The organism is Frankia sp. CcI49 (genome assembly GCF_001983215.1).
GTDB classification, from domain to species: Bacteria; Actinomycetota; Actinomycetes; order Frankiales; family Frankiaceae; genus Parafrankia; species Parafrankia irregularis.
The window spans coordinates 403,699-461,369 of record NZ_MOWP01000015.1; the positions used below are offsets into that span (position 1 = coordinate 403,699).

Below are 57,671 nucleotides of genomic sequence, written 5' to 3' on the forward strand. Positions count from 1 at the left end.
CGGCGGCTCGCCCGTCCACAGCACCCGGGTCAGCTCCCCGGTGCGGACGGCCTGGTTCGGCCGGCTGAGCAGGGCCGCGAGGAGCAGTCGCTGTTTGACCGAGCCGAGCCGCACGGGATGGTCGTCGAGGTGCACCGCCAGCGGCCCGAGGAGATCGAAACGCAGGCTTGGCGCGGATGCGTCACGGCCTGTACCTGGCATGTACGCCGGGTGTATGCGGAGCATTCTAGTGTTGTACCGTCGCCCGCGACCTCGGCAAAGGTGAATCCCGCAATTTCGCCGCCTATTGCGGTTATGGCGGCCGGGTAATCCCTGATTTCAGCGGTGGACCGTCGAGCGTAACCAGGTATTTCCTGGCGGCCACTTGTGGGTGCGGGTGCGACGAGCTAGCGGGATTTCCGGCGGCAGTGGACGAACGGGGTGACAGATGGCGATTGACGCTGTAACATCGCCCGCCTGGCGCGCGGAGACCGAGGTCGCCGAATCGGGGATTGCCGAGTCCGGGATCGCCCGTTCGGAGATCGCCCGTTCCGAGATCGCCGAGCCCATTTCCGTCGCACCCTACGCGGTCGTGCGGGTGTCCGCGCTCGCGCCGCGAGCCGAACCCGATCTCGTCCGGGCCTTCCGGCGGGACGGCACCCGGCTGGTCGAGCTGCATCGCTGGTGTACCGAGCAGGCCGAGCCGCTCACCGAGCTGCTGCACGCCCAGGCCGGCGCCGGTGGGGCGGCGGACGGGCCGCGCCGGGCGCTCGTCTCGCTGCGCCGCGACGTCCACAACGGCCGGTCACCGCGGCCCGCGCTGCGGGCCGCTCTCACCGCGGTGCCCGACCTGCCGGTCCTGGCACACCGCTGGCTTCAGGTCCGCGCCGAGATGGACGAGCTGATCGCGGCGCGTACCGACCAGGCGCCCCTGGTGCTCGCCGCCGAACGGGTGGCGCTCGCCGAGCTGTGCCAGGCCGAGCCGCTGCGGCAGGCGGTGGCCACCATCAGCGACAACCTGCTGCGTGCCGTGAGCCGCACGGCGCAGCGACGCGGCGCCCCCGACGATCGAGTGCGCAGATCGGAGCCGACGGTGCTGCGCTACGTCCTGCGGGCTACGACCAGGACGACCCCGCTCTCCTGGTTCACCGAGGTGGGCTGGGGGCGCTGGGCCGCCGGGGACGGGGCGCCGGCCGGCCTCGGCAACCGGTGGCCGGCGTCGGCCGGCACCGCGCGGGTGCTCGCCGCCGCCACACCGGACCGCCACCTCGTCGACCGGCTGGTCGCGTTGCTCACCGCCCATCCGGCCCTGACCGCTGCGCTCGACCACCGGGTCGCGCCGGGCCTGCGGGTGGACGGCGCCCAGGTGCGGTTCCGCCGCACCGCGCACACGGACAACCCGAAGATCATCGTTCCCGAGCAGGATGTGGCCGTGCCGCTGACCGGGCCGCTGCGCCTGGTCCTCGACCACGTGACGGGACGTCCCGCCGGTGCCGGTGTGCCTGTCGCGCGCCTCACGGCGGCGCTCGCCGCGCGCATGGCGGGCCCGTCGGCGGCGGCGTCCACCGTGGCCGCGCGGTACGTCGACAGCCTGGTGCGGGCGGGTCTGCTGCGTCCATGCTCGCCGGTCGACCCACAGCATCCGGACGTTCTCGCGGCGCTCATGGCCTGGCTGACCGCCGCCTGCGACTCCTCCGTCGACCCGGCGGCGCCCTCCGCCGCCGCTGCTGGGCTGCCGGTCGCCGCCGCTGGGGTGCCGGCCGTCGCGGAGCTGGCCGAGCTCCTCACCGACATCGACCGCCGCACCCGCGGCTACGCCTCGACCCCGGCGTCGCGGCGGCCGGCGGCGCTTGCCGCGCTGCGTGCGCAGTGGGGAGCCGTGCTGGCGGCGGCGGCCTCGTCCGGCTCGTCCGGGCCGTCCGGGCCGTCCGGGCCAGCTCGCCTGGACGGCCGGTTGGCGGCGGTGGGCGGATCGGAGCCGGCCCAGACCGCGCCGCTCACCGAGGACGTCACCATCGACGGCGTGCTGACCCTGGGGGAGCGCCACGGTCTGCACGCCCGCGCCGATCTCGCCCGGCTCGCGCCCCTGTTCGAGATCTTCGACCGCTACTCGCTGCTGCGCCGGGCCGCGCGCGACCTGTTCGTAGACCGCTATGGCGTGGGCGGGACGTGCGAGAACGTGGTCGCGTTCGGCGCGGAGTACGCGCACCTGTGGGAACGGGCGACGAATGCCGAACTGGAGGGTCTGCGCGCCGACCTGGGACAGCTCGCCCGCGCCGGCGCTGACGCGGGCGCGGGCGCCGGGTCGGAGATGGAACTGTCGGAGGTGGAGCTGTCGGACCAACTGCTGGACGAGGCGGCCCGCCGGCTGCCGGTCTGGCTGCGGCGCCGGCCGGCGTCGTACGCGGTGTTCGCCCAGCCGCTCACCACCGGGCGGGGCACCGGCCTGTGTGTGAACTCCGTCCACGGCGGCTGGGGCCGTTTCACCAGCCGATTCCTTGGCGCGTTCGGTGCCCGGGCCCGCGACGCGGTGGCCGAGCAGGTCCGCTGGGCCCTCGGCCCGGACGCGTCCGCCGCCCAGCTGCGTCCGGTGTGCGGGTTCAACGCGAACCTGCATCCGATGCTCGGCGACCGGCCTGCGGACCGTCATCTCGTTGACCCTGTTGACCCTGGCGACCCCGGAGACCGGCCCGGCGCGAGCCGTCCCCTGGTCGTCGCGGAGGTGTCCGACGATCCGGCGTGGGGCGACGTCCACACAGATCAGCTCTGCCTCGTCCACGATCCGCGGCGTGACCAGATCCGGGTGCGTCACCGTGCCACCGGGACGGACCTCGACCTGCTCTACCTGGGTTTCCTGCAGCCACTGGCGCTGGCGGACCGGCTGCTGCCGCTGGTGACCGACCTCGGCTGCGGGCAGGTGGAGCTCGCGGACGTCCTCAGCCCGGCCGTGCGGGTCGAGACGGCGCTGGGCGCGTTCACCCACCAGCGCCGGCTGCGCTACCGCGACGTCGTGCTCAGCCGCGCCAGGTGGAACGTTCCCGCGGCGATGTCGCGGGCCTGGGCCGACGAGCTCGCTGCCGAGCCCGGCCACGGGATCTGGACCGTGCCGCGGTGGCGAAGCGTGCTGAACCTGCCGGAGCAGGTCGTGCTGATCGCCGCGGGGGACACCGATGTCGCAGGTGGTGACCTGCCGAAACCCCAGTTCGTGGACCTTGGGTCCGTCCTGCACGCCCGCACGCTGGGACGGCTGCTGGCCCGGCACCCCGGCGGAGTCGTCATCGAGGAGGCACTGCCGGCACCTGCCGCCGGTGAACGGGCCGTCGAGATCGTCGCCGAGACCTACCGGCGCGCGCTGTGAGCCGGCCGGTGGTGCTGTGCCGGCCGGTGATGCTGCGCCGGCCGGTGGTGCTGTGAGCTGGCCGGTGGCACTGTGCCGGCCGGTGATGCTGTGAGCTGGCACAGCCTGCACTGCCATCTGGGTGCCGGACCGCGGCGGGAGGCCGCCGATCCACTCGCCCTGACCGGACGGACCGACCGCTTCCTCGTCGACGCGCTCGGGCCGCGGATGGCCGAGCTGTCGCGACGGGGAGCGGTCGACGAGTGGTTCTTCGTCCGTCACACCGACGGCGGACCGCACGTGCGGGTGCGGTTCCGCGGAGCCGGCGAGCCCGCGGTACGCGCCGATCTCGCGCGGTGCGAGCCGCTGCGGGACGGTGGCCGGGTCGAGATCCGCGCCGTGCCCTACGAGCCGGAGGTGAGCCGGTACGGAGGCCGGGGCGCTATCACGGTGGCGGAGCGTGTCTTCTGCCGTTCGAGCCAGCTGGCCCTGGACGTCCTCGCCGAGCTGGCGGGCCGCGACCGCGGTAGCGCGGGTGGCAGCGATGGTGCGGGCGGCAGCGATGGTGCGGGCGGCAGCGAAGGCGCAGGCGGCGCGGGCGACGGCAACGGCGACGGCGACGGCGGTGGCGGTGGCGGCGACGGCGGTGGCGGTGGCGGTGAATCGGCCAGGCTGCGGGTCTCGGCCGGGCTCGACCTGCTGCTCGCCACCGCGATCGGGTGCGGCCTGGATTCCTGGGGGACGGTGGCCTGGCTGCGTCGCCGTGCGGTGTCGGTGCGACGTGAGCCGGACGGGGCCGTGCTGGCCCCGCTGGCCGCGCTGCGGGTCGAGGCCCAGGGCCCGGCCATCGCCAGGCGGTGGCGCTCCGCCGAGGTCGCGGCCGCGATCGGGCACGGCCCCGCCGGTCGCTGGGCGGCCGACGTCCGCACCGCCGAGGCCGAGCTGGCCGGGCTGGTCACCGACCCGGATCGCCGGGCCGGGATCTGGGCCGCCCAGCTGCACATGCTGCACAACCGGCTGGGCCTGTGGCCACAGCAGGAATACGCGCTCAACGCCCTGGTCACCCTCGCGCTGCGCGCCCCGGACGGCCTCGACGCTCCCGGCGGCCCGGCGGACTACTTCGCCGCCGGCCCGGACGCCGCCGACCGGCGCTATCTGAACGCCAGCCGCTACCTTCCGTCGAGGGCCGCGCTTCAACTGCCGGCGCACCCGTCCGTCCCGCCGGTGCCAGGCTCGCCGGTTCCGGCTTCGGCGGTGCCAGGCCCGCCGGTGTCGGCGGTGTCACCGGTGTCACCGGTGTCGCAGGTGCCGGCGGTGTCGCAGGTGCCGGCGGCGTCGGCGGTGTCAGCGGCGTCGGCGGCGTCGGCCGTGCCGGTTGCGCGGGCGCCGGCTGGTGAGGTCCGCGCCGAGTTGCTGGTCGAGCTCCTGGCCGCCGCGAATCTGTGGGCCGCATCCCCGCCGGCGGGCCCGAGATCGGTGGGCCCGAGATCGGTGGGCCCGGGGCCGGTGGGCCCGGGGCCGGTGGGCTCGGCGCCGGCGGGCTCGGGGGCGGTGACAGCGGCGGCGCGCGTACGGCTGCTGGTGAACGCCGACGTGGCGGGTCTGGAACCAGGCCTGTACGAGGCCGCGGCCCCCGGAGACGGAACGGCCCGCACGGAAGCCGCGCTGATCGGGCCTCCGGTGCCAAAGGTGGACCTCGGGGCCTGCCTGCCCCGGGAGACGACCGCTGCTGGCGCCGCGGCCGTCCTCGGTGTGCACGTGCGGCTGGGACCGCTGCGGGCACGCCTGGGGCTGCGTGCGCTGCGCCACGGCCTGCTGGAGGCCGGCCGGCTGGCCCAGGCACTGGCCACACGGGCCGAGGAGCTGGGGCTCGACGTGGCGGTGGTGGGGGAGTTCTTCGACGACCTCGCGCAGGAGGTCTTCCTGCTCGACGGCCTCGACGAGGTGCTCGCCTGCCTGCTTGTCGTGCGCGTGCCGCGGCGCAGCACCAGCAGCTCACCCCAAGAGGGGTAAAAGGGGCGGTCGAGCGCTTGATGGCCCGCAAGAGTGAAGGATCTCGGTCGTTGGAACGACAAAAATCCTTCACTCTTGCGACTTGCCAAGTAGGGCCGTGCCGCCCGGCTACCCGGCTACCCGGCCGCCGGGCCGGTGGGCTCTCGGAGGGTCCGCAGCCTCCCGCCCGTGCCCGGCATTCGATTCCGTCCGCCGGTGCGCTGTTTCCACCGCCGGTGCCATGAATCGATGTCACGGTTCACGTCGCCGTGACATCCGTCGAAGCCTTTCAGAAGAATGCATGGCGTGGCCCGGGAGTTTGCGGAGAATGACATCGAGCGATGTAAGGGAGAACGTCATCCCGGCCATTCGGGAGTCATTCCGGAGGAATGTCTTCCGTCGCCCCGCCGGTGCCGGCTAACTTCGAATCACACCGAGCGCGACCGGCGCCGGGGCCACCGAAGAAACGAACAGTCGAAGAAAGGGGCCGTCATGGCCGGCATCGAGGACACCAAGCAGTTCGCTGACACCTACCTGCTCATGTTCAACAAGCTGTGGGCCAACGAGTCCGAGATCTCCCGGCTGCGCTCGAACCCGCGCCAGTACGCCGTCGACGCGGGCCTGCCCGTCGAGGCCGGCCGTGAGGTCCGCATCGACGAGACCCCGATGGACGGGCTCTACACCACCGAGCGTCTCGTCCAGGACTGGGTCGGCACCGAGGGCGTTCACGTCCTGCACGCCCCGGCGGCGCCCACGTTCGACCCGGCCGAGCTGACCGACGTCGAGCTCGACACCGTCGCCGCCGGCGCGGCCGCGGTCGTCGTCATCGCCTGCTACGTCAAGACCGCTTAGTTCCAACCGGAAACCGGGTCCGCGACCTGCTCCCCGGTGAGGGGAGCAGGTCGCAATGGTCGGGAGGCAGCATGACGAGCACGGTGCCGACAGCGGGCGTCCGGACGTACCGCAGTGTGACGGCCGAACAGACCTGGGAACGAATCGCGCACCTGCTGCCGGCCGTCGGGATCACCCGGGTGGCGGACGTGACCGGGCTGGACGAGCTGGGCATTCCCGTGTACCTGGCGGTTCGGCCGACGTCGAGGACGCTGGCGGTCTCCCAGGGCAAGGGCCTGACGCCCATCGATTCCAAGGTCAGCGCGGTCATGGAGTCCATTGAGACGTGGCACGCGGAGAACGTGCATCTGGCACCCGAGCGGGTGGGCCCGGCGCGCGAGGTGTGCGAGGCCTATGACCTGCCCTCCTACGACCTGCGCAGCCTGTCGGTCGCCCCGCGCCCGCTGCTGACCGACTCCCTCGTGCTGGACTGGGTCACCGGCCCCGGGCTGCTCACCGGGACGCCGCATCCCGTGCCGCTGCCGGCCCTCAGCCTGGACGCCCGCCTGGGCATCGCCTGGGACTACATCCAGTTCCTGCCCAGCAGCAACGGTCTGGCCAGCGGCAACACCGCCACCGAGGCGAAGCTGCACGGCCTGCTCGAGATCGTGGAGCGTGACTGCACCGCCCAGCTCGCGTCGACGCCGTTGTCGCAACGGCGCTACACCGACCCGCGAACGGCGTCCGCCGGCCCCGTCCACACGGTGCTCGACGGCTTCGAGGCCGCGCGGTGCTGGCTGGAGGTCTGCGACGCCACCAACGAGCTGGGTGTGCCCTGCTACGTGGTCTACACCTGGGCCGCCGACCTGCCGGTGCTGTTCGCCGGCGCCGGCTGCCATCCCGACCCCACGGTCGCGTTGCTGCGCGCGCTCACCGAGGCCGCGCAGTCACGCCTGACGTTCATCTCCGGCACCCGCGACGACTTCGCGAACGCGATGTACCACGGCAGCCGGAACTTCGACGCCCGGCCGCCGGTGACCCATCCCGCGACCGAGAGCGTGCCGGACGCCCCGGACCTGCTCTCCTCGCTGGAGGGCATCCTCGGCCAGATCGCCCGCCGGGTGGCCGCCCGGACCGGCACGGAGCCGTTCTCCGTCGATCTCACCAGGCCCGAGTTCGCGGTGCCGGTGTGGCGGACGTTCGCGCCCGGCCTGCACTTCTCTGGAAGGCATGAGGTGAGCCGTGGCTGAGCCGCGCATCATCGCCTACGTCGGTCCCTCGCTCGCCCGCGAGCAGGTGCACCGCCTGCTGCCCGAGGCGCGGATCGAGCCGCCGGTGCGCCACGGGGACCTCGCCCGCCTCGCCGCCCGGCCCGGCGACGTCGTCCTGCTGATCGACGGCCTGTTCCTGCACAGCGCGGCCGTGCGGCACAAGGAGATCCTCGGCCTGCTCGCGGACGGGGTGACCGTCGCCGGTTCCAGCAGCATGGGCGCGTTGCGCGCCGCGGAGCTGTGGCCGTACGGGATGCGCGGCGTCGGGGAGGTGTTCGAGCTCTACCGGGACGGCGTCATCGACGGCGACGACGAGGTCGCGATCGTGCACGGCGACGAGGAGGACGGGCTGCGTGCCATGTCCGAGCCGATGGTCAACATCCGGCTCGATCTCGGGCGTGCCACGGCCGCCGGGGTGCTCGACCGCGGCCAGCGTGACACGCTCGTCGCGGCGGTCAAGGCGCAGCCGTTCCGGGGGCGCAGCCTGCGCGGGCTCAACCGGCTCGCGCGGACCCTGCTGCCGGCCCGGACGGCACAGGCACTCGACGACTGGCTCGCCGCCCACCACGTCGACGCCAAGGCGGCCGACGCCCGTGCGCTGCTCACCCTCGTCGCGAACCGGTCACCGTTCATCCACCCGCACGGCGGCGAGGATCTCGCGATATCCGGCCACGACACGATGTACGCCGCGAGCTGGACGCAGGCCTTCGGCGGGCGGGATGTGGCCGGGAGCTGGGTGACGCATGACGCGGTCGCGGGCGCCGTCGCGCTTGCCGACCCCGACTTCCCGCGCCGGTATCGCGCGGCGGTGCTGGCCGCGCTCCTCGGCACGCCGGCCGACGCCGGGTTCGGCGGGTTCGGCGGGTTCAGCGGGGCCACCGGGATCAGCGGTGTCAGCGGTGTCAGCGGGGCCACCGTGGCCGCGCCGCCACCTGGGCAGGTGGAGCGGCTGTGCGTCAGCCTCGCCATCGACCGCGGCCTGCTGGACGCCGCCGGTGCCGTCGCCGACGTCTGCCTGGACTGGCTGACGCCGGCCGAGCGGGAGCTGCCCGGATCCGAGGCCGTCCTGCGGGCGCTCGCCCGCAGCCACGGCATCACCCCGGCGGCCCGGCTGGCCGTTCTCCCGACGGTGCTCCCCGCCAGCCTCGGCGAGTGGTACCAGCGGGTCGCCACCGTACGGACTTTCGCCGACCTCGCGCTGCGGCGCGGCACGCAGGGCACTGCGGGTGCGGGGGGTGCGGCGGGTCCGGCGGGTTCCGGTGGCCAGCGGCTGCGGCCCGAGCTGGTCGACCTGTTCTGCGCCGGCCTGTGGGGCTGCCCGGTCGAGGACCTCGACGCGGCGGGGTGGGACCGCGGCTTCCCCGACCGGGAGCACCTGCGCCGGTACGCCGGTGACCTCGCGGCGCACGCCCGCTGGTTTCCCACCGCCGCAACGGCTGGTGCCGCCACCGCCGCCCGCCCGTCGGAGCCGGCCGGCGCGACAGGTCCGACGCCGTGAGAACCGTGCTGGTGCACATGCCCTGGGCGGCGGTCCATGTTCCGTCCCTCGCGCTGGGGATTCTGCGGACGGCGGCGCAGCGGCGCGGGCACGAGGTGACGGTGCGGTACGCGAACCTCGACTTCGCCGACTGGGTCGTCGGCGAGATCGAGTTCGGCCGCTCCGAGCTGCAGTTCTACACCGAGTCGTCCTATTTTCTGGGTGCCGGTGACTGGGTGTTCGCCGGTGCCCTGCACGGCATGCCCGCCGACGGCGAGAGCTTCGCCCGCCTGCTGGCCGACGCCGGCGCGAGCCCCGCCCGGATCGAGCTGACCCGCGCCCTGCACCGCATCGCCCCCCGGTTCGTGGACCGGGTCGTGGCGGACCTCCTCGACCTGGACCCGGACGTGGTCGGCTTCACCACGACCTTCCAGCAGAACACCGCCAGTCTCGCGGTCGCCCGGCTACTGAAGGAACGCCTGCCCGGGGTGCGGATCGTCTTCGGCGGCGCGAACTGCGAAGGCCCGCAGGGGGTGGCGCTGCACCGCGCCTTCGGGTTCGTCGACTTCGTCGTGCGCGGCGAGGGCGAGCGGACGTTCCCGGCCCTGCTCGACGCGATCGACCAGGGCACCGTCGGATCCGACAGAACCGAGGGGCTGTCGGACCTGCCCGGGCTGTGCTGGCGGGCGGCGGACGGCACTCCTGTCGCCAACCCGGCCACCGAGATCCCGCTGCCGCCCGAGGAGATCCTGCCGCCGACCTATGACGGATTCTTCGAGCGCATGGGCGCCAGCGTGGCGGCCTCCTGGCACGCGCCGACGCTGCTCGTCGAAGGCGCCCGCGGATGCTGGTGGGGCGAGAAGCACCACTGCACGTTCTGCGGGCTCAACGGATCCCTCATGCAGTTCCGCAGCAAGAGCCCGGACGCGTTCCTGGCCGAGCTGCTCGACCTCGCCCGCCGCCACCGGGTGCTGGACTTCGTCGTCGTCGACAACATCATCGACATGCGCTACTTCGACACGGTGCTGCGTGCGCTCGCCGAGTCCGACCACGACCTGCGCCTGCACTTCGAGGTCAAGTCGAACCTGCGCCGCCACCATTTCCAGGCCCTCGGCGACGCCGGGGCGGCGCAGGTCCAGCCCGGTATCGAGAACCTCAGCTCGCACGTGCTGCGGCTGATGGACAAGGGCGTCAGCGGCTGCCAGAACGTCCGGTCCCTGCGCGACGCGCAGAGCAGTGGGGTCAGCGTCTCGTGGAACTACCTGTTCGGCTTCCCCGGGGAGCTCGACGGTGACTACACCTCCGTGCTCGGCCAGCTCCCGGCCCTGCACCATCTGGATCCGCCGGCGGGCAGCATGCGCATCTGCATCGAGCGGTTCAGCCCCTACTTCGACCGCCCGGAGCTCGGCTTCCCCGACCGGCGGCCGGCGGCGCAGTACCGGGAGATCTACCGCCTGCCAGACGACGACCTGGCGGACCTGGCCTATCTGTTCACTGCGCCGCCGCGGGGGATCGGCGCCGACCTGGCCGCCACGCTGGGGGCCGCGGTCGAACGATGGCGGGCCGAGCACCCGCACAGCCGGCTGACATACCACGACTTCGGCGACCGCATCATGCTGATCAACAGCCGGCCGGCCTACGACTGGACGGTGCTGGACCTCACCACCCCCGCCGAGCTGGGCCTGTTCCGTGCGCTGGACCAGCCGCGCGGGGCCGCCGCGCTCGCCCGCCGGCTGCGGATCGGGCCGGCGGCCGTCGCCGCGCTGCTCGAACGCTGGACGGACGCGGGCCTCGTCTTCCACGACGAGGGCAAGTACGTCCAACTCGCCGTCGAGGCGGAGAACCAGGTGCTGATGCGGGTCCGGCCCGGCGTCGTCGACGAGACGTCGGCGGCGGCCCGGCCCGCCGAACCCCCGGGGGCCGAACGCCGGGACACCGCACGCTGGGAGGAGGACCGTCGTGGCGCTGCGGCCGGCTGACCTCGCTCGCGCCGAGCCGCCGGCCGAGCCGCCGACCCAGGCGTGGCACGGGATCGGCGTCTCCGTGGAGCTGTGGCGCGACTACGCACGCGCGGCGCTGCCCCGGCCGCAGATGGCCCTCGGGACGCATCAGATCACCGGTGACCTGTGCGAACAGGCGGCCGACCTGTACGCACGGGGAGCCCGGTATGCGCGCGTCGCCGAGCCGGTGCCGCTGTGCGGCGACATCGCGGCGCCGGCGGTGCGGGCCCTCACGCTGATCCGTGAGCTGACCGCTCGCGGCTTCGCGGTGCACTGGATCGCGCGGTGTGACGCCGGCTGTGCGGACCACCGCCAGGTCGAGCACCTGTTCCCGCCGTCGTGGATCTTCGGCGCCTCGAAGGCGGCGGTCGCGCGCTGGCGGCACGGGTACTTCCCGGGCCGGTGCGTCTTCCGTAACGGGCCCGGTTTCGTCGAGGTACGTGACCGGCGCTTCGGGCCGTTGGAGCGTCACGTCCTCGACGACCCGAACACTCTCGCGGCCATCGACGCCCTGGCCGGCGGAGCCGCGGTGGATCAGGTGCCGGCCCGGCGACGGCGCGAGCTCGTGGCGGCGCGCCTCGTCCTCGAACAGGGCGGATACGCATGGTGGCTGCCGACGCGAATCCACCGCTGGCCATTTCCGGCGCTGGTGGTCTGAGAACGGACTCGGTGGTCTCCAGAACGACGCTGTACGCCCGCTGTATGCGGCTTGTATGCGCTCCGCCGTACCATCGTCGCGTTCGCCAGACCACCAGCCCGCCGATGACGTCGAATGCGGGCCGGTGTTGCGTCCGGGTGATTGGCGCGTCAAGTCAAGGGGGAAGGTTGACAAAGACCGCGGCACCGGACGGAACCGTCGGCCCGTCGTCCGAAGGCTCGGTGAACGGTGTCACCGTGGAGGAACTGAGCCGGCTGGTCGGAATGTCACCGAGAAACATCCGGGCCCATCAGGCGCGAAAACTTCTCCCCCCGCCGGTGCGCCGGGGTCGTATCGCGTTCTACGACGACAGCCACGTCCGCCGGCTGCGCACGATCGTGGCGCTGCAGCGCCAGGGCTTCAACCTCGTCGCCATCGAGGCCATGCTCGGCGCCCGCGGCAGCGACCCTGGGGTCGCCGCGCTGACCGCGGCCCTGGGCCGGCTCGCGCTCCGAAGCCCATCGCTCGTCTATGCGCTGAGCAGGCACAACGTCGTCGCGCGGACGGAGGACGGCGACGTGCGGATCGCCCGCCCGCAGGTTCTGCGGGCGGCCCTGCGCCTGGGCGGGACCGGCGTCGGAGAGGCTGGCGCGCTGCAGGTTCTCGCGGAACTGCTCGGCCAGCTCGCGCCGGTCGCGGAGCAGCTCGCCGGCGAGTTCGCCGACCGGGTCCAGGCCGACCGGACCGAGCCGGACAGTGCCGATGCGCGGCCCCGCGACGGCGTCGACCACGTCGACCACGTCGATCACATCGGCCAGGACTCCGGTGAGCTGGTCCAGGCGATCATCGAGCTGGCCTCCGCCTCGTTCCGGGTGGCGATGGAGAACTGCAGCGAGTCGCTGGTCTCGGCGCTGGTGAACCGGCGCTTCGGGCTGGACCTGCACACCGACGTCGACCCGTCGGCGGCGTTCGACATCGGCTGACCCCGCCCCGCCGTCCCTGTATGAACGCGGCTGGGCCCCCGCACCCCCGGGCCCCCGCACCCCCGGGCCCCCGCACCCCCGGGCCCCCGCACCCCCGGGCCCTGAGCGCCCAACCGCCCGGCAGCCCGGCAGCCCGGCAGCCCGGCAGCCCGGTTTGGCGAGTCGCAAGAGTGAACGATTCTGGTTGTTCCGACGACCGGAATCCTTCTTTCTTGCGGGTCGCCAAGGCGATCTTGTGCCCCTTTTATGCCTCTTGAGGCGAATTGCCGGTGCTGGGGGTTCGGGATCTTCGGCAGGCGGCCGTGGGAGTGGGGTTCGCATTCCGTCGGCACGGTTCCGCCAAACCCGGGCTGCTGACGCGGATCTGCCGCGTCCCAGGATTCTGCTGCGGGCTTCGGGAACGACCGGAATCCTCGGATCTTCGAGCCGCGGCGCGCGGGGCATGTATTCGGTGAACAGTGCGTTATTTCATGGTGGACAACCGTATTCGCGCGCGCTCCGTGTGCACTGGAACCTATGACGGTCGCGTTTCGTGCATTGCACGGATCGCTGTCACGTTCGTGAGCTTAAGGCAGGTTTCTCGGCCATTGCTGGCGCGGCCGGTGGTTTCGCGGTGAAAGTTGTGAACAACGCAGTAGGGGGAGGTCGAGAATGCAGCATCCGCGTCTGCGTGCCGACTACGAGCCGGTCGTGGCGGCCGAGGGCGGCCAGCGCCGGCTGTTCCTGCTCGGCGAGTCACGCCGGCTCGTCGTGGACGATCCGGTGGCGGTGGACCTCGTCGGGCTGCTCGACGGCACCCGCACGGTCGGTTCGCTCGCCGTGGAGATGGACGGTCGCCATCCGCTCACCTCCGTGCTGCGCGCGCTGCGGCGTTTCGAGGCCCTCGACGTCCTCGCCGACGGCCCGGCCGCGGTGTCGCCGGAGCAACGGGCCGGCTGGGACGCACTGGGGGTCGATCCCGGGCCGGCGAGCGCCTGGCCCGGCTCGCGACCCGTGGTGGTCGTGCACACCTCCCCGGTCGTCGGGATCTCGATCGACCGGGTCCTCGCAGGCCTGGGCCTGCCCGTGCGCACCGTCAACCTCGCGGAGCCCGCCGCGGGAGCGGCCACCTACAACGCGGGAGCGGCCACCTACAACGTGGCAGCGGCCAGCACGGCAGCCGTCGAAACAGTTGCCGAAGCAGCCGTCCAAGCAGCCGTCCAAGCAGCCGTCGAAACAGCTGCCGATGCGGCCGCCGCGGGCGGGGACGCGGTCGTCGTGGTGACGGACTCCGCCCTGAACCCGCGGCTGCGCGCGGTGAACGACGCGATGCTGGCCMGCGGCGGGCAGTGGGTGCTGGTCCGCCCGCGCGGGGCCGTGGCGATGCTCGGCCCGCACCTCGTCCCCGGCGAGACCGGCTGCTGGGAATGCCTGCGTTCCCGCTGGCAGGAGAACGAGCAGGTCGAGAACTACCTGGCCAGGATCTGCCCGGACCGGCCCCGCCCGTCGGCGGCCCGGGGGGAGCTCCCCGGCACCACGGTCGCCCTGGCCGGGCTGCTGCTGACCGAGCTGGCGGTCATCGCCCAGTCCGGCGGCTCGCCCCGGCTCACCGGCCGGATGCTGGCCCTCGACACCCGCGACCATGCCATCTCGCACCACACCCTGGTCCGCCAGCCTCAGTGCCCCGCCTGCGGGGACCCGGGCCTGCTGCGCAAGGCCGACCCGAAGGTGACCGTCACCGCCCGCCCGGCCGGCGCGGACTCGCGCGCGGTCGCCGCCACCGACCTGGTCGCCCGGCTGGGCCACCAGGTGAGCCCCTATCTGGGGGTCGTCACCCGACTGACACCGATCGACGACCGCAGCGACGGCGTGACGTTCGGCTACGCCGCCGGCCACAACTTCGCCCTCGGCCGTGACCTCGACATGCTGCGCAGGAACCTGCGCGGGCAGAGCGGCGGGAAGGGCCGCACCGACGTCCAGGCCAGGGCCAGCGCGCTCGGTGAGGCGATCGAGCGTTACTGCGGCCTGTGGCGGGACGACCGGGCGACGCACCGGGCGAGCTTCGCCGCGCTCGGCCCCGAGCGGGCGGTGCCGCTGCGCGACCTGCTGCTGTTCTCCGACGCGCAGTACGCCGACCGGGACCGCCGCAACGCCGAGTCCGGTCCGTTCCACTGGATCCCGCGCCGGGTCGCGGACGACGTCGAGATGGAGTGGACACCGGCCTGGTCGCTGACCGCCCAGCGCACCCGCGACCTGCCCGCCGCCCACTGCTGGTACGGGCATCCCGACCGGGACGTCCTGGCCGGCGCCGCGGCGGACTCCAACGGCTGCGCCGCCGGCTCCACCCTGGAGGAGGCGATCGTCCAGGGGTTCTGCGAGGTCGTCGAACGCGACGCCGTCGCCCTGTGGTGGTATCACCGCTCCCGGGTGCCGGGCGTCGACCTCGACAGCTTCGACGACCCCTGGGTCGACGACGTCCGCCGCTTCCACGCCGACCGCCTCGACCGCCGCCTGTGGGTTCTCGACCTCACCACGGACCTGGGGATCCCGACCTACGCCGGGGTGTCGAGCCGCGTCGGCGCCGCCACCGAGGACGTCGTCGTCGGTTTCGGCGCCGCGCTCGACCCGCACGTGGCGCTGGTGCGGGCACTGACGGAGGTCAGCCAGTTCCTGCCGTCCGTCGCCCACCGCAACCCGGACGGCACCACCCGGTACGGGCTGAACGACCCGGCGAGCCTGCGCTGGTTCACCACCGTGCGCACCGGCGACCCCGAACAGGCCTGGCTGCTCCCCGACCCGGGGCGCCCGCCCCGGCCGGCTGCCGCCCACCCGCGCCGCGCCGCCTCTGGCGACCTCGCCGCCGACGTCGCGACCTGCGTCGACGCCGCCGCGCGGGCCGGCCTGGAGGTGATCGTCGTCGACCAGAGCCGGCCCGACATCGACCTCGCGGTCGCGAAGGTCGTGGTGCCCGGCGCCCGGCACTTCTGGCGCCGGCTGGGCCCGGGCCGGCTGTGGGACGTCCCGGCCCGGCTGGGCCGCCACCCGGTCGCCCGCGACGAGACGGACGCCAACCCGCACAGCGTCTTCTTCTGACCCGCACGCCGACCGCGAGAAAGCTGGTGATCTGCCATGGGCCTGGGCGGCCACGACGCGTACCGCCTCCGACACGACGCGACGGTGACCCTGCGCGAGGACGGTGCCCTTGTCCTGCGGGTCTCGCGGTTCCGACTCGTCCTGGACGACCTCGGTGTCGGCCGGCGCTCGACCCTGCTGCGGATGGCCGAGACCTGGACGACGGACACCGAGATCGGTGAGCTCGTCGCCGCGGTCGAGGGCGAGACCCGGATCCTGCAGGTCCAGGTGCTCGTCCGCGGCCTGCTCGCGCACTCCTGGCTGGGCCGGCGCCGGCAGTTCGACGGCCGGACCCTGCTCGAGCTGATTCCCCGCGGGCTGGGGTCGAACAGCCTGCCCCCGGCGGTGGGCCACGACCCGCGGACCCGCTACCGGCTGTCCAGGTTCGCGCAGCTGCGCAGCGCGGGCGGACGTCTCGTCGCCGAGACCCCGCTGAGCACGCTCGCGGTGGCCGTGCCCGATCCCGCGGTGGTCGGCGCGCTGACCCGGGCGGCCGCGGCGGAGGGCATCGACCTCGGTGGCTTCGCGGGCGGGCTGGGCGCGGACGAGGAGCTGGCCGGCCGGGTCCTCGACGACCTGCTCACCGCCCGGGTGCTGATCAGCGCGACGGCCGCCGAGCAGGAGCACGAGGCGGCGCCGCTGGCCCCCTGGTCACCGGCGGAGCTGGCACTGCACGAACGGTCCCGCCCGGGCCGGCACATCCTGCCGGTCGGCGGCACCTACCCGCTGCGCGGGCGGGTCGAGCCGGAGCCGCTGGCGCGCACCTTCGAGGGCGCCGAGTCCGTGCCGCTGCCGGAGCCCGACCTCGCGCTGGTCGCGAAGACGGACCCGAGCCTCACCGAGGCCATCGCGGCCCGCCGCACGATCCGCCGGCACGACGCCGAGGCGCCGATCACCGTCGCGCAGCTCGCCGAGTTCCTGCACCGGGTGCAGCGCACGACCGTGTCCGGCGAGGAGGGCGGCGCCGAGGTCGGCCAGCGGCCGTACCCGATGGGTGGCGCCCTGTGCGAGCTGGAGGTGTACGCCCTGGTCCACCGCTGCGAGGGGCTGGAGCGGGGCGTCTACCACTACGAGGCGGCCGGGCACCGGCTGGAGCGGCTCGGGCCGCTGGAGGGCGCCGCGACCCGTGCCCTGGAGTACGTCACGGCCTCGGCGCGGTTCACCGAGCCGCCCCAGGTCTACCTGGTGATCACGGCCCGGGTCGGCCGGGTCATGTGGAAGTACGAGGGTTTCGGCTACGCGCTGATCCTCAAGCACGCCGGGGTGCTCACCGAGCTGATGTACCTGGTCGCCACGGCCATGGGGCTGGCGCCCTGCGCCGTCGGTGCCGGCGACGCGACGGCCTTCGCCCGGGCGGCCGGTGTCGACCCGCTCGCCGAGCCCGCCATCGCGGACTTCGTTCTCGGCTCGTGCCCGCAGGAACTCGGACTGTGCCCGCAGGAAAAGGTGGAAGAGAAGTGATGTTCCGACGCCGCGCGCTGCGGCAACTGGACGYCCCTGAGCAGCTGGACGAGGCGATTCGGCTCGCGACCGTGCCGGGCTGGCTGGTCACCGCCGTGCTGGTGGTCGCGGTCGGCGGCGCGGCGGTGTGGGCCACCGTGACGTCGGTGCCGCGCACCGTCGAGGCCCGCGGGGTGATCACCCATTCGGCCGGCGTGTCGAGCCTGGAGGCGACCGCGGCCGGGCTGGTCACCGACGTGTGGGCGGGTGCCGCCACGAACGTGAAGAAGGGCGACCGGCTGTACCGGCTGACCGGCGCCGACGGCTCCGCGCAGGACGTGACGGCTCCCTGGGACGCCTACGTCACGAACTGGCAGGTCCGCCAGGGCCAGCTGCTGCAGCCCGGCATGGCGGTGGCCGAGCTCGTCCGGCTCGACACCCCCGGCGACGGCCTGCTGGCGCGGGTCTACCTGCGTTCCGGCTACGCGCCGATGGTCAGCGTCGGCATGCCGGTCGACGTCGAGGTGGACGCGGCCCCGGCCRCCGTCTTCGGCACGCTGCGCGGCACCATCACCGCGGTCGGCGCCCAGCAGGAGAGCACCGAGACCATCCGGGCGTTCACCGGGAGCTCGGCCGACGTCCCGAGCCTGCTCGACGGCGGCAACGTCATCGCGGTCACCGTCGCGCTCGAGGCCGACGCGGGCAGCGGGCTGCGCTTCTCGAAGGCCCAGCCTCCGTTCGCGCTGACGGCGCTGAGCATGACGACCGCCGAGTTCACCGTCGCCAAGGAACGCCCCGTCGACTGGCTGGTGAGTCGATGAGGCCGCCGTGGCGTGCGGTGCGGCTGCCGTGGCGCGGCGCGAGGGGCGTGCGGCTGCCGTGGCGCGGCGCCGCCGACGCCGAGCGCCGCGACCGGCCGCGCCGCCGCCGGGTCCACACCCCGACGGTGATCCAGATGGAGGCGGTGGAGTGCGGGGCCGCCTCGCTGGGGATCATCCTCGGCTACTTCGGACGGTTCATCCCGCTGGAGCGCCTGCGTGAGACGTGCGGGGTCAGCCGGGACGGCTCGACCGCGTCGAGTGTGCTCAAGGCGGGCCGCCAGCACGGCCTGATCGCGAAGGGCTTCCGGATGGACCTGCCGCAGCTGGCCACCGCCCGGCTGCCCGCCATCCTGTTCTGGAAGTTCGAGCACTTCGTCGTGCTCGAGGGCATGAGCCGGCGCAAGGTGTACATCAACGACCCGGCGACCGGGCCGCGCGCGCTGGGCTGGGACGAGTTCGACGCCTCCTTCACCGGTGTGATCCTCACCTTCGAGCCGGGGCCGGACTTCGCCCGGACGAGCCGGCCCGAGAGCACGCTGCACAAGCTGCTGGCCCGCTGGCGCGGCCTGGGGTCGGTGACCCCGCAGATCCTGCTGCTCGGCCTGCTGGTGGCGCTCGTCGGCCTCACCACCTCGATGTTCACCCGGATGTTCGTCGACCGGGTGCTGCTGGCCGGCGACTCCGGCGCGGTCGTCGGCCTGGTCGCGGCGATGGGCGCCGCGGTCGGCCTCACCCTCGTCGCGAGCACGCTGCAGCAGCGCCTGCTGCTGCGCGCCGACAGCGTGCTCGCGCTCAGCAGCGCCGCCCGGTTCTTCCGGCGGCTGCTGCGGCTGCCGGTGGCCTTCTTCAGCCAGCGCCAGGCCGCCGACCTCGGCCAGCGGGTGCGGGTCAACAACGTCGTCGCCGACATGCTGACCCGCCACGTCGCGGTGAGCGTCGTCGACACCGTCCTCGTGCTCACCTACGGGGCGCTGCTGTGCTGGTACGACCTGCTGCTCGGGGCGATAGCGCTGGGCTTCTCCGGGCTCAACGTCGTCGTCCTGCGCTGGACGGCGCGCCGCCGCACGAGCGCCGTCGCCGGCCTGCAGGCCGAGCGCGGAAAGCTGATCACCGCCGCCTACACGTCGATCCTGATGATCGAGTCGGTGAAGGCGGCGGGGGAGGAGGAGCACGCGTTCCGCCGCTTCGCCGCCCGCCAGGCGGCGGTGCTCTCCGGCCAGCAGAAGCTCGGCGTGCCGACGGCGGTCATCTCCGTCGTGCCCGCGCTGCTCGCCGCGCTGAACACCGCGCTGCTGCTCGGGCTCGGCAGCTCCCGGGTCTCCGCCGGCACGATCACCATCGGCCTGCTCGTCGCGATGCAGGGCCTGATCGCGGCGATGAACCGGCCGATCAGCGAGCTCGCCGGGCTCGCGACCCGGCTGGAGAACATGAGCGCCGACCTCAACCGGGTGCACGACGTCGAGCGCTACCCGGACCCGGCGGGGCGCGCGCACACCGGCCCGTGGGGGCGGATGTCGGGCCATCTGCGGCTGGAGAACCTGACCTTCGGCTACAACCCGCTCGCCGAGCCGCTGCTGCGCGACTTCAGCCTCGACATCGCCCCCGGCCGGCGGGTGGCGCTGGTGGGCGCGTCCGGCAGCGGGAAGTCGACGGTCGGCCGGATCGTGGCGGGGCTGTTCGCCCCCTGGTCGGGCAGCGTCACGATCGACGGCCGCACGGTGAACGACACCGACGCCCAGCTGTGGGCCTCCTCCGTCGCCCTCGTCGACCAGGACCAGGTCTTCTTCGACGACAGCATCCGCAACAACCTCACCCTCTGGGACGGCACCATCACCGACGAAGAGCTCGCGGAGGCGCTGCGGGACGCGTGCGTGTACGACACGGTCACCGCCCGGCCCGGCGGCCTCGCCGCACCGGTCCGGGAAGGCGGCAAGAACTTCTCCGGCGGGCAGCGCCAGCGCCTGGAGATCGCCCGGGCGCTCGTCCGACGCCCGTCCCTGCTCGTGCTCGACGAGGCGACCAGCGCGCTGGACCCGGCCACCGAGCTGGTCGTCGACCACAACCTGCGGCGCCGCGGCTCCACCTGTCTCATCGTCGCCCACCGGCTGTCGACCATCCGCGACAGCGACCTGATCGTGGTCCTCGACCGCGGCCGGGAGATCGAGCGCGGCACCCACAGCGACCTCATGGCCCGGGGCGGGCACTACGCCGGCCTCGTCCGTCAGCAGTGAGAGGGACGGACATGACGGACATCCAGACCACGCCCACCGAGCCCACGCCTGCGCGGACCCCGGCGCGGACGGTGCCGTCCGCGGTGGGCTCGGCCGCGTCGGAGGCGTCCAGGTTCCTGGACGGGAAGCGGGCCGCCTACCTCGTCGACAGCGGAGCGGCGGACCTGTTCGCGGTGCGCCAGACCGACGACGGTTCCGCGGCGCTGCGCAACCCGGTCGCCCGGCTGCCCGCCGGCAGTGTCCTGCACACCTGCGCGGCCACCGGGACCTGGCGGCTGCTGCTCGTCCCGCTCCCGGGCACCCGGCTGCGCGAGATCTCCCACGAGCGGCTGCGGCGGCTGCGGCAGATGGTGCGCGACGCCGACCAGCCCTCCGGTGCCGACTCGCCGGGGGCGACGGTGCGGTCGGCCGCGCTCGGCTTCACCGTCGGTGTGGACCGGGGCCTGCTGGCGATCGCGACGGCGCTCGGCCGGGGGTCGCCGCCGCGCGGCACCACGATCATCCAGCCGGGTTCACAGCCCACCCTCGCCGCCGGCGACGCCCTCGCCGCGAACGGCTCCGTCACCTGGCTGACCCCGCTGGACGGCCAGCTGCTCCCGGACGACGACACCCCCGCGGCCGACACCCCCGCGGCCGACACGGCCGGGACCGACACGGCCGGGACCGACACCGCGCCGGTCGCCCTCGTCGGCCGGGACTGGGTGGTCGCGCGGACCGCCTGCACCCTGCGCAGCGAGACCACCCTCGATCTGCTGCGCTCCGGCCAGCTGTGGGAGGTGCTCGAGAACCACGGTGCCCGGGTGCTCGCCGCCGCCGAACGCCGGATCCGGGAGGCGGAGGCGGAGCACCTGCGCCGGCTCGACGACCGCCACCGGGTGAACGCCGCCGTCGTCCGCAACGCGGCCCGCCAGTCGCTGCGCGTGCTGGGGATCGGCGCGCACCGGGTGCGGCTCGGGGACGCCCCGGTCACCGAGGTGGACCGCCTCGCCCGCGGCGCCGCGGTGCTGCGCGTCGTCACCGGCGACCCGGAGCTCGTCCGGGAACCGGTCGACCGCGGGCAGGAGCCACGCGACGAACGGGAGGCCCTGCTCGCCGTCGCCCGCAGCTCGGCGCTCTACACCCGGGAGCTCGCGCTGCCGGCGGGCTGGTGGCGGCGTGACTTCGGCCCGCTGGTGATCTGGCGTCCGATCGGGGAGCAACCCGAGCTCGACCCCGTCGACGAACGGCCGGTGCTGGCGCTGCCGGCGGTGTTCCGCCGCGGCCGCTACCACACCGTCGACCCGGACACCCTCGCGCGCACCCCGGTAGGACGTGCCGAGGCGGCCGGCTTCGCCGAGCACGCGCTGACCGTCCAGCTGCCGATGCCACCGGGCGGGGGCCTGCGCGGCCTGCTCGGCGCCGGGGTGCGCGGCGCCCGCCGGGACGCCGCCGGGGTGCTGCTCACCGGGCTGCTCGTCGCGGCGCTGGGCCTGGCCACCCCGCTGGTCACCGGCGACGTCCTCGGCCGGCTCGCCGCCGGCGGCGGCTCCGACCGGCTGCTGGAGGTCTCCGCGCTGTTCGTGGTGACCGCGCTGGTCGCGGCCATGGTCGGCGTCATCAACAACCTGATGTTCCTGCGCCTGGAGGGCCGGCTGGAACGCGACACCCAGATCGCCGCCTGGGACCGGTTGATGCGGCTGCCGCTGCGCTTCTTCGGCAGCACCAGCAGCGGCGAGCTGACCAGCATGGTCATGGGGATCACCTTCGTCCGGGAGGCGCTCGGCGGGCTGCTCGCCCAGGCGCTGTCCGCCGGACTGGTGATCGTCATGGTCGTCGTGCTGCTGTTCGCGGTCGACGCCGCCGTCGCCGGGCTCGCGCTCGCCGTGGTGGCCGCGGTGGCGCTGATGACCGTGGTGCTCGGCGCGGTCGTGGTGCGCAGGCAGCGGCGCGCGCTGCCCGCCGAGCACCGGATCGCCGCGCTGACCAACCAGATCATCGACGGCATCACCAAGGTCAAGCTGGCCGCGGCCGAGGACCGCGCCTACGCGCAGTGGGCCGGGGTCAACACGACCGCCGAATGGGGCATGCGCCGGGTGCGCGGCGTGCAGGCGATGCTGCTGGCGATGACGGCGGCGATCCCCACCGCCGGCCAGCTGCTCCTGCTGGCGGTGCTCGCCGGGCCGCTGGCCGGACGGATCGGCACGGCGCAGTTCTTCGTGGTGAACGCGGCGTTCCTGATGCTCATGGGCATGCTGATGGTGCTCGTCAACGCCGGCGTCGAGGCGCTGGCGCTGCTGCCGCGGATCGAGGATCTCGCGCTGGTCGCCGACACCGAGGTCGAACGGCGTGCCGACCGGGTCGACCCGGGTGAGCTGCGCGGCGGGATCGAGCTCGCCGACGTCAGCTTCGCCTACTCCGACGACGGGCCGATGGTGCTCGACCGGCTCTCACTGCAGATCCAGCCGGGCCAGTTCGTCGCGATCGTCGGGCCCAGCGGCTGCGGCAAGTCCACCCTGCTGCGCCTGCTGCTCGGCTTCGACCAGCCGCTGGCGGGCTCGGTGCTCTACGACCGCCAGGACCTCAGCGAGCTCGACGTCACCGCGGTGCGCCGCCAGTGCGGTGTCGTCCTGCAGAACGGGCAGCTGTTCGCCGGCTCCATCCGGGAGAACATCGCCGGGGCGGCCGACTACCCGCTCGACCGGCTGTGGGACGCGGCGCGGATGGCCGGCATCGACACCGACATCGCGGATCTGCCGATGGGGATGGCCACCGTGCTCCCGTTCGGCGGCGGCACCCTGTCGGTCGGGCAGCGCCAGCGGCTGCTGATCGCCCGGGCGCTGGTCGGCCGGCCCCGCATCCTCTTCTTCGACGAGGCGACGAGCGCACTGGACAACCGCACCCAGGAGATCGTCACCACCAGCACCCGGGCGCTGGCCGCCACCCGGGTGGTCATCGCGCACCGGCTGTCCACCATCGCGGACGCCGATCTGATCATCGTGCTCGACCGGGGCAGGGTCGTGCAGCAGGGCCGGTACGCGGACCTGATCGCCGACTCCGGCGGCATGTTCGCCGAACTCGCCCGCCGGCAGCTCCTCGACGACGCCGACACCGATGCCGACACCGACGTCGCCGCCGGGGGCCAGCCACAACCGTGACACCCGAGGGCCGGTCCGGTCCGTCCACTCCGGACGGACCGGACCACCCACCGATCCGAAGGAGGATTCAGGTGACACCACGGGAGCGGGCGGTCTTCGTCGCCGCCTACACCAACCTCGTCGTCGACGTGTGGTCCAACCCGCACAGCGAGCGCCAGCTCGCCGACGACCCGCGCGGGCTGCTCGCCCGTCACGGCGTGCCGCTGCCGGCCGGGACACGTGTCGTCGCGGTCCGGGACGTCGCCGGCAGCGAGCCGGACCTCGACGTCCAGGTGCGGTACTGGCAGGAGGCGACGTCCACCGGGGAACTGCGCCTCGTCGTGCCGGCGCTCACCGAGCTGGCCACGGCCGAGCTCGACGAGGCCGAGCTGGACAGCGTGGTGGCCGGCGTGCAGTCGACCTGCGCCTGCTGCTGCCCCTGCTGCTGCAGCTGAACGCCACTGCGGCTGCCTCTGACCCTTGGCCGGCCGAGCTCTCGGCCGCTCCTGCCGAGCAAGAGCTGAGGATTGTGGTTGTCGGAACGACCGCGATCCTCAGCTCTTCGAACCGCCGCTTTGAACCGCCGCCTCGAACCGCCGCCTCGAACCGCCGGGTTCAGCCGGCAGCCGGTGACCGCCGGGCGCCGGAATCATCGGGAACGCACAGCGGCAGGCCGAAGCTCGCGCAGATCGTGATCGGGTTCGTGTATTCCTCCACCTGGGTGATCAGGTCTTCTCGCCAGTCGAGGCGGAAGACATACGTGTTCCGGTACGGTTTTCCGGCGGCGGTGACGAAGTCGCCGTCGGCCTGCATGAACGATGTCGCCCCGTCGCCGGTGACGCTCACCCGGGTGTCGGTGAAACGGACCGTGCTCACCATGGTGGAGATCTGCCGGAGGTTGGCCAGTGCCGCCGCCCGGTCGCCGAAGTACGACTGGTCGGCCCGATCACCCGAGAAGCTCATCGCGACCCGCCAGGTGGCGTCGGGCGCCAGCATCGCCTCCATGGTCGCCGTGTCGCGCCGTTCCATCGCGAGAAAGAAGTCCATCGTCCGCTGCCGTGCGGCCTCGGGCTGATCCTTCGGGGCCCCGGTCGCCCGAGCTGACGTCGTGTACGGGCTGGATTCCTCCTCGGCTGGGCCGGAAGTGCCGGCGCAGCTGGACAGAGTGGCAATCACAAGGGTTCCCAGCAGGGTGGCGAGAAGCGTGGGTGATCGGAACATCCATTTCGCCGGCACGGCAGGCAGCGCCTTTCGGGGAAGTAGTGAAGAGAACCTCGGGTGCGGTATTTCCCGGCATCCCGGTTGACGCTGTCAACCATAGGCGATCGTGGTTGACAGCGTCAACCTGCTGGTCGTCCTATGCTTGCCGCATGGCTGCGGGTGAGCATGGCTGCGGGTGAAACGGGGGAGGCGCTGGTCGCCGCCGCTGTCGCGCTGCTCGACGAGGGCGGCCCAGGTGCGGTGACCCTGCGCGAGGTCGGGCGCCGGGCCGGGGTCTCGCACAACGCGCCCTACAAGCACTTCGCCGACAAGGAGGCGCTGCTGGCCGCCGTGGCGGCCCGGGAGCTCGCCGGCCAGGGCCGGGCCGTCCGCGATCGGCTGGCCGGGCCGCAGCCGCCGGGCGGCGTGGTCCGGTCGATCATGCATGCCTACGTCGCCTGGGCGCTGGCGTATCCGGCCCGGTTCAAGCTCGTCTACGGCGCGTGGACCAGAGGCTCGGCGGAGCTGGGCGAGGCGGCCGCCGCGACCCGATCGGCGTTCGTGTCGGCGGTCGCCGAGGCCCAACAGGCCGGCCAGCTCCCGGCAGGGGATCCCGAACGGCTGACCGCGCTACTGCTCGCGCTCGCCCACGGCGCTGTCGACCTCGCGCTCGCCGGTCACCTCGCCGCTGCCGGCAAGGGCCGCGCGAATCCGTCCGACCTGGTGGACGATCTGCTTACCTACCTCGGGCCGCCCACCTCGGCCTGATCGCCAGGCCAGCCGGCCCGAGGGCAGTCGAAAGGGGAGTCGGTGCGGCGTCTGGAGTTTCTGGATCATCCGGGCCCCATCCCGTTCGCGCACCGCGGGGGCAGGGGGAACTGGCCGGAGAACTCCTGGCCCGCCTTCGAGAACGCGGTCGGGCTCGGCTACCGGTACCTCGAGACCGACGTCCGGGCGACGAGCGACGGGGTCGTGCTGCTCCTGCACGACGAGACCCTCGACAGGGTGACGGACTCGACCGGGCCGATCAGTTCGCTGACCTGTCGGGAGGCGGCCGGGATCAGGCTCCGCTCGCCCGGGAACGCCCACCAGCCCGGYGCGGAGGCGGACCAGGAGATCCCGCGGCTGGACCAGCTGCTCGACCGGTGGCCCGACATCCGCGTGAACATCGACATCAAGGAGCCGGGCGCCGTGGCTCCCACCGTTGACGTCATCCGGCGGGCGAACGCCGTGAGCAGGGTCTGCGTCACCTCCTTCCGGGACGCCACGATCCGCCAGGCGCGCGGCCTGCTCGGCGAGAGCCTCTGCGTCGGCGGCGGGACCAGGGTCGTCGGGTCCCTACGCCTGCAGAGCCTGTTGCCTGCGGCCGCCCAACGTGGGCGACTGCGCGCGAGGGCCGATGTCGTGCAGGTCCCGACGGCCTTCCGTGGTGTGCCCGTATGTGACGCGCGCTTCGTGCGCTGCGCGACACGGCTCGGCGTACCGGTGCATGCCTGGACGATCAACGACACCGACGAGATGGAGAGGCTGCTGGCTCTGGGCGTCCAGGGACTGATCACCGACCATCCGGAAGCGCTGAAAGCCCATCTCGTCAGCCGCGGCCAGTGGTGGGGGGCCTAGCGCTGGAATCCGGGAACGGCCGCCCGCCCAAGCCGGCCTATCCGGACCCGCCCCACAGCCTGAAAGCGCTGGTCCTGGCCGCGGGACGGAGCAAGGCACGGTGGGCCACCCGGCGGTCTGCCACCCACCACGGTCCGGACAAGCCAGCGCCGCGGTCCGGCACTCACGATTCCTCGCCCCGCGGTCCGCCTCGCCGCCCGGGGTGTCTCCCGGGACATCGACTGACCGGAACAGCGGCCGTTCGGCGAATGGTGCCCCGGCCAGCCCGAATCCACCGACTACCGGCTGTTCACCCTGCCCCCGAAGTGCCGCTGCGTTGCCTCGTCCGGATCGCGAAACCATGCCAGCGGATCGAGCACGACTGTCTGACCGGCGCCTGCCACACCTGCCACCAACCGCACGAACCGTGATCCACAGCGCGCATCACGGCAACCGGAGCCACCTAACCAAAGTCCCACTAGATCATCGATCTCACGTGCGCCAACGCGCGGACTCTGCTTTGGCCCCGACGCCGACCTGCCGGAAGAAACCGGCCACATGGGACAAGCCCTTAGTCGGACGGCCTACCGGTCTCACCTTGTTGGGCGAGCGGATCACGCCCCGTCGCGTGGATGCTCTTGCTACCCTCGACCGATATCGCTAAGATATCGGATACCGCCCTAGATGCGCCGGAACGGGGGAGAGCGCATGGGGATCGACCGTGCTGATTTCGTTAAAGACAGTTCAGGCCTGGCTGGCCGCAGCATCGACGAACCGATTTTCGGTCGGCCTGACCGGGACGCACCGGGCAGGCCACCGAATGCCAAAACGGGCCCATGCGGAACCTGACCGAGCGGGAGGCGGCGGTTCTCGCGGCGGCGGACAACCTCGCCGACGGCCACGCCTACAGAACACCTTCGCCAACCGAGGCCGCCATACTCCGGTCAGCCGGCGAGATGCTTCTTTCGGTCGATCGGCGCGATCTGGCGACGCTCGAAGGGGAATATCTCCAGGCCTTCTTCGCTCTCGGCCACCAGAGCCTCGATCCAAGCGCCTTCAGTGTGTTCCAGTGCCTGTCGGCGTCCATGGCGCTGGAAATCATCGGTAATTATTGCCGGCTGGCTCGGATATCCGTCTCGCTGGTCGAGCCCTGCTTCGACAACCTCAGTGATATCCTCAAGAGGCACGGCGTTCCTCTGCGTCCGATCCCGGACGCGCTGTTCGCTGATCCGGCCGCGCTGATCCGCAGGCTGGAGGAGGACCAGTGCGACGCCGTCCTCCTCGTCAGTCCCAACAATCCGTCTGGTCGCCACCTCAGCGAGGCCGCGTTCCGCGCGGTAGTCGACCACTGCGCACACCACCGCAAGATATTCGCCCTCGATGCGTGCTTTCGCTTCTACCTGCCAGAGGAGCATGTCTACGACCAGTATGCTCTGCTCGCCGCCTCCGGTGCCGACTGGGTGGTGGTGGAGGACACGGGCAAGACTTGGCCCACTCAGGAGGTCAAGGCGCCCTTCTTTGCCGCATCGCGCTCCCTCGCAAGCAGCCTTGGGGCGATCTACAGCGACTTCCTGCTGCTCGGATCGCCTTTCGCGATGAGGCTGCTCACCGAACTTGTTCGCGCGTCGTCGGACGACGGACTGGACTCTGTTCGTCGGATCGTCAGGAGTAATCGTGAAGTCCTCGACGCCTGCCTCGCAGGCACGGCCCTGCGGTCCGTCGGCGAATCCTTCATGAGCGTCTCCTGGCTGGCGGTCGAACCGCCGGCGACTGCGGAGGAGTTCTGCGCGCTCCTGGCACGCAGGGGGGTGCATGTTCTACCTGGGGGACCCTTCTTCTGGTCGGACCCGACGCAGGGCGCGCGCTTCCTGCGTGTATCGCTGGTCCGGGATCCGGAAAGTTTCCGTAGATCCGCCGAGGTGATCGCACAGACCTGCCGGGCCCGAGCCGAGGTCTGAGGTGGCGGACATCCGCGCTGCCGATCTGGTTCACGACTGGAATGGCGAAGCCCCGGTAGCGCTCACCGCGATCACCTTTGAAGAGGACTTCCGGGACACCCTGCAGAGCGTTCGTGTCGCCCGCCCTTCGACGCGGGAGCGTTGCCGTCTTGTCGATCTCAGCGCGCAGACCGGAGTGCGGCTGCTGTTCATCGGATTTCCCGCGGTGTCAGCCCAGGAACGAGACCAGTGCGTCGGCGTGGTCAGGCATCTGGCAGCCACGGGCAGTCCCGCTGAGCCGATACTCATGGCACGCGTGCTGCAGGCCGACCTCGATGCGGTGAAGGCCGTCGAGCAGGACGCCGGCAGCGCGGTTACTGTCGATCTTTACATCAGTACCAGCAAACTCCGGGCAGTCGTCGAGGGCCGTCCGATCGACGACCAGCGAGCCCGTCTCCGCCACGTCGCCCGGCAGGCGACCAGGAATGGCATGACCTTCCGCATCGCGTTCGAGGACTCGTCGCGCACATCACCCGCAGTCCTGCGCGACGCCGTGGCCGAGGCGGCGCATCTGGGCGCGTGTGCGGTGGTTCTCAATGACACGGTCGGGGCCGCCCTGCCGCATGGAGCGGCCACGCAGGTCGCCTTCGTACGTGCCATCTTCCAGGACGCGGGCGTGGACCTTCCGATAGCGTGGCACGGCCACAACGACACAGGGCTGGCACTCGCCAATGCCCTGGCCGCGGTTTCCGCCGGGGCGAGTCAGGTGAGCGGAACCTTTCTCGGTATCGGCGAACGTACCGGAAACATTCCGCTCGAGCAGCTCATGTGGCTGGCGCATGAGGCCGGTCATCCGTACGTGCGCCCCGAACTCCTCCCAGGAATGTGCGCTGCCGTCGGTGCCGCGCTGCGGATCGAGGTGCCACCGCAACAGCCGCTGGTCGGCTCCGATGCTTTCAGCACCTCGACGGGCACACACGCGGCCGCGGTAACCAAGGCGAGTGGACTCGGCGCAGACTTCGAGGATCTCGTGTATTCTGCCGTAAAAGCGCGATCACTCGGCCGCACCCAGGAAATACTCCTCGGACCCAACAGCGGTCGCGCCGCGGTCGAACACGTACTCCGTGCGCAGGGTCACGAATCATCGCCGGAGACCATTGCGCATGTTCTGCTGCACTGCAAAAGAACAATGACCGTCCTGCGGTCACGTGAACACTTGTTGTCTGTCATTCACCGTAAATCGTCAGACCCGGACACCGCGCGACGGGGCCAGGGGGCGACGACCAGCGAGCCCGCGGCCGACATGCGCAGAATATCTGACACGGATCGGAGCCCCGATGCGTCTCGTGAACTACCGGATACCAGGCCAGGGCCAGCGGCATCCGTCATCCGTCGGCGTTCTGCTCGACGGCCGGGTGGGTGACGTCAACACCATCCTGAACAGGTCATCGGTGGGGGGCTGTGACGGCCGGCGAGAACGTTACCAGTCGCTGGACGAAGTGTTGCGAGCTGGGATTCTCGGGGAGATCTCGGGCGCCTTGGAAAATCACGAGGACGACAGCAGGCCGCGGCGCGAGAACTGGATCGAGCTGTCCTCGTTGCGGCTGCTGCCAACGGTACTTCACCCCACCAAGGTGATCGGGGTCGGCATGAATTACCACAGCTTCACCGCCCAGCTCGGAATGGCCGCCCCTTCGCATCCCGTTCTCTTCCACAAAACCTCGTCGGCGTTGTGCGGCCACGGGCAGGAAGTAGTCATCCCGGGAAACACCCGACAGCCTGTTCCGGAAGGTGAGCTCGCAGTTGTCATCGGTCGGCGCGCGGATCGCATCGCCCCGTCGGAGGCGGACCGCCACATCGCCGGCTATACGTGCGCAAACGACATCAGCGCGCGAGACCTGGAGTTTCAGACATCGCAGTGGACCAATGGCAAGATGCTGCCGACGTTCGGACCGCTGGGGCCGGCGCTGGTGACCCCGGACGAGATCGACGACATCGGCAATCTCGAGCTCCGAACGGTACTCAACGGCATCACAGTTCAACACGGAAACACCGGGAACATGGTGTTCCCGGTGCGGGAGCTCATCAGCCTGATCTCCATGCTGGTAACCCTCGAGCCCGGGGATGTCGTCCTCACCGGAACGCCTTCCGATCTTGGTGCGAACACACCTCCGACATTTCTCTCTCCGGGGGACATGGTAGAGGTTCGGATTGCAGGTCTAGGTCACTTGAAAAACCCGGTCGTCGCAGCAGGGGTACCGCAGAGGGATCCGTACTCCAAGGGGTACCGTCATTCTTTCCCGAAGGTAGATCATGGAATATTCTGACGATCCTCCAGTAATTCGATCCTATCTCGCGGAACGAGACTCGCTCATTATAGAATGGAACACCGGGCAGGCGTCGAGATTTCACAACCTTTGGCTGCGCGACAACTGCGCCTGCGCGAGATGCGGGCCGCATGACCGCGGCAGTCGACATCAGCTCCTCCTTGACATTCCAGAGGACATTGCTCCTTCGTCGGTTTCTGTCAGGCATGGGAAACTGAAAGTGGTCTGGTCCCACGGCGGTCACCGGTCCGAGTATGATCCGCTCTGGTTGCATGCGCATTCCTACGGCTCCTCGGTTGTCCGGGGCCGAAACGGCCTCCGCAAAACGCTGTGGGACTCCGCGCTGGGTGAGTGGCCGTCGGTGCGTTGGGACAGGATCTCGAATGATCGCGCCGAACGTCACCGTCTGCATGCATGTGTGGTCGAATTCGGGTTCGTCCTCGTCCGCGGGCTCGGCACCGAGAACGACGCGATCGAGCGTCTCGGGGAGGAGATCGGATATATCCGGGAGACGCACTACGGCCGGGTATTCGACCTCGTCACCCGGGTGAGGCCCACTATCCTGGCCGACCTGGCAGGCTCGTTACCACCACACACAGACGAAGTCTATCGATCGGTGCCGACCGGCATCAACATCTTCCACTGCATCACATCGAGCCCGGACGGCGGAGGCATATCCCAGCTGGTGGACGGTCATCGCGTCGCCGCGCATCTCGAAGAGCACCATCCGGATGATTTCGAACTGCTGACCCGGGTTCCGGTGCGCCACGAGCGGCGCATACAGGGGCAGGTGATTATCGCCGAGAACCCGCCTATCACTCTGGACTTCCGCGGCGAGGTGGCAGAGGTCAGACTGAACGAGCGGACCATGACCGCGCTCCGCGCCGACCAGGACCTCATGCTTCCGACCTACCTCGCGCTGCGTATGTTCCTCCGGATCGCCTACGACCCGATTCACCGCATCGAGTACCTCCTGAAACCCGGCGAGGCACTTGTCCTCGACAACCTGAGGGTCCTGCATGGGCGGTCCGCGTACAAGGGAGCGCGACATCTTCGGCAGGCCCAGGTTATGAGGGATGAGTTCTTCGCCAAGTTCACCGCGCTGACAGAGGAGATGGCCGCAGGAGGTGACGGTGGCCACTATGAGGATGCGAGCACCTCGTAGCTGGTCCCGGCGCGGTTGCTGTGTCGTACCCACTTCTCCGCGCGGCACAGCGCGTTGCCGCGAGCATGAACTCCCGACGGGCCGACCAGAAGGTGTAGGTTCACAGCCGATGAACGGGATCAGTAGACGCGCGGACATCACGCGCTCGCCCACGACGCCCGGCCAGCGGCGTGACTGGAACGTTCATCATGAAGGTCGGGCCACCTCATTCCTTAATCTCTCCGTCGTATTCCTTATACAAGGCGGCCTCGAAGAGGAGGTGTTGCGGCGCGCAGTCGGATCACTGGTCGCCCGCCACGAGCAGCTTCGCTCCCGGTTCGAAGACGCGAACGGYGCTCTTGTCCAGGTGATCGAGCCCGCGAAACGGTCCAGCTCACCCCGACTCTCGGTCGAGAACGGCAGTGGCAGCGGGCCGGACAGTCACCGAGAATGGGCTAGGACGTTCGTTGAACGCTCCTTTTCTCTCCACTCTGAGGCGCCGTTCCGAATCGGTATCCACAATGCCGACGGCGACGGGCAGGCTCTGGCGATCGTCATGCACCACATCATCTCGGACCGTCTGAGCCTGGGTGTAGCCGTTCGAGATCTCAACGAGTTCATCCTGGCGGAGATCGAGTGTCGGAGCCCGCGGCTCCCTGACATACCCCTCCGGTTCGCGGATTACGCCTCATGGTGGGAGGAACAGCGCTCATCCGGAGGATTCACCCGGAACTTTGATTTCTGGCGTGGCCAGCTCGACGATGCGCCGATTGATCTGGGGCTGCCGATCCGCGCGGCTCCTCGGTCGGCGGCACGATACGTTCAGCACATCCCGGAAACGTTGGCGGAGGGCCTGCAGCGGGGGGCGGCGGCGCTGCGAACCACCCCCTACGTCGTCCTGCTGACGGCCTTTTCGGGTGCTTTGTTCGAGGCGACCTCCAAGGCTGATCAGGTTCTCCAGTGCGGATACGCAAACAGGCAGCCTGCTGCACTACGACATGCTGTCGGCCGCTTTTCGAGCAACATGGCTCTGCGTATACGGGCAACCTCGGAAGACCCGGCGTGCCAGCTGCGGTCCATCCACGCGGTCGCGATGCGGGCATACACCAACGCGGTGGTGTCGCTGGACGCAGTCGACGAGAGCGGCGTGCTACCCCGCAGGCACGCTCCCGATGCCATGACTACCGTGGCATTCCAACTGGTCGAAGGTGTCGACCATTATATGAGCGTCCCGGGTCTCGACATCGCGGCCGTCCCCATCTCACCTGGGTCAACCCAGGACCTGCTCGATGTCGTGGTCGAACGAATAGGAGAACGGCTCACACTCCACGTTGTCTTCTGCCCCGAGGCACTGGACCCGTCCTGGATCGTCTCGCTTGCCTCAACGTTCATCAGCCACCTCGACCGCCTCCTCGCGAGTGGGGCGCCCTGATCCCCCGCCGGCCCCCGGGACGGCGCCGGGGCACCGGCCGCAGGATGTAACGGATGTTCATCCGTTGGTGTCGTCCGCGCGCCGAATGCGCCGCTTCGGCCATGACAGACTGGACCCGCTCGTGAGTGAGTGCACAGAGAATCCGGTCAGCTCCGACTCGATCGATGAACCGGTTTGCGTCCGGCTGGATCATCTCGTCGACTCGACGTCTCGACGCCACCCGGACGCCGTCGCACTGGAAACTGCCGACGGACATACGCTGACCTACCGCTCACTGGTCGTTGCGGCGGAACGTGTCTGCCACGCTGTTGCCGGGAGCGGTGTGAGGATTCCGAATCGAATCGGTCTGGTCGCGTCGAAGTCGGTGGAAGCCTATGTTGCTTATCTCGCGATCCTGAAGCTCGGCGCAACTATCGTGCCGATCAGCAGTCGAGCCCCGCTTGCGCGGCAGCGGACAATGGTTCAATGCGCGGGACTTTCCCTGATCCTCGCCGACCAAAAATCGTGGGCGGGTGCCCGAGAGCTGGAGAATCTCGCCGCCGTCTCCGTGGTTCCCAGCCCCACGGCCGATCCGGCTCCAGATCCGGTCCCTTTCGCACGGGAGGAACCCCAGGCCGCCGGCGAGGCGACCGCGTATGTTCTGTTCACCTCCGGGAGCACCGGTCGCCCCAAAGGGGTCCCGATCTCACATGCAAACGCGCTGAGTTTCGTCAGGTACATCGTCGATAGGCATCGACCGGGTCCCGGCGACCGGATGACCCAGATCTTCGACTTCTCGTTCGACCCGTCGATATACGATCTCTTCGTAGCCTGGGGATCGGGTGCGACGCTCGTCATCCCCGGCCCCACGGACGTGATTCACCCAGTCAGATGGGTGAGTTCCCGGCGCATATCACACTGGATGTCGGTGCCGTCGATCATATCCATGGCGGCCGCGCTTCGGGGACTTCCGGCCGATTCCATGCCGTCGCTCCGGCTCAGCCTCTTCTGCGGCGAGCAACTGACTGTCGAGCAGGCGGAGGCCTGGATGAGAGCGTCTCCTGCGGGCACGATCGAGAACGCCTACGGCCCCACCGAGCTCACGGTCACCGTCACTGCGCACAGGCTCGCTGCCGACATGCACACGTGGCCCCGCACGTCGAACGGCACAATACCGATCGGCCAGCCCTATCCCGGCCACGACGCGATTGTCGTGAACGACGGCAGGGAAACAGACGAAGGCGAGCTGTGCATTCGTGGGGCGCAACGTTTCGCGGGATATCTCGATCCACAGGAGAACGCCGGCCGCTTCCTCAGGGCCGTCGGCGGCCACCTCGAGCCCTTGCGCGAGAACTGCCCTCCGAAGCCCGATGACTGGTACCGTACCGGCGATCTCGTCCGTCGCGACGGCGACGGTACGCTCACCCATCTCGGGCGCCTCGACTCTCAGGTCAAGATCCACGGCTTCCGGGTGGAACTGCACGAGATCGAGGGAGCCCTACGTCTTCATCCGGAGGTCATCGATGCAGTTGTGGTGGCTATCTCGGCGCGCCTCGGCGGTGCCGAGCTCGCCGCCTACATCCTGGGCGGCGAGGTCGATCCACGCGAACTGCGCGCTATGTTGGTCGAGATACTCCCAGAATACATGGTTCCACCCCGCATCCGGCGACTTGAGATGTTCCCGCTGACCAGCAACGGGAAGGTCGATCGACCGAGGCTCGCCTCGATGGCGACAGAGATCGGTGCGAGGCGCGCCGAGGGGAGATCATAGGTGTCCACGTCATCGACCCCCGGAGAGTCGGCGCGTGCTGTTGCCCTGCGCCACTGGTCGGAGGTGACCGGTGTACCGGTTGCAGCGGTCGCCGATTCCTCGCATTTCTTTTCCGACGGTGGAAACTCGATGCTGGCCGTCGAGCTCGTCACGGCAACCGGTGAAGAACTTGGCATTTCGGTGGAAATTGACACGATTCTGCTGGATGRCACCTTCGGTTCTTTTCTGCAGACGGTGGAATATGCGATGAAGCAGTCCAGGGGAAACCCGGAGGTCTCCTTGGCGTGTGATTCCGCCCAGGCCGAATCCGACGGCCCCGGGCGCTCCGGTTTCCGTTGATCGGAGCTGTGGGTTGCGTTTCGTGGGGCTGGTGGCCGGCGGCTGGGTCTATCGACCGCGAGCCCAGGCTGAGGTGGCGAACTGCCGCATCTGGGCCAGTCGTTCCCGGTCCTCCGGGGCGGTTCCGAGGAAGCCGCCGTGCCCCGCGGCCTCGAAGACATGCAGCTCGGCGTCGAGGCCTGCCCGCAGCAGCGCCCGATGGAAGCGCACCGTGTCCGACAGCAGGAGATCGCGGGTCCCGCTGAGCAGGATGGTCGGCGGGAAGCCCTTGGCCAGATCGCCGTGAAGCGGCGAGAGGTAGGGATCGCGCAGGTCGTGGCCGCCGGCGTAGAGCAGGAGCGACTGTGCGAGGTCCCGGTCCAGGATGGAGTCGATCCCGTGGTTGGTGTGGAACGTGTCGCCCCAGGTGCCGAGGTCGACGACCGGCGTGTTCATCACCGCGGCGGCCGGTAGCGGCAGGCCCTCGTCGCGGGCTCGCAGAATCGTGCTCGCGACGAGCGAGGCGCCGGCGGAGGATCCGCCGAGGACCACGTCCTGCGGCCGGTACTGATCAAGCAGCGCCCGGTAGGCGGCGACGCAGTCGGTGACCGCGGCGGGGTACGGGTGATCGGGCGGCATGCGGTAGTCGACGGACCACACTCGGGCACCGATCCACTGCGACGTGTTGTACGTCCGTGCCCGGCAGACCGCGCCACCGCCCTGCACGAAGCCACCACCGTGGAAGTCGAGGTAGACCCGCCGGTCGTCGCCCGCCGTCCCGACCGGGGCGATCTCGTAGACCGGAAAGTCACCGAGGTCGATGTCGCGGACCTCGGTACCTGCCGGGAGCGGGGAGGCCGCGGCGAGCGCGGCCTGGTCGCGTTCGGCGATCACCCGGCGCCAGCCTTCGACGTCGTCGAGCGCGGGCCACCGCGTCGCGGGGGTCAGTACCCCCAATCCCAGCGTCGCCTGCGCCTCGGGGCTCACGCTCGCCGGTACCGGCACGACTCGCTCGGGGACGCGCAACGCCGGCGGCAGTTCGTCAGGTCCGACCGCCCGAGTGCTCATGGCGCCACACTGCCAGCAATTCGGCGCTCGTGTGTCCTCCAGGGCTCCGGCCGGTCCCGGCCACCCGCGACGCGGTACCGCGGAACCGCCGCGATGTGACCCCGGCACCGCGGAGCCGCCGCGACGCGGCACCGCGGAACCGTCGCGTCGGGGTGCCGCGGAACCGTTGCGTCGGGTGCCGCGGTACCGGCAGGGCGACCTCTCGCTGACTCCCGGTGTCGCATTTCTGTTCCGGGGCCGGAATCCGTGCTCGAATTAGACCATGAGATGTTGCATGAATCGCGCGATGCTGCGTCCTGGACGAGGCTCGGGCACGGCGACGGCCGGTCGGCGGCGGGCCCTGGGGTGGCATCCTGGCGCGGTGGGCCCGCGATCGTGCGCAGCCGCCGGGAACGCAGCGGCCGGGCACCCGGCGGCTGGGAACGCAGCAGCCGGGAACGCAGCAGCCAGAGATGAGAAGGGCCAGGCCATGTCGCAACCGTTGACAGTTCCCGTCGACTGGGACGAGGTGACCCCGCAGTGGATGACGGCCGCGCTCGCGCGTCATCACCCCGACGCGCGGGTCGGCGACGTCCGGCTCGTCCTGCGTGACGACGGCACCAACCGGCGGGCGCGGTTCGAGCTGGACTTCGCCGCCGGGTCGGGCCCTCGCCGGGTGTTCCTGAAGGCCGAGGGCGCGCACCGGCTGGTGCACAGCCGCAACGGGAATCTCTTCAACGAGGTGGACCTGTTCGCCGCGGAGGTTCCCTTACCCGTCGACCACCCCCTCGTCTACCAGGCGTTGGTCGACCGCCCCGGCCTCGACTGGCTCCTCGTGATGGAGGACGTCACGCTGCGCGGCGCCGACCCGCGGGACGCGACCCGGCCCCTGACGGTCGACCAGGCCGCGGCCGGGCTGCGCGGGCTGGCCAGGCTGCACAGCCACTACTGGGACTTCGACGCGGCGACCCAGCCCGCTCTCGCCTGGGTGCGGACCTGGGAGCCGACCGACGGTTTCGCCGGCGGCCTGCGATCACGCATCCCGACCGGCCTCGACCGGGCCGACGGCCAGCTCCCCGCCGAGGTGGCGCGGTACGGCGCCGACGGCATCGTCGACCTGTGGGCGCGCTACGTGGCCGCGGTCGGGCAGGAGACGCCGACCCTGCTGCACGCCGACGCCCACATCGGCAACACCTACGTCCTGCCCGGTGACGACGTGGGCTTCCTCGACTGGCAGGTCGTCCGGCGCGGTGGCTGGTCCCAGGACGTCGGCTACTTCCTGATGGGCGCGCTGACGACGCCGGACCGGCGGGACCACGAGACCGACCTGCTGCGGCACTACCTCGACGCGCTCGACCTGCCGGCGGACGCCCGTCCGTCCTGGGAGTCGGCCTGGCGCCGCTACCGGGCCAGCGCCGCCTACGGCCTCGCGATCTGGCTGTCGACGCTGGGCACCGACGGCTGGCAGCGCCACGACGTCTCCCTCGCACTGGTGGGGCGCTACGCGACGGCGTTCCGCGACCTCGACGCGGAGGCAGCCGGCCAGCCGTGATCTCACCGGCACGGGATGCGCGCGCACCGCGGCCGATCCGGCATCATCTCCTCCGATGGCAGGGAGCCGCGTACGGGTTCGACCGGCATCGGCCGGTGACGTGACGCCGCGGAAGGATCTGGTGGTCGTTGACCGTGGATGGGCCTGAGGCAGAACGGCCGTCGGAACAGCCGGCAGAGCAGCCGTCGGAACAGCCGGCAGAGCAGTCGGCAGAGCAGCCGGCGGAGCAGTCGGCAGAGCAGCGGGCGGAGGGGGCCCGGGGCGCGGGCGGTCGCCGTCACTACGAGAGCCCGCTGCGCCGCCAGCAGGCCGCCGTGACGCGGGATCGCATCCTGGCCGCGGCGACCGAGATGGTCCACGGTTTTCCGACCTGGGACTGGGGAGCCCTCACCATCCGGGCGGTGGCGCGCCGCGCCCAGGTGAACGAGAGCACGGTGTACCGCTACTTCTCCAACGAGCGCCGCCTGCGCGACGCGGTGATGCGTCGCCTGGAGCAGGAGGCCGGGGTTGACCTCGAAGGGCTCCGGCTGGAGGAGTTCGGCGACGTCGTCGGGCGGATGTTCGCCTACCTGTCCTCCTTCCCGGTGGCCCAGCCGCCGCCGGAGGATCCGACCTTCGCCGACATCGACGAACGCCGGCGCCGCGCGCTCATCGCCGCCGTCTCCGACGCCGCCGTGGACTGGCCGGACGAGGAGGCCGAGCTGGCCGCCGCGATGCTGGACGTCTTCTGGAACGTCCCGTCCTACGAGCGGCTGACGGTGACCTGGAAGCTGGATCCCGAACGTGCCACCCGCGCCGTGAACTGGGTGATCGCGACGCTGGGCGCGGCGGTCCGAGCCGGCGACGGTCCTGGCGGCGAGCCTGACGGCGGGCCGGGCGAGGCGAGTTCCGCGGGCAGCGGATGAGGACAGCCCGGCGCGCGGACGGGCGGCGGCCGAGGGCGCAGCGGTGACGACTCCGGCCGGCTGTGGCGGACGGGCCGGGGGTGACGCAGGACGCGCCGGCCTGACGGCTTCCGATAGGAACTCGTCATGGAACTTGCCGGAAAGACCGCCCTGATCACAGGCTCCACCGGAGGCATCGGGCGGGAGACAGCCAGGCTGATGGCGGCGGCCGGGGCTCGGGTCGTCGTCACTGGCCGTGACGCTGCCCGTGGAGCCGACCTCGTCGCGGAGATCGCGGCGGCGGGTGGGTCGGCCCGGTTCGTCGCGGCCGACCTGGCCGACCCGGCCGGGCCGCACCGCCTCGCGTCGCTCGCGGGCCCCGTCGAGATCCTGGTCAACAACGCGGCCGCGATTCCCAGCGCGCCGACGGTGTCGCAGGACGTCGAGTCGTTGGACGCGGCGCTCGCCATCAACGTCCGCGCGCCCTACCTCCTGACCGCCGCGCTGGTGCCCGCGATGGTCGAGAAGGGCACGGGCAGCGTCGTCAACATCAGCACTCTGGCGGCGCGGGTCGGCATGCCCGGCTTCTCCGCCTACGGGGCGACCAAGGCCGCACTGGAGTCGCTGAGCCGTGCCTGGGCAACCGAGTTCGGCCCGGCGGGCGTCCGCGTGAACACCGTCGTGCCCGGACCGACCGGCACCGACGCACTGGTCGCGGCCACCAGCGCGGACGGCCTCGACCGGCTCGCGCGCAACACCCTGCTCGGCCGGCTCGCCACACCTCGCGAGATCGCCGAGACGGTCGTGTTCCTTGCCTCCGACCGTGCCCGGTTCATCACGGGCGCGACGATCGCGGCCGGAGCGGGCCGGCCCGCGATCTGAGCCCTTCGACCTGCCAGGCAGGTCCCCCCGGGTCGCTGTTCCTCTTCCCGCCCCGCCGGGATCCGAATTGGTGCGAGACTTCATGCATCGATCTCGCTATGCTCGTTTCGTGGCGCGGCGATGCGGATCCGGCCCCGCCCGGCCGCCCAGCCGCGGTGAGAGGGCGAGACGGCGCACGCGGCAGATCCCGTCGCAGAGAGGACGAACCTTGAGCACCGACAGCGCGGTCCACTGGGATCCCTACGACCCGTCACTGGTCTCCGACCCGTACCCGGTCTACCGCCGGCTGCGGGAGGAGGCACCGCTCTACTACAACGCGGAATACGACTTCTACGCGGTCAGCCGGTACGTCGACTGCGAGCGCGGGCTGCCCGACTGGCAGACGTTCTCGTCGGCGCGCGGCGGCATCCTGGAACTGATCAAGTCGGGCATCGAGATCCCGCCGGGCACGCTCATCTTCGAGGACCCGCCCGCCCACGACATCCACCGCAAGCTGCTCGCCCGGGTCTTCACCCCGCGCCGGATCAGCGAGCTCGAGGCGAAGGTCCGGGCCTACTGCGAGCGCACGCTCGACCCGCTGGTCGGCGCCGGCAGCTTCGACCTGATGGCAGCGGTGGGCACCGAGCTGCCGATGCGCGTCATCGGCATGCTGCTCGGCATCCCCGAGACCGATCAGGAAGCGCTGCGCGACACCGCCGACGAGAGCCTGCGTACGGAGGCCGGCGGCCAGATGGACTTCAAGGGCGGCGCGATCCTCAGCAACGAGGCGTTCGCCGAGTACATCGACTGGCGGCGCGACAACCCGTCGACCGACCTGATGACCGACCTGCTGTACACCGAGTTCGAGGACGAGAACGGCACGGTGCGCACCCTCACCCGGGACGAGGTGATCACCTACACCACCGTCGTCGCCGGCGCGGGCAACGAGACGACCGGTCGCCTGGTCGGCTGGATCGGCGCCACTCTGGCCAGGAACCCCGAGCAGCGCCGGGAGATCGTCGCCGATCCGTCGCTGGTCCCGGCCGCGATCGAGGAGATCCTGCGCCTCGAGCCGCCGGGCCCCTTCATCGGCCGGTACGTCACCCGGGACGTCGAGTTCCACGGCCGGACGGTTCCCGCCGGCAGCGCCATCCTGTTCATCGTCGGCTCCGCGAACCGGGACGAGTCCCGGTACCCCGACGCGGACCGCCTCGACCTGCACCGCCGGATGGGCAACCAGCTCACCTTCGGGCTCGGCGCGCACTACTGCCTGGGCGCGGCGCTCGCCCGGCTCGAGGGCCGGGTGGCGATGGAGGAGATCCTGCGCCGCTTCCCGTCCTGGGACGTCGACTGGGAGACCGCGAAGCTCGCCCAGACCTCGACCGTCCGCGGCTGGGAGTCGCTCCCGATCACGATCGGCTAGCGCGGATGCCGCGCCCTGCACCGGGGTTCGCCGAGTTGACGGGGGCGCGGGTCTGATGCGTGATTGAGGTCTGCCCGGTTGCTGTGCCGGCGGCGCGACGGAGAGCCGGCACGGCGGCGGGCGGTCGGGTCGCCGGGCGGTCGGGTGGCCGGGCAGTCTGGGGCCGGGTGGGCCTGCGGCGGGACGAGTCGAATGGTGGTGCGGGATGAAGGCGGCCGGGGGCAGTCGCACGGCGGTGCTCGTCTGCCAGGGGAGGGCGGTCGCGGACGGGCTGACCGCCACCGGCCGCTTCGCCGACCCGCTCGCGGCGCAGCTGCTGCGCGGCGAGGAGCGGCGAACGGTCGAGCAGGTGCGTGCCGGCAGACCGCCCGCCAGCCTGCCCGACCGCATCGACTACGAGTCGGTACGGGCCTGCGCCACGATCATCGTGCCGCGGGTGATCGCAATCGACGACGCGCTGCGCGACCATCCGTCCCCGCAGGTCGTGCTGCTCGGCGCGGGCCTGGACGATCGAGCCTGGCGGATGCCGGAGCTCGCGGGCAGCGTCGTGTTCGAGGTCGACCATCCGGCGTCCCAGCGGGACAAGCGGGAGCGGCTCGCCGGCCTGGGCCAGCCGTGGGTGACGGGCCCGGGAGAGATCACGCGGCCCGCCGGGCCCGCCGGACCCGCGGAGCCGGTCCGGTTCGTCCCCGTCGACTTCGCCCGGGACCGGCTCGGCAGCGCCCTGGCCGCCGCCGGTCACCGCGCGGACGCGCCGACCACCTGGATCTGGGAGGGCGTCGTCCCGTACCTCACCCGGGCCGAGGTCGAGCGGACCATGGCCGTCGTCGCGGGCCTGTCCGCCCCCGACAGCCGCCTGATCATCAACTATCAGGCCCGCCAGGTCCGGATCGCGATCGGGCAGTGGATCGCCCGGATGATGCACACCCTGGCCCGGCGGCGCAGCATGTGGGTGAACGAACCGTGGCGCTCCTACTGGACGGCGGCCACGATGTGCGAACTCCTCGGCCGGCACGGGTTCACCGTCCGGCGCGACGAGGACCTTCTGGCCATCGCCGAGCGCCTGGACACCCCGACCTCCCGCCGCAACTCACTGCGCAGTGGCCGGGTCGTCGTCGCCGACCGCCCGCAGTGACAGTGAACCCGGGTGCCCCGGGGTACCCGGGAGTGCGGCTCGATCAGGAGCGCTGCAGGGCGAGCACCGGGATCGTCCGGATGCCCGCGGCCTTCGTCTCGTACTCCGCGAACCCCGGGTAGCGGCGCGCCTGCTCGGCATAAACCTGGTCGCGTTCGGTGCCGGTGAGCTCCCGGATGCCGACCTGGTACGTCTCGGCGCCGCGCTCGACGGTCGTCGCACCGGCGGACGTCAGGTTGTAGTACCAGTCCGGATTCGACGGTGCGCCGGCCTTGGAGGCGAACACGTAGATCGTGTTGGTATCGGCGTCGTCCGCCAGGTACATCATCGGATTGACGTATTCGCGACCGCTCCTGCGGCCCCGGTGGTGCACCAGCACCATCGGGGCGCCCGCGAAGTTCCCCCCGACCTGCCCCGCGTTCGCCCGGAACTCGGCGATGATCTGCGCGTTCCAGTCGTTTGCCTCGGCCATCCCGACATCCCCTCCGGTGCCCCTGCGTCTTTGGTGTGCCTGCGTCAGCATGCCGCCGCGCCAGCCTGCCACTGTGTGAGCTTCCCGCTGCCGGGCGGCGCAAGACAGTCGCGCCACCGGCGGGGCCGGGCGCAGGGCGGTTCCGCGGAACCGCGGAACCTGCCCAGGCCCAGAACAGTCCGTCCTAGGCCGCGCTGCGCCAGGCCTCGGCGAGGGCGGTGAAGCTGGCCTGGCGCCGGGCCCGGTCCAGGCTCGGGGTGACGACGACGATCTCGTCGGCCTGGGCCTGCTGCTTCATCTCCAACAGGCGGGCGGCGACGGCCTTCGGCTCCCCGGTGACCATCCGCCCGTCGTCGCGCCGCGCCGCCCGGAACCGCTCGGAGCGGGCGAAGCCGTGGACGTCCTCGGGCCGCAGCGGTTCCCGGACGCCGCGGCTGATGTTCTGGATGGTGAGGGTCCAGGCCGCCTCGAAGTCGAGCGTGGCCTCCTCGTCCTCGCTGGCGAAGGCGAGTACGGACATCGCCGAGTACGGCCTGTCGCTGCCGCCGCGGGCGGTGAACTCACGCCGGTAGGCGCGTAGCGCGTCGAACGCCAGCTCGGGGCTCATGTGATGGGCGAACACCGCGCTCAGGCCGTTGACGGCCGCGAAGCGCGGGCCGTACGGGCTGGAGCCCAGCACGAACAGCTCGGGCCGCTCGTCGACCACCGGCGCGGCGACCAGCCGCGCGTACGGATGATCGGACGGGAAGCCGTCGCCGAGGAACGCCAGCAGTTCACCGACCTGGTGGGGGAACTCCGCGCCGGCGTCGGCGCCGCCACCTCGGCGCAGTACGTGCGCGGTCAGCGGGTCGGTGCCCGGCGCCCGGCCGAGCGCCAGATCGATGCGCCCGGGATACATCGCCACCAGCGTCCGGAACAGCTCCGCGACCTTGAACGACGTGTGGTTCGGCAGCATGATCCCGGCGGCGCCGACCCTGATCCGGGAGGTGAGCGCCCCGACATGCGCGGTCAGCAGCTCAGGGGCGCTGCAGGCCAGGCTGTGCATGTTGTGGTGCTCGGAGACCCAGTACCGCCGGTATCCGGCGGCCTCGACGGTCTGCGCGATGCTCACCGCGCCCGCGATCGCGGCCGCCGGGCTCTCGCCGTGCTCGATCCCCACGAAGTCGAGCACGGCCAGCGGAAGGGATTCGTCGACGTCGCTCACTCGTAGTGTCAATCCCGCCCCGCCTGGAGGCATTCCCCACGAGAGCGCGGCATCTCGGCTCAGGAGCGCTCACAGGTGCTCCGGTGTGCAGGAGCTCAGGTGCTCAGGAGCGCAGGATCTCGGCGAGCTCGGGCCGGACGAGGCCGTCGAGGCTGCTCCACGGGACGAGGACGCTCTGCGGCCCGAGCACGTGCGGCAGCTCCGTCACGATCACCACCAGGCCCTTCGGGTTCACCACGAACTGCTGGTAGTTGGCCGGCAGCGGATCGGTGACCCCGCCCGTCGGGCCGTCCGGGAACCGCCGCTCCAGCTCGGCCCGGACGACCGGCTCCAGCCGGCGCAGGCCCGCGTCGGTGGAGGTGAAGACGTCCTCGATGGTGACGCGGTCACCGGTGCGCAGGTCGAAGACCAGGCCGCTGGCAAGCTCACTGGGATGCGCCGCGCCGGGCGGGTACCGGTCGCCGCCGAAGGACAGCGCCAGCACCCGCGCGCCCACATGCGGATCGCCGGCCGTGAGGGTGAGGGTCTCGTGGGCGGTGCGGGTCTTCTCCTGGCTGACGTACTCCGCGATGGCCGCGTTCACCCGGCGAACCACTGCCGCGTCGGGGCCGGCCAGCACCGGCACCTGCGCGGTGTAGCTGGCGCTCGGCTCGATCGCCCCCCGCTCGTTCCTGATGGTGATCCGGTAGGCCGACGACCCGCCCGGAGTCCGGGTGGTGGGGGAGTTCGGCTGTCCCACCGGCACGGCTGGTGGTTTGTCCCGCGGTGTCGTGCGCGTGCTGGCGTGAGCGTGGGTGCCGGTGCCGGTGCTCTTCCCGCTGCCGCTGCTCGGCTGGCAGCCGGTGACCAGCGTCAGCGGAGCCCCCAACAGCAGGACGCAGGCGACGGCCGCCGTCACTGGACCGCGGGGCCGCGACCGGACCAGGCGGAGAGCGCGGCGGGGCAGGCCGGGGCCGGTACCGGTGCTGTCGTCCTGCTGCTGACCTCTGGGCCCTGAAATCCTGATCACGGGCCCATGGTGGCTCGACACCGTCATTCGCGCTGAAGCCAACGCGACAGGGTGCCGGTCGGCTTTCCGACGGTTGCCGCAGGAGCGGTCCCCGGCCTCAGCCGGCGGAAGGGTGCCGGGCCTCGGCGACGTCGAAGCGCAGCCCGGAGACCGGTGGGCCGATCAGCGGCAGCTGCTGGCGCTGCATCCACAGCACGGGGCGGCCGTCGGTCCGCCGAGCCAGCTTCCACTGCCGCTGCAGCCGCACGCCGGTCGTCGGGAGCGCGGCCGGCTCGATCTGGTGCACGGGCCCGGCGGCCGGCGCGTGCGGGTCCTGGAGCAGCGGGCTGACCGGCGCGGGCATCGGCACTGGCGGGCGTGCCTCCAGGTCGCGCAGCTGCCCCTGGACGAAGCGCCGCCGCCCGTCGACCTCGCGCACCGGATATGGATGCCAGAACCTGGGCAGCGTCGTGCTCGGCCGGTAGGAGTAGGTGACCGGCTCGCTGCCGAGCACCTCGCCCGACGTGGCGGGCGCCTGCGGCGGGAGCCCCGGCGGTGACGTGGGGCCGGTGGCCGCGGACGAGGGAGCGAGGTCGCGGCCGGCGGCCCGGTGCTCGACGGCCCACAGCAGGTTCGCGTCCTCGTCGAGGCCGACGGCGACGTCGTCGACGGGCCGGTCGCTCAGCGGCGTCACCGCCGTCGGCCAGATGGCGAGGGTGGACGGTTCGAGGCCGGTGATGCGGAACAGGCTCCAGTCCGCCGGCGCCGTCAGCACGACCTCCTCGTCGAACGAGTTCACGACGACGACTTCCCGCAGCGTGACCAGGGTCCCGGCGCTCGCCTCCACCGGGAAGCTGAACCAGTCGTCGGCGTGGGACATCACCAGGTCGATCAGCAGCATGGTCGCCAGGTGGCTGCGGTCCGGCGGGAAGCCGCCGATGTCGACGTGCGCGTTCTCGATCTGCCACCAGCGGGGATGCGGCGCGCCCGGGTACTTCAGCCGGCTGGGCAGCACCTCCCGCAGCACCTCCGGGCCGCTGCCCGGGGCTGGCGGCTCCTTGGCCTGGACCGAGTACCAGTCGACGTCCCCGCCCCGATGGCGAGGTACCTGAAGGGCCACACCACCACTGGTGAACTCCGCGGTGTGCACGAACTCGGCGGGATCCCACAGGTCGGCGGCGGGGACGGTCGGCACGCCGGGGAAGTCGGCCGCCGTCAGGCCGAGCTCGGCGCGTCGCCGGTAGGCCGTGAGGCCGTCGACGCCGGTGCCGTCGAGTGTGTCGTAGGGCGGTGGGAGCCCGTCGAGCCGCAGGCTGGTGTCAGCCAGCAGCGCCGGCCTGGACGTCGCGAGGTCACGGCCGACGCGGATCCGGCGGCCCGGTGTCCACCATTCGTCGGACTCCGCCTCGATGATCGCCTCGGCGGGCACGACCGCGGGATCCGTCGCCTGGTCGGGGTCGGTCGCCGGCGGCAGCAGCGGGTCGACCGGGTGATGCGCGGCCACGTGGCGCACGAGGGCGGGGGAGGCGGCGTCCTCGCCCTGGTGCTCGCCGAGGTGCCACTGCCGGGCCAGGAACCACGCCGGGTCCGCGATCTCGGCGCGGAACCCACGGTCGAGGTCCGTCACGGGGCGGATCGGCTCCAGCCGACGTCCCAGATCGAATCGCGTCATGAGGCGCTCCGCACCGTCCGCTGCAGCACTGTCCGCTCCCTTACTTCGTGAGGCTGATGCCGGTGGGCTGGTGCGCTGGCAGCAGCACGGACGGGGTGCCGGCGGCCAGCGCGTCCAGGTCCGGCGGGGCGGCCGCGCGGGCCCGGACCAGCCGGCGGGTGTCGGCGAGGACGTCGACGAGCGCCTCGGTGTCGAGAGGAACGTCGACATCCGGCGGGACGGCGATCAGCACGGCCTGCGGTGCCCGCGACGCCGGCGCATCCACGTGGAAGGCGACCGTCGTCGTGTGGTCGGTGGCCGGGATGACCTCGCTGAACGAGTCCACCAGGCCGAGCGCGACGGGCCGGGCCGGGCCGGCGGCCGGGTCCAGCGCCCCGGCCGGGCCGAACGCCGCGAGCAGGTGGGTGTCCACCGGGGGTGCGTCGGCGTCGGCGTCGGGCCGGGGCTCGCGCTGCCATGGGTCGCCCGGCCGGTTCGTCCACGCGGCGAGCGGGCTGAGCCCCCGGACGTGCCTGCTGAGCTGGTACGCCTCGAACCGGGCCAGGTGCGCGCGGACGGGCGAGACGACCTCGAGCCAGTACGGGTCGAGTGCGGCCGGCCCGGCGACGTCGGGGACCAGAGCGGTCGGTAGCTGGTCCAGCGGCAGCCGGGACAGGACGGGCAGGCGTCCTTCCGGCGAGACCAGTTCCGCCAGCGCGCTGGCCAGCGTCGCTGGCGCGAGCGCGGCCGCGGCGGCCGGCGAAGGTGCCTTCGCCAGTCGTTCGGACAGCGCCGCCGCTGCGCGGGCCACGAGTGTCGCGGTCGGCGCGCCGTCCGCGCGCAGCGGGGTGATACCCCAGCGGGCCGCGCCGACCAGTGCCGCCGTGTGGTCGGCGGGGTCGGCGGCGGCCGCCACCAGCCACGTCCGCAGGTCGTCGGCGAGCGCGTGCACGGCGCTGTACCTGCCGTGCAGCTCGGCCTGGACGCCTGCCTGCAGCGAAGCGAGCGCCGCCTCCGTGCCGGGCGCCGCCGGCCCACCGGTGACGAGGTCCTCCGGCAGCACCGGGCGGCTGCCGAGGATGTCGGCCAGCCGCTGGGCCGCGGCCTGGGCGGGCAGGGCGGCCGGTTCGAGGCGGGCCGCTCCCTCGACGGCGGCGAGCGCGAGCTCGTACAGGTTCACAGCCGACAGCGACAGCGTGTCGACGGGCGTCAGACCGAGGTCGGCAAGGGTGACCGGGCCGAGTGGCTGGTCGGCGGTGTCGAGTGCCTCCCAGCGCCACGGGTCCGTGCCCGGCGCGCCGGTCTGGGCTTCGAGGAAGGCCGCGACGGCCGGCTCGGCCAGCACCCCGGGGCTGGTGAAGGCGTCCGGTGCCGGCGGGCCCGCGGCGGCGGGCAGCGCGGCCACGACGGTGGTGCGCGCGATGCGCCCGCCCCGCCGGGTGCGCAGCACCTCCAGCGTGGGGGGTGCGGCGAGCCCCGCGGCGGCCTCCATCGCTGTCGCCGCCGTCGCGCCGCGGCCGGAGACGACGTGGTGGACGGCCTCGGCGACCAGCAGGTCGCCATAGGTGTCCACGGCGTGCGCGAGCGGTGCCAGCGTGTCGAGCTGGGCCCCGGTGAGGCCCAGATCGGCCGGGTTCGTGACGTACCGGTCGAGGACCGCCTGGCCGTCGCAGACCCGGCGGCCGGTGTGTTCGACCCGGATCGGGAACTGCGCCCGGAGCCGTTCGACGTCGGCCTGGGCCGCCACCGCGCGCTCCACCGCGCGGCCGAGGACCTCGGTGAGGTGGCTGCCGAGCCGGACCTGCTCCGCCAGCTCCTCGACGAGCCGTACCCGGTCGCTGTCGACGTCCATCTGCCAGCGGGCGGGTTCCGCGTCGGACAGTGCGCGGTCGCGAAGCACCGCGGCGGTCAGTGCCTGCTCCATGGACGGCGCGTGCAGGTATTCGGCGGGTGGCGGGGGAGCCGCCGGGTCACGGGGGCGGGGCGCGTCCACCCACCCGTAGGCGCCGAGCTGGAACCGCGCCGGCTCCGCCGCGGCCGTCAGCTCCCGCAGCCGCCGGGTCACCACCCCGGTGAGCCAGGGGTCGATCCGGTGCGAGGCCGTGTCGAGCGTCGCCCGCAGGACCCGTTCGACGACCGCCGGGTCCAGGCCCGGCAGCGCGCCGAGTGCCTCCCGCCCGATCCGGAACAGCAGGCTCGCCGGGTCGGAGCCCACCATCGCGTCGCTGAACTGGGAGGCCCACCTGGCCAGCCGGGTCGGCTCGGAGTCGGGGGCCTCGATCGGCTCCAGCGCGGGTCCGCTGGCCTCGACCGTGAACCGGACGACCTCGGCGGTGTCCACCAGGCGCGCGTGCAGCAACAGCCGGAACAGCAGGCTGTCGGGCATCGGCCGGAACACCTCGTCGAGGATCCGGGGGGAGGCGAGCTCCTTCGGTGGCACTTCGAGCAGGATCTCGAGCAGCTTGTCCAGTGTCCTGCCGTCGGTGAGGTTGGTCGGCACGACGAGTGGCAGCGTGAGGTCCTGCGGCTCGCCGAGCGTGGCGTAGCGCCGGGACGGTGACCGGTCCGCGATTTTCGTCGCGCGGACGGCGGTCTCGTCCCACCATTTCTGCAGCCGCGCCCAGGGCACGCCGTCCCCGTAGGCCCATTCGAGCAGGTAGAGCAGTTCCAGTGGCAGCGCCCACCGCCAGGCGTAGCCGCGGGAGGCCGGAACCCGGCCGATCAGGTCGAGCAGCCGCGCGGTGTCGGCGCCGACGATCGTGCCGGCCGCCTCGGCCGCCGTCGCGGCGACGTCGCGGGCGCCGAGCCCGACCCGCAGCACATGCTTCTCCACGGCCGGGTCGCCGGGCGCGGTGACCCAGCGGGAGGGCGCCGAGACCGGCAGCACGCCGTACGGCTGGTCCCCGATCCGGATCGGCGGTAACGGGCCCTCCGGGGCGAGGTGGTCGTAGGCCCATGCCCCGAGCTCGAGGCCCTTGCCGTCCAGCCACACGTCCTTGACCCAGTGGCCCCACAGGACCGACCAGAGGCTGCCGACCAGTGCCTGGTTGACCGGCCGGTGGTCGGTCTCGCCGCCGGGCAGTGGCCCGAGGGCGGAGTCCTTCCCGGTGAGCGCCGCGCTGACCGCCTCCGCGCCCGGCTGCGGCGGCGGCGCGGTGAGCAGGGTGCGCCACACCTCGGGGTCGCGGGCGAGATCCGCCGCCCGCGCGCCGTCCACACTGTTGGTGGCGGTTCCCAGCGCGGCGACGCCGAGGATGCCGGCGTCGCGGTGTGCGGCGAACAGGTCAGCGGGAGAGTCCTCGCCGAGGCCGACCACGTAGAGGACGTCGATGTCGTCGGGCCGGTCCGGCCCGAGGTCGACCGTGGTGCCGAGCTGGACCTGCTCGGCCTCCTTGAAGGACGTCCACCAGCGGGCCTGGCCGGTCTCCGGGTCGGGCGGGTCGAGCGCGAGCCGGTCACGGTCGACGGTGAGCTCGGCGATCCGGACCGGCGCGCCGCCGCCGCGGCCGAGCCACAGCTGCAGGGTCTTCGGCAGGCCGGCGACCCGGGCGAAGGTCAGCGGCTCGCTGGTCGCCGCGGGCCGGGTGATCCGCCAGCCACCGCCGGGGGCGGGCTCGGCGGGGAACGAGCGGGCCAGCCAGGCGCCGCGGGCGGCGCCGACCTGCGCGGCGAACGCCTGCCACTGTGCCCGGCCGTGCTCGGTGGCCAGGGCGTCGACACCGCCGTCCACCGCCTGCCACAGCGCCTCGACCGCGTCGAGCTCGCTGTCCAGCGGCAGCGGGTTGTGCCGGTCGAGGCTGGCCGCGTCGGGCACAACCCGGACCTTGAGCCGCCAGCCGGCTCCCGGGGCGTCGGGTTCGGCGAACCGTGTCTCCAGCCGCAGTGGCAGCAGAACCCCGATGATCGGCGTGCTCACAGTGCTCCCGGAATCAGTGACGATCCGCGGACCATCACACGGTAGGGGTCGGCGTAGGCGGCGTCGGCGAACTCGGCGCCGTCGAGGTGAAGCAACGGGTCGGTGTACACGTGGCGCCGCGCTGGGGAGAGGCCCTCGTGGGGGCCGCTGAAGAACTGGACGCCGTGCGGCGGCTCCTCGAACACCACCCAGTGCTGCCCGCCGAGCGCCGGGTCGAGGTCGAACCCGAAGAAGACGATCTCGGGGGTGATCGAGCCCTGGAAGCTGGGGATGATGCGCTGGGCCAGGTCGGGCGCGGCGTCCCAGTCGGGCTCGCCGCCGGCGAGCGGCGCCGGGGTGAGGTAGACGACCGTGTGCGGGTAGCGGCGGAACAGCGGGGTCCGGGCGACGATGACGAGGTCGGCGCCGGCGGCGGCCGGCGGCTGGTGGGTGCCGCTGCCCAGCGCCGAGCCGGTCGGCCACAGGTGGACGCCGTGGATGTCGTCCAGGAAGCTCTCGCCGTCCGGCGCCGCCCGGGACCAGAACTGGCGCAGGGGGGTGCTGCCCGCCCGTACCGCGATGTTGCGGAACCGCAGCTCGCCGAGGATCTGGGTGTTCAGCCCCAGCAGGTAGGAGTCGACGAACACCGGGTTCGTCGTCACGGCGACGACACGGTCGACCGGCATGGTGCCGGCACCGGGCAGCAGCCAGTCGGGATCGTGGTCGCGCAGCAGCTGCCAGGCGGGGATGTCGAGATCCGGGGACAGCTCCGGCGGGGTGAGCGGCTGGTCGTCGAGGCCGTCGATGGTGTCCAGCACACGGTCGACGACGACCGGGTGGTGCGCCGTCGGATCGACGGCGTCGGCGACGGCGTCCGCGAGCCGGTCGAGGTCGACGGGGTCGCAGGGGCGGTCGGGGCGCTCGGTCAGCACCTCGATGACGAGGTCGTCCAGCACCGGGGTGTCGTACTCGTCGTCGGGCCGTTCGGACAGCAGGGCACGCAGGGCGATCAGCAGGTCCTGCTCCGGGAGCGGACGGCCGTCGCGCGGTTCGAGGACGGTCAGCACATCGAACAGCGGGATCGGCCGGCCCGCCTCGACCCGGTCGAGGATCTGCCGCATGACCTGCTCGAAGAACCCGACGGTGGAAGCGCTGTAGGGGCTGCGGTCGAAGGCGCCGACAAGGTCGCGCAGCCGTCTGACCGGCACCCGGCCCGTCCCGGCGGCAGCTCGCAGCACCTTGTCGAGGTTGCGGACCCCGACGACGTCGCTGAGGTGGTCGCTGTGCGGCAGGCCGTCCGGCGCGCGGGGCGGCGGCTCGGCGCACCGGTTGGCCACCTCCAGCACGGCCCGCGGGTCGGTCGCGCCGTCGGCGGCGTGCCGGGTGCGCGCCGGGCCGGGGCGCAGGACCCGCCGCGCGGCCGCGGAGAAGATCGCGGGCGGCAGCGGGCGCGCCCCACCCGTCGCCCGGTCGAGCACGGTGCCGGTCTGCGTCTGCATGCCGCGCAGGGCCGGCCCGAAGACGACCAGGCGGCGGACCCGGTCCTGCGGCAGCCGGCGGTTCCACAACGCCGAGGCCGCGGCCAGCCCCGCCGTCAGCGCCCTGATCCGCTCGGACGCCGCGGCGAGCGCCCCGGCCTGGGCCACCGCGGCGTCCACGATCTTGTCCTGCTCGTCGATGCCCGCCTTCGCGCCGAGGCCGGCGACGGCCCGGTGCCTCGGGTCGCGGCGGAACTGCGCCGACCACAGCGCAAGCGTCGGGTCGGCCACCCAGGCGTCGCCGTACACCGGCAGCGAGACGACGGGGCGCCGCGCGTCGGCGGCCGGGTCGAGCACCGGTGCGGCGATCGTCTCCAGGTCGTCGCCGATCTCCACCGGGATGTCGACGTCCACGCTGTCGAGCGGCGCCAGCGCGCCGCGCACGATCGGCGCCTCCGGCCCTGGGCCGGGGGAGGGCGGCAGTGGGTAGGCCAGGGCCACCCGGCCGAGCGTGGCGTCGCCGGAGTGCGGCCGCAGCCGGGCCGCGAGGGTGGGGAAGTCACCCGCCGGCGCCGTCGTGAACTCCCAGGAGTAGAGCAGCGTCACGGTCACCCCGGGGGAGCCGTCGGCCCAGGCGGGCGTGCCGTTCGGCGTGAACGCGGGGACGATGACCGCGCGGTGGGCGGTGTTCCCGGCGAGCGGGCGCGGGGAGAGCAGCCGCGACACCAGCCGCTGGCCGGGATGGTCGACGTCGTCCTGCACATGGGCCCACCGGGGGGACTCGACGAGCCGGTGCGCCGCCAGGGCGCTGGCGCTGATCGCGACCGTTCCGCCGGGCTGCGGCACGATCTCCTCCGGCGTCCCGACGACCAGGACGAGCCAGGGGGCGAGCTGACGTCCCGCGGCGAGGCGCGGGGTGTACCGCCAGGGCAGGTCCGGGGCGCTGAACTCGACGTAGGCGCACTTGGTGTTCTCCGCCTCCGTCGACCCGGGCGCCGGGACGGCGCGCCGCACGGCCGCCGGCTTCAGGCCGCCGACGTCGCCGGGGCCGAGCAGGTCGAACACGACGCTCTCGGTGGCCGTGTCGCCCGGCCGCTCGGTGTTGTGCAACGTCAGCGGGACGCGCCCGGTGAGCCGGCCGGCCGGGGTGAGCGCCGGGGCGGCCACCGTCTCGAAGACGGTGGACCGGCGCCAGGCGTAGAAGTCCAGCCGCACAGCCATCAGATCGCTCCCAGGTCGACGAGATCGCGCTTGGCCGCGGCGACGCCGCCGGCGCGCCGGGCCCGCTGGTGGGCCTCGCTGACGGACAGGTCCTCGGCCAGTACCGCGCCACCGCGGTCGCGGACGGCGAACCGCTCCTCGCGCACCCCGAACGCCGGCGCCGTCGTGCGCACCTGGGACGGCGCGGTGCGCTCCAGGGCGGCGCGAAGCGTGACGGCGGCGAACGCGATCGCGAGCGCACCGGTGCTGGGCGGCTTCGGCAGCCGGATCTCCACCACCGTCACGTCGCGCCGGATCGCCGTGGACGCCGCCGGGGCGCCGAGCCCGATCCTGATCCCCGCGTCGAGCCGGGAGAACGCGGGCCGGTTGAGCCGCTCCGCCTCGGTGAGGTTCGCGTACGAGCCGGGCGCGAACCAGTCCTGCACCGGGCCCGCGGCCCGCGGGGACTCCACGACGACCCGCTGCGGTGCCGCCAGCGGCACGCCGTCGAACCGGTCGAGGGTCAGGCCCAGCGGGGTGCGCTTCTGCGCCCAGCTCAGCCCCCCCAGCGGGGAGACCAGCGGATGGTCGCCGGCGGCCGCGGGCCGCCTGGCCTGGATGGCCTCGTTGTCGTCGCCGTCGAGCGCGGTCAGGTTGGCGGGCTCGGTGAGCTGCGGGCGCAGCGCCTGCACGACGCTGCTGACCGGCGGTGCGGCCGGCTGCCCGGAGCTGCCGAGCTGGATCCTGACGTCGGCGCAGATGTCGAACCAGAGGATCTCGAAGCAGGCCTTGCCGCTGACCGTGAACGGCCCGGGGCCGGACAGGGTGCCTTCGAGCCGGACCCCGGCGAGGTTCGTCGACTTCCAGCGCAGCCGCACCCCCGCGCTGATCGTGACCTCGAAGTGGAACGGGGTGAACTGGATGAGCGCGTCGAGGGCGAGGAAACCGATCAGGTTGAGCGGGCCGGCCTTGTAGCCGAGCTCCACCTGCCCGCCGAACTGCACCGTGTTCGAGGTGATGGCCAGGTAGGCCTCGGCGCGGAAGAACACCCCGCCCGGGAGCTTCCCCGGCTTGACGGTGAGCGCGAGCCGGGCGAGCTCCGGGAACTGCGCGGGCAGCGGGGTGAACCTCGGGTGGAAGCCACCGAAGCTCAGCAGCAGGTACGGATGGTCGCCCCAGGCGATCCGGAACGCCAGGTCGCCGGTGAGGTGGAAGATCTCCATCACCGAGGAGTTGATGAGGGTCGCGTCGACCTCGACGATCCGCTTCGGGAAGTCGACGAACCCGACGATGTCGAACCGGATGTCGATCAGGTGCGGGCCGCCGGCCAGCGGCGGCAGCTGGGCGCGGGCGGAGCCCAGCAGCACGATGCGCCGCGGCCCGGGGAACTCGAAGAAGAGCCCGACGTCGAACCGGAACACCTTGTGCCCGGCGATGTTCAGCCAGCTGATCTGGATCGTCGGGCCGAACACGTGGGTGCCCGCGTTGCGCGGGAAGAGGTGGTCGAGGTCGTCGAGCAGGCGCGGCGCGTTGCGGATCGGATCCTCGGCGAACAGCACGTTGCCCGCGGCGCCGCTGGTGAGCCGCTCCCGCAGGGCGTCGGTGTCGGCCCTTCGGTTGATGCCGATCAGGCCGCCGAAACCGGAGATCTCGAAACCGAACCCGAGCGGGATGCCGGGGGAGAAGCGCACGCCCAGCACGACGATGACCGAGGTGGGGCGGTTCGCCGCACCCGGTTCGCCGGTCAGCTCGTGCAGGCCGAAGGCCGTCACCTCGAACGTGCCGACCTTGACGTGGATGACGCCGCCGAACCGCTCGTTCGGGCCGCCGGTGAAGTCGAGGTAGCCGCCCCCGGTGAAGGGGCCCGCGGAGATCTCCAGCCCGGCGCCGGTCGGCGGGAGGAGACCGACGTACTTCCTGGTGTCGTCCTCCGACCAGTAGCCCACCCAGCCGCCGAGCCCGTCGGCGACCAGGCTCACCGGGCCGAGATGGGTCGAGATGTGGAAGCGCACCTCGGCGCGGACGTCGAAGCTGTCCTCGGTGGCCCGCACCGGGACGTGGATGCGGATGCTGTGCAGCTTGAAGCCGACGGGGGCGTTCTTCCCGAACTCCGCGTCGATCCCGAGGGTGACGTCGAGGCCGCTGGACAGGCCCAGCACGACACCGCGGCCCTCGACGTAGGCGAGGTCGAGATCCAGGTCGAGCCGGATCCCGTCCCGGAAGACGGTGTCGGTCACCCCGAACGTGCGGAACCAGCGGTTGGTGAGCACCGCCGACAGGCCGTGCAGGAACAGGCCCACCTCGACGACCGGGTGGTCCTCGCGCAGTCGCAGGAACAGCCCGAGGTCACGGATCACCAGGCGGGTGTCGTACGGCGGGCCGAAGGCGATGTCGGGCGCGCCGGCGTCGAGCTCCCGGCCGAACGTGACCTCGACCGGGTCACCGGGCCCGGGCAGCCGGGCCGGGTCGAGGGCGAACTGGCGGAACGCCCCGTGCCAGGAGCCGTCGTAGCCGAAACCGCCGGTCAGGCCGGGCTCGACCCGCAGGTACCAGCCGCTGCCGAAGTCGTACTGCCAGCGGTCCTCCTCAGCCGCCAGCGCGAGCCACATCTCGAAGACCGTGCGGCGCTTCCCGCCGCCGAGGTCGTGGCGCTGCGAACGGATCGCCAGCGTGCCCGACAGGTCGGGTGTCAGGTCGGCGGCCCAGTCGAACATGTCGCGGGGGTTGGGCTGCGGGTCGGCGGGGTCGCCGATCGGGACGGTGATGGAGATCCAGCCCTCGGTGGCCTCGCGGAACACCCGCCACGGGCCGGGCTGCGCCGTCGGCGGCGCGGACAGGCCCGCGACGCGCAGATCGCCCCGGGTGAGCGCGAGCACGGTCTGCGGCGCCAGCAGCAGGAGCCCGACGATCACCGCGGGAAGGCGGCCGGTGCCGGGCAGGCCGACATCGGCGAGCAGCGCGTCCCACAGGCCCTCGTTGACGAGCGTGCCCGGGTCGGTGACGAGCGCGCGCAGCTTCTGCCGGTCGACCCGGGCCAGGCCGTCCGGCGTATGGCTGATCACCCCGGTCAGCGCGAGGAAGGCAGCCGTGCGCGGCATCCGCTCGGTGAGGAAGCGGACGAACGCCTGCTCGGCCGGGTTGGGGCCGGCGAAGGCCCGGTCGGCCACGTCGGACGCGGTGTCCCGCCAGCTTTCCAGCGCCTGCAGCCAGGCAACCGGGTCCGCCGCGTCGGTGACACCGCCGGCGCGGTCGGCGAGCTGCTCGATGGCGGCCCGGGCGCCGGCCGCGTCCGGTGGGCTCAGCGGGGGCAGCGCCGGGTTCGTGCCGTCCAGCGCCGAGCGCATGGCATCCGCGAAAGCCGCGGAGATCACCTCGATGAGTGACTTCTCGGCCATCAGACGAGCCGCACCTTCGTGACCGTCTGCTGGCGGGCGGCGGGGGACGGATGGTTGCCGACCGGCGAGACGATCAGGTGCCGCACCTCCAACGGAGTGGCTTCGAACTCCAGTAGCGACAGCTGCGGCAGCCCGACGAACATGCGCCCGATCCGGTGCAGGTCACCGGCACGCAGTGCCTTGAGCATCAGGTACGACCTGGCCGGGTCCCACGATGTCCACCCGGCCGGGGAGGGCGCGGCCGTCATGTCGGTCAGCAGCGGACCGGGGCCGGGCATGGCCTCGTCGTCCACCGGTGTCACCTCGAAGCGCCAGTCCTCGGGCCCCGGCGTCAGCCCGTAGGCGTCGGCGATCTCCTCGGACAGGACGGTGGGAGTCTCCTGCGCGGCCCGGAACACCCGGCCGAGGAACACGTCGGTGAACTCGTCGTAGGGCAGGTCCGCCCCCGGCGGCGGGGTGGCGAGCTGCGCCCGCTGCGGCAGGCCGAGGTTGGCGTAGCCGTTGAACGCCCGATGCCGCTCCAGCCCCAGGCGCATGGCGAGGTCCCCGAACAGGTGCAGGACCATGGTCTTCACCTCCGCGTTTCGAGCCGCGCTGCTGGTGATCTGCGCCGCGCGCGTCGTCGTCCCGGCGCGGGTGTAGGTCAGTGCGGCGGTGCCGCTGAAATGGACGTCGCCGGACAGCATGACGAGCGGCCCCAGTGCGGTGAGCCGCCGCAGCAGCTCCTGGTGGTTGGCGGTCGCCGCGGACCAGGACTCGAAGTCGGCGAAGATCGACCCGCCGGGTATCAGGCTCGCCGCCGGCTGGATCAGGTGCTCGACCAGGTGGGTGCCGAGGATCGGCGCCGGTGCGACGACGAACGTGAGCGGGACCGGGGCGAGGCCACCGGGCTCCGGCACCATGAGCGCCAGGGCGTCGAGGCTGATCCGCGCGGCCGGATGGTCGACGCGGTGGAACTCGCGGGCGGTGCGCTCGTCGAGGGCGAGCAGCCGGACGGGCCAGCCGTCGTCCGGGCCGAGGGTGAAGTCGTAGCGCAGCGTGCCGGGAGCCGTCAGGTCGCGCAGGACCGACGGTGGCGGCGGTGGCGGCCCGGCCGGAACACCGAGGAGCTGCCGCAGGGCCGGGGTGTCAGGGGAGGCGCCGGTATGGACGGCGGCGGCGAGGACGGCGGCCTCGGGGCTGCCGGCGGCGGTGAACCGCTCCGGGGTGTTGCCCCAGTGCTGGCACAGGACGTATGCGAGCAGCCCGTTGGTCACGATGCGGCTGGCGGCCGGGTCGGCGTAGACCGCCTCCGCCCACGGGTGGTCGAGGTTCCAGTCGTCGGTCACCTCGTGGTCGTCGGCCACCATGAGGATCGGCACGGTCGCCAGCACCTTGCGGACGGCGGGCAGCCCGGCGCGGAACAGCTCCACGGCCGCGCGCAGTTCGGCCCACGACGCCTCGTCGAGGCCGCTGTCCGCGGCGACGTCACCGGGCGCGACGTCCGCCCAGGCCGGCACGGTCGCCGGCCAGAGCGTGTCGGACCAGTAGAGCAGGTAGGTCGCCAGGAACTCGCC

General features: G+C 72.2%; 39 protein-coding genes (2 of these 39 only partly in view). 28 read left to right on the forward strand and 11 right to left on the reverse strand.

The genetic code is table 11. The features are described from left to right. Positions 1–201, reverse strand: the start of a protein-coding gene (locus CcI49_RS15010) for an AfsR/SARP family transcriptional regulator (protein ID WP_158230771.1). 2,220 nt of this gene lie to the left of the window's left edge; 201 of the gene's 2,421 nt are visible here — the first part of the coding sequence; its start codon is at positions 199–201; its stop codon lies off the left edge, out of view. 226 nt (positions 202–427) lie between these two features. On the opposite strand from CcI49_RS15010, the gene CcI49_RS15015 reads away from it, so the two are divergent. The 14 genes from CcI49_RS15015 to CcI49_RS15080 all read left to right on the forward strand — a co-directional run bounded on the left by CcI49_RS15015 (position 428) and on the right by CcI49_RS15080 (position 23,678). Next, positions 428–3,337 (forward strand): lantibiotic dehydratase, encoded by a 2,910-nt coding sequence (locus CcI49_RS15015; RefSeq protein WP_076827244.1) that lies wholly within the window; start codon positions 428–430, stop codon positions 3,335–3,337. A gap of 90 nt (positions 3,338–3,427) precedes the next feature. After that, complete coding sequence (locus CcI49_RS15020) at positions 3,428–5,329, forward strand: thiopeptide-type bacteriocin biosynthesis protein (protein WP_076827246.1); 1,902 nt, start codon at positions 3,428–3,430, stop codon at positions 5,327–5,329. A gap of 471 nt (positions 5,330–5,800) precedes the next feature. Beyond that, positions 5,801–6,160: a hypothetical protein gene (locus tag CcI49_RS15025; RefSeq protein WP_054569302.1), complete on the forward strand. Its 360-nt coding sequence runs from the start codon at positions 5,801–5,803 to the stop codon at positions 6,158–6,160. Between the two features lie 71 nt (positions 6,161–6,231). Further along, entirely contained in the window at positions 6,232–7,389 is a 1,158-nt protein-coding gene (locus CcI49_RS15030; RefSeq protein ID WP_054569301.1) for a YcaO-like family protein, read from the forward strand. Further along, positions 7,382–8,908 (forward strand): TfuA-like protein, encoded by a 1,527-nt coding sequence (locus tag CcI49_RS15035; protein WP_076827248.1) that lies wholly within the window; start codon positions 7,382–7,384, stop codon positions 8,906–8,908. Before CcI49_RS15030 ends, CcI49_RS15035 begins: the two co-directional genes overlap by 8 nt. Continuing rightward, positions 8,905–10,866, forward strand: coding sequence for a RiPP maturation radical SAM C-methyltransferase (locus tag CcI49_RS15040; RefSeq protein WP_076827250.1), 1,962 nt, complete (start codon positions 8,905–8,907; stop codon positions 10,864–10,866). The genes CcI49_RS15035 and CcI49_RS15040 overlap by 4 nt, the downstream gene beginning before the upstream one ends. After that, positions 10,847–11,545, forward strand: coding sequence for a DUF5825 family protein (locus CcI49_RS15045; protein ID WP_241840069.1), 699 nt, complete (start codon positions 10,847–10,849; stop codon positions 11,543–11,545). Before CcI49_RS15040 ends, CcI49_RS15045 begins: the two co-directional genes overlap by 20 nt. A 167-nt stretch (positions 11,546–11,712) precedes the next feature. Beyond that, on the forward strand, positions 11,713–12,507 hold the full coding sequence (locus tag CcI49_RS15050) for a MerR family transcriptional regulator (protein ID WP_054569299.1): 795 nt from the start codon (positions 11,713–11,715) through the stop codon (positions 12,505–12,507). Positions 12,508–13,158: 651 nt separating this feature from the next. Continuing rightward, positions 13,159–15,579: a TOMM precursor leader peptide-binding protein gene (locus CcI49_RS15055; RefSeq protein ID WP_076827252.1), complete on the forward strand. Its 2,421-nt coding sequence runs from the start codon at positions 13,159–13,161 to the stop codon at positions 15,577–15,579. Between the two features lie 36 nt (positions 15,580–15,615). Beyond that, positions 15,616–17,079: a SagB family peptide dehydrogenase gene (locus CcI49_RS15060; RefSeq protein ID WP_054569297.1), complete on the forward strand. Its 1,464-nt coding sequence runs from the start codon at positions 15,616–15,618 to the stop codon at positions 17,077–17,079. Beyond that, on the forward strand, positions 17,079–17,879 hold the full coding sequence (locus CcI49_RS15065) for an HlyD family efflux transporter periplasmic adaptor subunit (RefSeq protein WP_076827254.1): 801 nt from the start codon (positions 17,079–17,081) through the stop codon (positions 17,877–17,879). Before CcI49_RS15060 ends, CcI49_RS15065 begins: the two co-directional genes overlap by 1 nt. After that, complete coding sequence (locus tag CcI49_RS15070) at positions 17,876–20,110, forward strand: NHLP family bacteriocin export ABC transporter peptidase/permease/ATPase subunit (protein ID WP_241840070.1); 2,235 nt, start codon at positions 17,876–17,878, stop codon at positions 20,108–20,110. Before CcI49_RS15065 ends, CcI49_RS15070 begins: the two co-directional genes overlap by 4 nt. 11 nt (positions 20,111–20,121) lie before the next feature. After that, the gene (locus tag CcI49_RS42560) at positions 20,122–23,244 is read left to right on the forward strand and encodes an ATP-binding cassette domain-containing protein (protein ID WP_198955541.1); all 3,123 of its coding nucleotides are present in this window, start codon (positions 20,122–20,124) and stop codon (positions 23,242–23,244) included. 71 nt (positions 23,245–23,315) lie between these two features. Beyond that, the gene (locus tag CcI49_RS15080) at positions 23,316–23,678 is read left to right on the forward strand and encodes a hypothetical protein (RefSeq protein WP_076827256.1); all 363 of its coding nucleotides are present in this window, start codon (positions 23,316–23,318) and stop codon (positions 23,676–23,678) included. Between the two features lie 160 nt (positions 23,679–23,838). On the opposite strand, the gene CcI49_RS15085 is transcribed toward CcI49_RS15080, so the two are convergent. After that, a complete protein-coding gene (locus CcI49_RS15085; protein ID WP_131831100.1) occupies positions 23,839–24,444 on the reverse strand; it encodes a nuclear transport factor 2 family protein in 606 nt (201 codons plus the stop codon). A 165-nt stretch (positions 24,445–24,609) separates the two neighbouring features. Here CcI49_RS15085 and CcI49_RS15090 point away from each other — a divergent pair, with 165 nt between their 5' ends. The 9 genes from CcI49_RS15090 to CcI49_RS15130 all read left to right on the forward strand — a co-directional run bounded on the left by CcI49_RS15090 (position 24,610) and on the right by CcI49_RS15130 (position 34,951). Continuing rightward, a complete protein-coding gene (locus tag CcI49_RS15090) occupies positions 24,610–25,191 on the forward strand; it encodes a TetR/AcrR family transcriptional regulator (RefSeq protein WP_054569608.1) in 582 nt (193 codons plus the stop codon). Between the two features lie 42 nt (positions 25,192–25,233). Then, positions 25,234–26,043 carry a glycerophosphodiester phosphodiesterase gene (locus CcI49_RS15095; protein ID WP_076827260.1) on the forward strand — a complete coding sequence of 270 codons (810 nt, stop codon included), beginning with the start codon at positions 25,234–25,236 and terminating at the stop codon, positions 26,041–26,043. Positions 26,044–26,858: 815 nt separating this feature from the next. Beyond that, complete coding sequence (locus CcI49_RS15100) at positions 26,859–27,980, forward strand: pyridoxal phosphate-dependent aminotransferase (protein ID WP_054569292.1); 1,122 nt, start codon at positions 26,859–26,861, stop codon at positions 27,978–27,980. Position 27,981: 1 nt separating this feature from the next. Next, positions 27,982–29,382 (forward strand): hypothetical protein, encoded by a 1,401-nt coding sequence (locus CcI49_RS15105; RefSeq protein ID WP_076827262.1) that lies wholly within the window; start codon positions 27,982–27,984, stop codon positions 29,380–29,382. Next, a complete protein-coding gene (locus tag CcI49_RS15110; RefSeq protein ID WP_076827264.1) occupies positions 29,375–30,286 on the forward strand; it encodes a fumarylacetoacetate hydrolase family protein in 912 nt (303 codons plus the stop codon). The genes CcI49_RS15105 and CcI49_RS15110 overlap by 8 nt, the downstream gene beginning before the upstream one ends. Further along, on the forward strand, positions 30,273–31,451 hold the full coding sequence (locus tag CcI49_RS44145; protein WP_076827266.1) for a TauD/TfdA family dioxygenase: 1,179 nt from the start codon (positions 30,273–30,275) through the stop codon (positions 31,449–31,451). The genes CcI49_RS15110 and CcI49_RS44145 overlap by 14 nt, the downstream gene beginning before the upstream one ends. Positions 31,452–31,560: 109 nt before the next feature. Continuing rightward, positions 31,561–32,862 carry a condensation domain-containing protein gene (locus CcI49_RS15120; protein WP_076827268.1) on the forward strand — a complete coding sequence of 434 codons (1,302 nt, stop codon included), beginning with the start codon at positions 31,561–31,563 and terminating at the stop codon, positions 32,860–32,862. A gap of 121 nt (positions 32,863–32,983) precedes the next feature. After that, positions 32,984–34,612, forward strand: coding sequence for an amino acid adenylation domain-containing protein (locus CcI49_RS15125; protein ID WP_198955542.1), 1,629 nt, complete (start codon positions 32,984–32,986; stop codon positions 34,610–34,612). Beyond that, positions 34,613–34,951 carry an acyl carrier protein gene (locus tag CcI49_RS15130; protein WP_076827271.1) on the forward strand — a complete coding sequence of 113 codons (339 nt, stop codon included), beginning with the start codon at positions 34,613–34,615 and terminating at the stop codon, positions 34,949–34,951. Positions 34,952–34,999: 48 nt separating this feature from the next. Here CcI49_RS15130 and CcI49_RS15135 read toward each other — a convergent pair whose 3' ends face one another. Then, positions 35,000–35,998: an alpha/beta hydrolase gene (locus CcI49_RS15135; RefSeq protein ID WP_054569284.1), complete on the reverse strand. Its 999-nt coding sequence runs from the start codon at positions 35,996–35,998 to the stop codon at positions 35,000–35,002. A gap of 469 nt (positions 35,999–36,467) precedes the next feature. Between CcI49_RS15135 and CcI49_RS15140 the strand changes: the two genes are divergently transcribed. From CcI49_RS15140 to CcI49_RS15160, 5 genes are all read left to right on the forward strand, one after another. Then, positions 36,468–37,529, forward strand: coding sequence for a DUF1679 domain-containing protein (locus CcI49_RS15140; RefSeq protein WP_076827273.1), 1,062 nt, complete (start codon positions 36,468–36,470; stop codon positions 37,527–37,529). A gap of 134 nt (positions 37,530–37,663) precedes the next feature. Then, entirely contained in the window at positions 37,664–38,434 is a 771-nt protein-coding gene (locus CcI49_RS15145) for a TetR family transcriptional regulator (RefSeq protein WP_347280121.1), read from the forward strand. 126 nt (positions 38,435–38,560) lie between these two features. Continuing rightward, positions 38,561–39,295 (forward strand): SDR family oxidoreductase, encoded by a 735-nt coding sequence (locus CcI49_RS15150; protein WP_054569282.1) that lies wholly within the window; start codon positions 38,561–38,563, stop codon positions 39,293–39,295. Positions 39,296–39,503: 208 nt separating this feature from the next. Further along, positions 39,504–40,697 (forward strand): cytochrome P450, encoded by a 1,194-nt coding sequence (locus CcI49_RS15155; protein WP_054569281.1) that lies wholly within the window; start codon positions 39,504–39,506, stop codon positions 40,695–40,697. 205 nt (positions 40,698–40,902) lie between these two features. After that, a complete protein-coding gene (locus CcI49_RS15160) occupies positions 40,903–41,832 on the forward strand; it encodes a class I SAM-dependent methyltransferase (RefSeq protein ID WP_054569280.1) in 930 nt (309 codons plus the stop codon). 43 nt (positions 41,833–41,875) lie between these two features. Here the strand turns inward: CcI49_RS15160 and CcI49_RS15165 are convergent, their stop codons facing one another. From CcI49_RS15165 to CcI49_RS15200, 8 genes are all read right to left on the reverse strand, one after another. Beyond that, complete coding sequence (locus CcI49_RS15165) at positions 41,876–42,304, reverse strand: nitroreductase family deazaflavin-dependent oxidoreductase (protein WP_054569279.1); 429 nt, start codon at positions 42,302–42,304, stop codon at positions 41,876–41,878. Between the two features lie 184 nt (positions 42,305–42,488). Further along, positions 42,489–43,508, reverse strand: coding sequence for an LLM class flavin-dependent oxidoreductase (locus CcI49_RS15170; RefSeq protein ID WP_076827275.1), 1,020 nt, complete (start codon positions 43,506–43,508; stop codon positions 42,489–42,491). A 103-nt stretch (positions 43,509–43,611) separates the two neighbouring features. Next, on the reverse strand, positions 43,612–44,406 hold the full coding sequence (locus CcI49_RS15175; RefSeq protein WP_241840073.1) for an RsiV family protein: 795 nt from the start codon (positions 44,404–44,406) through the stop codon (positions 43,612–43,614). Positions 44,407–44,614: 208 nt separating this feature from the next. Next, positions 44,615–46,168 (reverse strand): hypothetical protein, encoded by a 1,554-nt coding sequence (locus CcI49_RS15180; protein ID WP_076827277.1) that lies wholly within the window; start codon positions 46,166–46,168, stop codon positions 44,615–44,617. Positions 46,169–46,208: 40 nt separating this feature from the next. Further along, on the reverse strand, positions 46,209–50,063 hold the full coding sequence (locus tag CcI49_RS15185) for a hypothetical protein (RefSeq protein ID WP_076827279.1): 3,855 nt from the start codon (positions 50,061–50,063) through the stop codon (positions 46,209–46,211). Continuing rightward, entirely contained in the window at positions 50,060–52,741 is a 2,682-nt protein-coding gene (locus tag CcI49_RS15190; protein WP_076827281.1) for a hypothetical protein, read from the reverse strand. The genes CcI49_RS15185 and CcI49_RS15190 overlap by 4 nt, the downstream gene beginning before the upstream one ends. Beyond that, a complete protein-coding gene (locus tag CcI49_RS15195; RefSeq protein WP_076827283.1) occupies positions 52,741–56,115 on the reverse strand; it encodes a DUF6603 domain-containing protein in 3,375 nt (1,124 codons plus the stop codon). Before CcI49_RS15195 ends, CcI49_RS15190 begins: the two co-directional genes overlap by 1 nt. Then, positions 56,115–57,671, reverse strand: partial view of a hypothetical protein gene (locus CcI49_RS15200; RefSeq protein WP_076827285.1) — the 3' portion only. The gene runs 693 nt beyond the window's last position; the window shows 1,557 of its 2,250 coding nt (coding positions 694–2,250); the start codon falls outside the window, past its right edge; the stop codon is at positions 56,115–56,117. The genes CcI49_RS15195 and CcI49_RS15200 overlap by 1 nt, the downstream gene beginning before the upstream one ends.

Bases quoted from the DNA above. Each gene is read 5' to 3' on its own strand.
- CcI49_RS15090 (WP_054569608.1), top strand. From the start codon at position 24,610: ATGGCTGCGGGTGAAACGGGGGAGGCGCTGGTCGCCGCCGCTGTCGCG.
- CcI49_RS15195 (WP_076827283.1), bottom strand. From the start codon at position 56,115: ATGGCCGAGAAGTCACTCATCGAGGTGATCTCCGCGGCTTTCGCGGAT.
- CcI49_RS15190 (WP_076827281.1), bottom strand. From the start codon at position 52,741: ATGGCTGTGCGGCTGGACTTCTACGCCTGGCGCCGGTCCACCGTCTTC.
- CcI49_RS15060 (WP_054569297.1), top strand. From the start codon at position 15,616: ATGGGCCTGGGCGGCCACGACGCGTACCGCCTCCGACACGACGCGACG.
- CcI49_RS15150 (WP_054569282.1), top strand. From the start codon at position 38,561: ATGGAACTTGCCGGAAAGACCGCCCTGATCACAGGCTCCACCGGAGGC.
- CcI49_RS15015 (WP_076827244.1), top strand. From the start codon at position 428: ATGGCGATTGACGCTGTAACATCGCCCGCCTGGCGCGCGGAGACCGAG.
- CcI49_RS15135 (WP_054569284.1), bottom strand. From the start codon at position 35,998: ATGAGCACTCGGGCGGTCGGACCTGACGAACTGCCGCCGGCGTTGCGC.
- CcI49_RS15180 (WP_076827277.1), bottom strand. From the start codon at position 46,168: ATGACGCGATTCGATCTGGGACGTCGGCTGGAGCCGATCCGCCCCGTG.
- CcI49_RS15100 (WP_054569292.1), top strand. From the start codon at position 26,859: ATGCGGAACCTGACCGAGCGGGAGGCGGCGGTTCTCGCGGCGGCGGAC.
- CcI49_RS15030 (WP_054569301.1), top strand. From the start codon at position 6,232: ATGACGAGCACGGTGCCGACAGCGGGCGTCCGGACGTACCGCAGTGTG.
- CcI49_RS15070 (WP_241840070.1), top strand. From the start codon at position 17,876: ATGAGGCCGCCGTGGCGTGCGGTGCGGCTGCCGTGGCGCGGCGCGAGG.
- CcI49_RS15165 (WP_054569279.1), bottom strand. From the start codon at position 42,304: ATGGCCGAGGCAAACGACTGGAACGCGCAGATCATCGCCGAGTTCCGG.
- CcI49_RS15085 (WP_131831100.1), bottom strand. From the start codon at position 24,444: ATGTTCCGATCACCCACGCTTCTCGCCACCCTGCTGGGAACCCTTGTG.
- CcI49_RS15140 (WP_076827273.1), top strand. From the start codon at position 36,468: ATGTCGCAACCGTTGACAGTTCCCGTCGACTGGGACGAGGTGACCCCG.
- CcI49_RS15160 (WP_054569280.1), top strand. From the start codon at position 40,903: ATGAAGGCGGCCGGGGGCAGTCGCACGGCGGTGCTCGTCTGCCAGGGG.
- CcI49_RS15025 (WP_054569302.1), top strand. From the start codon at position 5,801: ATGGCCGGCATCGAGGACACCAAGCAGTTCGCTGACACCTACCTGCTC.
- CcI49_RS44145 (WP_076827266.1), top strand. From the start codon at position 30,273: ATGGAATATTCTGACGATCCTCCAGTAATTCGATCCTATCTCGCGGAA.
- CcI49_RS42560 (WP_198955541.1), top strand. From the start codon at position 20,122: ATGACGGACATCCAGACCACGCCCACCGAGCCCACGCCTGCGCGGACC.